The sequence below is a fragment of the Kitasatospora sp. NPDC101108 genome, assembly GCF_055584725.1.
The window spans coordinates 1-53151 of the sequence record NZ_JBVJLM010000034.1 but is presented as its reverse complement, the minus strand read 5'-3'; the positions used below and the strand labels follow the sequence as shown (position 1 = coordinate 53151).

General features: G+C 70.6%; 67 protein-coding genes (1 of these 67 only partly in view). 60 read left to right on the top strand and 7 right to left on the bottom strand.

Translation table 11 applies throughout. From position 1 onward, the window contains the following. The 42 genes from ACZ6Z8_RS37145 to glmM form a co-directional block, all read left to right on the top strand. Nucleotides 1–236, top strand: the final stretch of a protein-coding gene (locus tag ACZ6Z8_RS37145; RefSeq protein ID WP_465614388.1) for a hypothetical protein. The gene continues 1837 nt to the left of window position 1, outside the view; 236 of the gene's 2073 nt are visible here — the last part of the coding sequence; its start codon lies off the left edge, out of view; its stop codon occupies nucleotides 234–236. A 134-nt stretch (nucleotides 237–370) separates the two neighbouring features. Continuing rightward, nucleotides 371–1693, top strand: a complete 1323-nt coding sequence (locus ACZ6Z8_RS37140; RefSeq protein ID WP_465614387.1) for a hypothetical protein — start codon at nucleotides 371–373, stop codon at nucleotides 1691–1693. 85 nt (nucleotides 1694–1778) lie between these two features. Beyond that, nucleotides 1779–2468 carry a glycosyltransferase family 2 protein gene (locus tag ACZ6Z8_RS37135; RefSeq protein WP_380418005.1) on the top strand — a complete coding sequence of 230 codons (690 nt, stop codon included), beginning with the start codon at nucleotides 1779–1781 and terminating at the stop codon, nucleotides 2466–2468. Next, entirely contained in the window at nucleotides 2465–2842 is a 378-nt protein-coding gene (locus tag ACZ6Z8_RS37130) for a DUF2304 domain-containing protein (protein WP_375882070.1), read from the top strand. The genes ACZ6Z8_RS37135 and ACZ6Z8_RS37130 overlap by 4 nt, the downstream gene beginning before the upstream one ends. Nucleotides 2843–3263: 421 nt before the next feature. After that, nucleotides 3264–4157, top strand: a complete 894-nt coding sequence (locus ACZ6Z8_RS37125) for a glycosyltransferase family 2 protein (RefSeq protein WP_046385840.1) — start codon at nucleotides 3264–3266, stop codon at nucleotides 4155–4157. A gap of 125 nt (nucleotides 4158–4282) precedes the next feature. After that, the gene (locus ACZ6Z8_RS37120; protein WP_465614386.1) at nucleotides 4283–6103 is read left to right on the top strand and encodes a hypothetical protein; all 1821 of its coding nucleotides are present in this window, start codon (nucleotides 4283–4285) and stop codon (nucleotides 6101–6103) included. Between the two features lie 420 nt (nucleotides 6104–6523). Beyond that, nucleotides 6524–6832, top strand: coding sequence for a 30S ribosomal protein S10 (gene rpsJ / locus ACZ6Z8_RS37115; protein WP_012785157.1), 309 nt, complete (start codon nucleotides 6524–6526; stop codon nucleotides 6830–6832). Between the two features lie 14 nt (nucleotides 6833–6846). Continuing rightward, nucleotides 6847–7494 (top strand): 50S ribosomal protein L3, encoded by a 648-nt coding sequence (rplC, locus tag ACZ6Z8_RS37110; RefSeq protein WP_270146473.1) that lies wholly within the window; start codon nucleotides 6847–6849, stop codon nucleotides 7492–7494. 4 nt (nucleotides 7495–7498) lie between these two features. After that, nucleotides 7499–8176, top strand: coding sequence for a 50S ribosomal protein L4 (rplD, locus tag ACZ6Z8_RS37105; protein ID WP_270146474.1), 678 nt, complete (start codon nucleotides 7499–7501; stop codon nucleotides 8174–8176). Further along, complete coding sequence (gene rplW / locus ACZ6Z8_RS37100; protein ID WP_030280768.1) at nucleotides 8176–8493, top strand: 50S ribosomal protein L23; 318 nt, start codon at nucleotides 8176–8178, stop codon at nucleotides 8491–8493. Before rplD ends, rplW begins: the two co-directional genes overlap by 1 nt. A gap of 46 nt (nucleotides 8494–8539) precedes the next feature. Beyond that, nucleotides 8540–9376 (top strand): 50S ribosomal protein L2, encoded by an 837-nt coding sequence (rplB, locus tag ACZ6Z8_RS37095; RefSeq protein ID WP_030280770.1) that lies wholly within the window; start codon nucleotides 8540–8542, stop codon nucleotides 9374–9376. 11 nt (nucleotides 9377–9387) lie between these two features. Beyond that, a complete protein-coding gene (gene rpsS, locus ACZ6Z8_RS37090) occupies nucleotides 9388–9669 on the top strand; it encodes a 30S ribosomal protein S19 (protein WP_030280772.1) in 282 nt (93 codons plus the stop codon). A gap of 57 nt (nucleotides 9670–9726) precedes the next feature. Beyond that, nucleotides 9727–10074, top strand: a complete 348-nt coding sequence (gene rplV / locus ACZ6Z8_RS37085; RefSeq protein WP_030280773.1) for a 50S ribosomal protein L22 — start codon at nucleotides 9727–9729, stop codon at nucleotides 10072–10074. Further along, nucleotides 10074–10898, top strand: a complete 825-nt coding sequence (gene rpsC, locus ACZ6Z8_RS37080) for a 30S ribosomal protein S3 (protein ID WP_030280775.1) — start codon at nucleotides 10074–10076, stop codon at nucleotides 10896–10898. Before rplV ends, rpsC begins: the two co-directional genes overlap by 1 nt. A 5-nt stretch (nucleotides 10899–10903) precedes the next feature. After that, nucleotides 10904–11323, top strand: coding sequence for a 50S ribosomal protein L16 (gene rplP / locus ACZ6Z8_RS37075; protein ID WP_030232476.1), 420 nt, complete (start codon nucleotides 10904–10906; stop codon nucleotides 11321–11323). After that, nucleotides 11323–11547, top strand: coding sequence for a 50S ribosomal protein L29 (gene rpmC / locus ACZ6Z8_RS37070; RefSeq protein WP_030232478.1), 225 nt, complete (start codon nucleotides 11323–11325; stop codon nucleotides 11545–11547). The genes rplP and rpmC overlap by 1 nt, the downstream gene beginning before the upstream one ends. After that, entirely contained in the window at nucleotides 11547–11819 is a 273-nt protein-coding gene (rpsQ, locus tag ACZ6Z8_RS37065; protein ID WP_030280777.1) for a 30S ribosomal protein S17, read from the top strand. Before rpmC ends, rpsQ begins: the two co-directional genes overlap by 1 nt. Nucleotides 11820–11918: 99 nt before the next feature. Next, entirely contained in the window at nucleotides 11919–12290 is a 372-nt protein-coding gene (gene rplN, locus ACZ6Z8_RS37060) for a 50S ribosomal protein L14 (protein WP_030232481.1), read from the top strand. Nucleotides 12291–12305: 15 nt separating this feature from the next. Beyond that, nucleotides 12306–12617 (top strand): 50S ribosomal protein L24, encoded by a 312-nt coding sequence (rplX, locus tag ACZ6Z8_RS37055; RefSeq protein ID WP_270151185.1) that lies wholly within the window; start codon nucleotides 12306–12308, stop codon nucleotides 12615–12617. Continuing rightward, on the top strand, nucleotides 12617–13186 hold the full coding sequence (gene rplE / locus ACZ6Z8_RS37050; RefSeq protein ID WP_030280779.1) for a 50S ribosomal protein L5: 570 nt from the start codon (nucleotides 12617–12619) through the stop codon (nucleotides 13184–13186). The genes rplX and rplE overlap by 1 nt, the downstream gene beginning before the upstream one ends. A 4-nt stretch (nucleotides 13187–13190) precedes the next feature. Further along, a complete protein-coding gene (locus ACZ6Z8_RS37045) occupies nucleotides 13191–13376 on the top strand; it encodes a type Z 30S ribosomal protein S14 (RefSeq protein ID WP_030055830.1) in 186 nt (61 codons plus the stop codon). Between the two features lie 268 nt (nucleotides 13377–13644). Next, the gene (gene rpsH, locus ACZ6Z8_RS37040) at nucleotides 13645–14052 is read left to right on the top strand and encodes a 30S ribosomal protein S8 (RefSeq protein ID WP_207810340.1); all 408 of its coding nucleotides are present in this window, start codon (nucleotides 13645–13647) and stop codon (nucleotides 14050–14052) included. Between the two features lie 22 nt (nucleotides 14053–14074). Continuing rightward, nucleotides 14075–14614 (top strand): 50S ribosomal protein L6, encoded by a 540-nt coding sequence (rplF, locus tag ACZ6Z8_RS37035; RefSeq protein WP_380418013.1) that lies wholly within the window; start codon nucleotides 14075–14077, stop codon nucleotides 14612–14614. A 3-nt stretch (nucleotides 14615–14617) separates the two neighbouring features. After that, a complete protein-coding gene (gene rplR, locus ACZ6Z8_RS37030; protein ID WP_030280785.1) occupies nucleotides 14618–15001 on the top strand; it encodes a 50S ribosomal protein L18 in 384 nt (127 codons plus the stop codon). Nucleotides 15002–15049: 48 nt separating this feature from the next. After that, nucleotides 15050–15670, top strand: a complete 621-nt coding sequence (gene rpsE, locus ACZ6Z8_RS37025) for a 30S ribosomal protein S5 (RefSeq protein ID WP_207810342.1) — start codon at nucleotides 15050–15052, stop codon at nucleotides 15668–15670. Further along, a complete protein-coding gene (gene rpmD / locus ACZ6Z8_RS37020) occupies nucleotides 15670–15852 on the top strand; it encodes a 50S ribosomal protein L30 (protein ID WP_030055835.1) in 183 nt (60 codons plus the stop codon). Before rpsE ends, rpmD begins: the two co-directional genes overlap by 1 nt. 2 nt (nucleotides 15853–15854) lie before the next feature. Further along, nucleotides 15855–16307, top strand: coding sequence for a 50S ribosomal protein L15 (gene rplO, locus ACZ6Z8_RS37015; RefSeq protein ID WP_030280790.1), 453 nt, complete (start codon nucleotides 15855–15857; stop codon nucleotides 16305–16307). 339 nt (nucleotides 16308–16646) lie between these two features. After that, nucleotides 16647–17957 (top strand): preprotein translocase subunit SecY, encoded by a 1311-nt coding sequence (gene secY, locus ACZ6Z8_RS37010; protein WP_380418015.1) that lies wholly within the window; start codon nucleotides 16647–16649, stop codon nucleotides 17955–17957. Further along, nucleotides 17957–18610, top strand: coding sequence for an adenylate kinase (locus tag ACZ6Z8_RS37005; protein WP_465614385.1), 654 nt, complete (start codon nucleotides 17957–17959; stop codon nucleotides 18608–18610). The genes secY and ACZ6Z8_RS37005 overlap by 1 nt, the downstream gene beginning before the upstream one ends. 116 nt (nucleotides 18611–18726) lie before the next feature. Next, nucleotides 18727–19566: a type I methionyl aminopeptidase gene (gene map / locus ACZ6Z8_RS37000; RefSeq protein WP_465614384.1), complete on the top strand. Its 840-nt coding sequence runs from the start codon at nucleotides 18727–18729 to the stop codon at nucleotides 19564–19566. A 132-nt stretch (nucleotides 19567–19698) separates the two neighbouring features. Continuing rightward, nucleotides 19699–20124: a large conductance mechanosensitive channel protein MscL gene (gene mscL, locus ACZ6Z8_RS36995; RefSeq protein ID WP_465614383.1), complete on the top strand. Its 426-nt coding sequence runs from the start codon at nucleotides 19699–19701 to the stop codon at nucleotides 20122–20124. Between the two features lie 193 nt (nucleotides 20125–20317). Next, nucleotides 20318–20539, top strand: coding sequence for a translation initiation factor IF-1 (infA, locus tag ACZ6Z8_RS36990; protein WP_003956442.1), 222 nt, complete (start codon nucleotides 20318–20320; stop codon nucleotides 20537–20539). Between the two features lie 33 nt (nucleotides 20540–20572). Then, nucleotides 20573–20686 carry a 50S ribosomal protein L36 gene (gene rpmJ, locus ACZ6Z8_RS36985; RefSeq protein WP_003956441.1) on the top strand — a complete coding sequence of 38 codons (114 nt, stop codon included), beginning with the start codon at nucleotides 20573–20575 and terminating at the stop codon, nucleotides 20684–20686. A 176-nt stretch (nucleotides 20687–20862) separates the two neighbouring features. Beyond that, nucleotides 20863–21243, top strand: coding sequence for a 30S ribosomal protein S13 (gene rpsM, locus ACZ6Z8_RS36980; RefSeq protein ID WP_097237495.1), 381 nt, complete (start codon nucleotides 20863–20865; stop codon nucleotides 21241–21243). 72 nt (nucleotides 21244–21315) lie between these two features. Then, nucleotides 21316–21723, top strand: a complete 408-nt coding sequence (rpsK, locus tag ACZ6Z8_RS36975; RefSeq protein WP_014136257.1) for a 30S ribosomal protein S11 — start codon at nucleotides 21316–21318, stop codon at nucleotides 21721–21723. Nucleotides 21724–21869: 146 nt separating this feature from the next. Next, nucleotides 21870–22892 (top strand): DNA-directed RNA polymerase subunit alpha, encoded by a 1023-nt coding sequence (locus ACZ6Z8_RS36970; RefSeq protein WP_030055844.1) that lies wholly within the window; start codon nucleotides 21870–21872, stop codon nucleotides 22890–22892. 127 nt (nucleotides 22893–23019) lie between these two features. After that, the gene (rplQ, locus tag ACZ6Z8_RS36965; protein ID WP_033352691.1) at nucleotides 23020–23508 is read left to right on the top strand and encodes a 50S ribosomal protein L17; all 489 of its coding nucleotides are present in this window, start codon (nucleotides 23020–23022) and stop codon (nucleotides 23506–23508) included. A gap of 89 nt (nucleotides 23509–23597) precedes the next feature. Further along, on the top strand, nucleotides 23598–24509 hold the full coding sequence (truA, locus tag ACZ6Z8_RS36960) for a tRNA pseudouridine(38-40) synthase TruA (protein ID WP_396535676.1): 912 nt from the start codon (nucleotides 23598–23600) through the stop codon (nucleotides 24507–24509). A gap of 41 nt (nucleotides 24510–24550) precedes the next feature. Further along, the gene (locus ACZ6Z8_RS36955) at nucleotides 24551–26209 is read left to right on the top strand and encodes an ABC-F family ATP-binding cassette domain-containing protein (protein WP_465614382.1); all 1659 of its coding nucleotides are present in this window, start codon (nucleotides 24551–24553) and stop codon (nucleotides 26207–26209) included. A 232-nt stretch (nucleotides 26210–26441) separates the two neighbouring features. Then, complete coding sequence (gene rplM / locus ACZ6Z8_RS36950) at nucleotides 26442–26885, top strand: 50S ribosomal protein L13 (protein ID WP_030055846.1); 444 nt, start codon at nucleotides 26442–26444, stop codon at nucleotides 26883–26885. A 45-nt stretch (nucleotides 26886–26930) separates the two neighbouring features. After that, on the top strand, nucleotides 26931–27434 hold the full coding sequence (rpsI, locus tag ACZ6Z8_RS36945; RefSeq protein WP_465614381.1) for a 30S ribosomal protein S9: 504 nt from the start codon (nucleotides 26931–26933) through the stop codon (nucleotides 27432–27434). 162 nt (nucleotides 27435–27596) lie between these two features. Beyond that, entirely contained in the window at nucleotides 27597–28961 is a 1365-nt protein-coding gene (gene glmM, locus ACZ6Z8_RS36940) for a phosphoglucosamine mutase (protein WP_465614380.1), read from the top strand. A 66-nt stretch (nucleotides 28962–29027) separates the two neighbouring features. Here the strand turns inward: glmM and coaA are convergent, their stop codons facing one another. After that, nucleotides 29028–30023 carry a type I pantothenate kinase gene (coaA, locus tag ACZ6Z8_RS36935; RefSeq protein ID WP_030280818.1) on the bottom strand — a complete coding sequence of 332 codons (996 nt, stop codon included), beginning with the start codon at nucleotides 30021–30023 and terminating at the stop codon, nucleotides 29028–29030. A gap of 109 nt (nucleotides 30024–30132) precedes the next feature. On the opposite strand from coaA, the gene glmS reads away from it, so the two are divergent. Continuing rightward, complete coding sequence (gene glmS, locus ACZ6Z8_RS36930; RefSeq protein WP_465614379.1) at nucleotides 30133–31989, top strand: glutamine--fructose-6-phosphate transaminase (isomerizing); 1857 nt, start codon at nucleotides 30133–30135, stop codon at nucleotides 31987–31989. A gap of 33 nt (nucleotides 31990–32022) precedes the next feature. On the opposite strand, the gene ACZ6Z8_RS36925 is transcribed toward glmS, so the two are convergent. Then, nucleotides 32023–32580 (bottom strand): Uma2 family endonuclease, encoded by a 558-nt coding sequence (locus tag ACZ6Z8_RS36925; RefSeq protein WP_465614378.1) that lies wholly within the window; start codon nucleotides 32578–32580, stop codon nucleotides 32023–32025. Between the two features lie 171 nt (nucleotides 32581–32751). Here ACZ6Z8_RS36925 and ACZ6Z8_RS36920 point away from each other — a divergent pair, with 171 nt between their 5' ends. The 5 genes from ACZ6Z8_RS36920 to ACZ6Z8_RS36900 all read left to right on the top strand — a co-directional run bounded on the left by ACZ6Z8_RS36920 (nucleotide 32752) and on the right by ACZ6Z8_RS36900 (nucleotide 37797). Further along, nucleotides 32752–34227: an NAD(P)H-hydrate dehydratase gene (locus ACZ6Z8_RS36920; protein WP_465614377.1), complete on the top strand. Its 1476-nt coding sequence runs from the start codon at nucleotides 32752–32754 to the stop codon at nucleotides 34225–34227. Nucleotides 34228–34403: 176 nt separating this feature from the next. Next, nucleotides 34404–35603, top strand: a complete 1200-nt coding sequence (alr, locus tag ACZ6Z8_RS36915) for an alanine racemase (RefSeq protein WP_465614376.1) — start codon at nucleotides 34404–34406, stop codon at nucleotides 35601–35603. Next, a complete protein-coding gene (locus tag ACZ6Z8_RS36910) occupies nucleotides 35600–36877 on the top strand; it encodes an alpha/beta fold hydrolase (RefSeq protein WP_465614375.1) in 1278 nt (425 codons plus the stop codon). The genes alr and ACZ6Z8_RS36910 overlap by 4 nt, the downstream gene beginning before the upstream one ends. Before the next feature lie 101 nt (nucleotides 36878–36978). Next, nucleotides 36979–37473 (top strand): tRNA (adenosine(37)-N6)-threonylcarbamoyltransferase complex ATPase subunit type 1 TsaE, encoded by a 495-nt coding sequence (tsaE, locus tag ACZ6Z8_RS36905; RefSeq protein ID WP_465614374.1) that lies wholly within the window; start codon nucleotides 36979–36981, stop codon nucleotides 37471–37473. 129 nt (nucleotides 37474–37602) lie between these two features. Further along, entirely contained in the window at nucleotides 37603–37797 is a 195-nt protein-coding gene (locus ACZ6Z8_RS36900; RefSeq protein WP_465614373.1) for a hypothetical protein, read from the top strand. A gap of 77 nt (nucleotides 37798–37874) precedes the next feature. Here ACZ6Z8_RS36900 and ACZ6Z8_RS36895 read toward each other — a convergent pair whose 3' ends face one another. Then, on the bottom strand, nucleotides 37875–38441 hold the full coding sequence (locus ACZ6Z8_RS36895) for a hypothetical protein (RefSeq protein ID WP_465614397.1): 567 nt from the start codon (nucleotides 38439–38441) through the stop codon (nucleotides 37875–37877). Nucleotides 38442–38599: 158 nt separating this feature from the next. On the opposite strand from ACZ6Z8_RS36895, the gene tsaB reads away from it, so the two are divergent. The 5 genes from tsaB to ACZ6Z8_RS36870 all read left to right on the top strand — a co-directional run bounded on the left by tsaB (nucleotide 38600) and on the right by ACZ6Z8_RS36870 (nucleotide 42132). Continuing rightward, nucleotides 38600–39274: a tRNA (adenosine(37)-N6)-threonylcarbamoyltransferase complex dimerization subunit type 1 TsaB gene (gene tsaB, locus ACZ6Z8_RS36890; RefSeq protein WP_465614372.1), complete on the top strand. Its 675-nt coding sequence runs from the start codon at nucleotides 38600–38602 to the stop codon at nucleotides 39272–39274. Between the two features lie 23 nt (nucleotides 39275–39297). Further along, nucleotides 39298–39795, top strand: a complete 498-nt coding sequence (gene rimI, locus ACZ6Z8_RS36885) for a ribosomal protein S18-alanine N-acetyltransferase (RefSeq protein ID WP_465614396.1) — start codon at nucleotides 39298–39300, stop codon at nucleotides 39793–39795. Further along, on the top strand, nucleotides 39788–40879 hold the full coding sequence (gene tsaD, locus ACZ6Z8_RS36880; RefSeq protein ID WP_465614371.1) for a tRNA (adenosine(37)-N6)-threonylcarbamoyltransferase complex transferase subunit TsaD: 1092 nt from the start codon (nucleotides 39788–39790) through the stop codon (nucleotides 40877–40879). Before rimI ends, tsaD begins: the two co-directional genes overlap by 8 nt. Then, entirely contained in the window at nucleotides 40876–41136 is a 261-nt protein-coding gene (locus ACZ6Z8_RS36875) for a hypothetical protein (RefSeq protein ID WP_465614370.1), read from the top strand. The genes tsaD and ACZ6Z8_RS36875 overlap by 4 nt, the downstream gene beginning before the upstream one ends. A gap of 78 nt (nucleotides 41137–41214) precedes the next feature. Beyond that, on the top strand, nucleotides 41215–42132 hold the full coding sequence (locus ACZ6Z8_RS36870; RefSeq protein ID WP_465614369.1) for a polysaccharide deacetylase family protein: 918 nt from the start codon (nucleotides 41215–41217) through the stop codon (nucleotides 42130–42132). Here the strand turns inward: ACZ6Z8_RS36870 and ACZ6Z8_RS36865 are convergent. Genes ACZ6Z8_RS36865 through ACZ6Z8_RS36855 form a run of 3 tightly spaced genes read right to left on the bottom strand, consistent with a single transcriptional unit; the run spans nucleotide 42108 to nucleotide 43782 of the window. Continuing rightward, a complete protein-coding gene (locus ACZ6Z8_RS36865; RefSeq protein WP_465614368.1) occupies nucleotides 42108–43304 on the bottom strand; it encodes a THUMP-like domain-containing protein in 1197 nt (398 codons plus the stop codon). The genes ACZ6Z8_RS36870 and ACZ6Z8_RS36865 overlap by 25 nt on opposite strands. 17 nt (nucleotides 43305–43321) lie before the next feature. Next, complete coding sequence (locus ACZ6Z8_RS36860) at nucleotides 43322–43459, bottom strand: hypothetical protein (protein WP_465614367.1); 138 nt, start codon at nucleotides 43457–43459, stop codon at nucleotides 43322–43324. Continuing rightward, nucleotides 43450–43782: a hypothetical protein gene (locus ACZ6Z8_RS36855; RefSeq protein WP_465614366.1), complete on the bottom strand. Its 333-nt coding sequence runs from the start codon at nucleotides 43780–43782 to the stop codon at nucleotides 43450–43452. Before ACZ6Z8_RS36855 ends, ACZ6Z8_RS36860 begins: the two co-directional genes overlap by 10 nt. A gap of 248 nt (nucleotides 43783–44030) precedes the next feature. Between ACZ6Z8_RS36855 and groES the strand changes: the two genes are divergently transcribed. The 3 genes from groES (at nucleotide 44031) to ACZ6Z8_RS36840 (ending at nucleotide 47237) form a co-directional block, all read left to right on the top strand. Further along, the gene (gene groES, locus ACZ6Z8_RS36850) at nucleotides 44031–44336 is read left to right on the top strand and encodes a co-chaperone GroES (RefSeq protein ID WP_014136232.1); all 306 of its coding nucleotides are present in this window, start codon (nucleotides 44031–44033) and stop codon (nucleotides 44334–44336) included. Nucleotides 44337–44468: 132 nt separating this feature from the next. After that, nucleotides 44469–46097, top strand: a complete 1629-nt coding sequence (gene groL, locus ACZ6Z8_RS36845) for a chaperonin GroEL (RefSeq protein WP_402812683.1) — start codon at nucleotides 44469–44471, stop codon at nucleotides 46095–46097. A gap of 141 nt (nucleotides 46098–46238) precedes the next feature. Beyond that, nucleotides 46239–47237, top strand: a complete 999-nt coding sequence (locus tag ACZ6Z8_RS36840; RefSeq protein ID WP_465614365.1) for a LysR family transcriptional regulator — start codon at nucleotides 46239–46241, stop codon at nucleotides 47235–47237. A 97-nt stretch (nucleotides 47238–47334) separates the two neighbouring features. Here the strand turns inward: ACZ6Z8_RS36840 and ACZ6Z8_RS36835 are convergent, their stop codons facing one another. Beyond that, nucleotides 47335–47661, bottom strand: a complete 327-nt coding sequence (locus ACZ6Z8_RS36835; RefSeq protein ID WP_030232562.1) for a WhiB family transcriptional regulator — start codon at nucleotides 47659–47661, stop codon at nucleotides 47335–47337. 563 nt (nucleotides 47662–48224) lie between these two features. On the opposite strand from ACZ6Z8_RS36835, the gene ACZ6Z8_RS36830 reads away from it, so the two are divergent. The 4 genes from ACZ6Z8_RS36830 to ACZ6Z8_RS36815 all read left to right on the top strand — a co-directional run bounded on the left by ACZ6Z8_RS36830 (nucleotide 48225) and on the right by ACZ6Z8_RS36815 (nucleotide 52963). After that, a complete protein-coding gene (locus ACZ6Z8_RS36830) occupies nucleotides 48225–48836 on the top strand; it encodes a response regulator transcription factor (RefSeq protein WP_014136228.1) in 612 nt (203 codons plus the stop codon). Between the two features lie 335 nt (nucleotides 48837–49171). Beyond that, on the top strand, nucleotides 49172–49888 hold the full coding sequence (locus ACZ6Z8_RS36825) for a sigma-70 family RNA polymerase sigma factor (RefSeq protein ID WP_465614364.1): 717 nt from the start codon (nucleotides 49172–49174) through the stop codon (nucleotides 49886–49888). 279 nt (nucleotides 49889–50167) lie between these two features. Next, nucleotides 50168–51670 carry an IMP dehydrogenase gene (guaB, locus tag ACZ6Z8_RS36820; RefSeq protein WP_380418054.1) on the top strand — a complete coding sequence of 501 codons (1503 nt, stop codon included), beginning with the start codon at nucleotides 50168–50170 and terminating at the stop codon, nucleotides 51668–51670. 165 nt (nucleotides 51671–51835) lie between these two features. Continuing rightward, nucleotides 51836–52963: a GuaB3 family IMP dehydrogenase-related protein gene (locus ACZ6Z8_RS36815; RefSeq protein ID WP_465614363.1), complete on the top strand. Its 1128-nt coding sequence runs from the start codon at nucleotides 51836–51838 to the stop codon at nucleotides 52961–52963. Nucleotides 52964–53151 lie beyond the last annotated feature (188 nt).

The window sequence follows — 53151 nt, the reverse complement described above, 5'->3', positions numbered from 1 at the left end:
ACATCGGCGGTCCGCAGGTCAAGGAGGAGGACTACCAGCGCTCGTTCGGCCGGCTCAAGGGTGCGATCGACATGCTCCCGGCCTCGCAGCAGCCGGTGACCATCCTGACCGCGGACCGCGCGGTGGGCGACCGGATCAGGCGTGACCTGGCGAAGCAGGGGGTGAAGGCCACCGTGCTGAGCGACCCCGGGATGCTCTGGACGCAGCCTTGGGGACGCACCTTCCCCGGGGTCTGACGGGTGGCCGGGCGGGGTGCGCGCGTGCACGGGGCGTTTACGCCGACCCGCTACTATTCACAGCAATCGCACGGCCCGGTCGGCCTCGTGCGTGGACGTGTGGCATGGCCGGCCGGTGAATCGGTGGTCATGTGATGAAGAACCCGATCGCCAAGCTGCTTGGGGCACTGCCTCCGGGGGCGCGGCTCGTGGTCGGTGGCACGGTCGTGCTCGGAGCCTCGGCGTACGTCTACATGGCGCTCGTGGGCTACAGCCTGAGCACCGTCGGCGCGGCCAGGGTGACGATGCTCTGGACCATCGTGATGTCCGTCGGGTGGGGGCTCTTCCAGCCGGTCGAGCTGGAGCTGACCCGGCTGGTGGCCGCCCGCAAGGTCGCCGGGCACGGCGCACTGCCCGCGGTACGGCGGATGCTGCTGCTCGCCATGGCGATCCTGGTCGCGGTCTGCGCGCTGCTGGCGGTCGCCGCCCGCCCGGTCGCCGACCAGCTGTTCAGCGGCGACCGCAGCCTGGTGGTCGCGCTGGCCGGCGGCCTGGCCGGCCTCGCGGTGAGCTCGGTCGCCCGCGGGGCGCTGGCGGGCCTGGGCCTGTTCGGCCCGTACGGCACCCAGCTGGCGGTCGACGGCGGCCTGCGCATCGGGCTGGCCGGTGCGGCGGCGGTGGCGGGCCTGCACTCGGCGATGGTCTTCGGGCTGATCCTGTTCGTCTCCCCGCTGCTGGCCTCGCTGATCGGCCTGCGCGACACCCTGGCCGACCGCACCCCCGGGCCGGAGGTCTCCTGGAAGCAGCTGACCAGCGGCCTCGGTCTGCTGATCGCCTCGGTGATGCTCAGCCAGCTGGTGGTCAACGCGACCGTGGTCTGCGTGCGCCTGCTCTCGCCGAAGCACTCCGAGGCCTCCGACGCCCTGGTCTTCGCGGTCGGCCAGGCCGTGGTGATGGCCCGGGCGCCGCTCTTCGCCTACAGCGCCCTGCAGGCCTCGATGGTCTCCGCGCTGTCCGGCGCCGCCGCGGCGGGGGACCACGCCGAGTTCCGCAAGGTGCTGACCCGCACCACCGCCATCGTCGCCGCGATGTGCATCGGCGGCGGCCTGCCGGTGATCGTGCTCGGTTCCGCGCTCAACCCGCTGCTGTTCAACGCGAAGGACGTGCTCGGACCGCTGGACTTCACCTGGCTGGTGTTCGGGACGCTCTGCTACGTCCTCGCGACGGTCTTCGGCCAGGCGCTGATGTCGAGCGCCCAGCACCGTCGTCAACTGGTGGGCTGGACCGCAGGTTCCGTAGCATTGGTGGCTGTCGCGCTCGCACCGGGCAACGTGGGTCTCCGGGCGGAGCTCGCGTACCTGGCGGGCTCGTTGGTCAGTGCCGTCCTGATGTTGTGGTCGCTGTACCGTGCCTTCCCCTCCCGCCCCGCCGCCGTGTCGGCAGACCAATCCGCAGCACAGCCGCTGCGGACCTCCTGAGGGTGGGCCCCCGACGCCATGACCATCACCGATAGACAGACCCGAGGCACGGGCCGCCGTGCCGTTCGCCAAGCATGGAGCACCTGTGTCCGAGTATGACAACGTCTGGCTGGTGATCCCGGCCTACAACGAAGGCCAGGTGATCGCCGACGTCGTGGAGGGGGCACGCAAGACCTTCCCGAACATCGTGGTGATCGACGACGGCTGCACCGACGACACGGCCGAGCACGTCATGACGACCGGCGCCCACCTGGTGCGGCACCCGGTCAACCTGGGGCAGGGCGCCGCGCTCCAGACCGGCCTCAAGTACGCGCTCGCCCAGGAGGGTGCCGAGTACTTCGCGACCTTCGACGCGGACGGCCAGCACCAGACCGCCGACGTCGAGAAGATGGTGGCGCTGCTGCGCGAGGGCGAGGCCGACATCGTCCTCGGCTCCCGCTTCATCGAGCAGACCGGCCAGGTGCCGTGGATCAAGCGGGTGGTGCTCCGCACCGCCGCCGCCGTCAGCCCGACGGCCCGCAAGCTCAAGCTCACCGACGCGCACAACGGTCTGCGGGTGATGAACCGCGAGGCCGCCAGCCGGATCAAGATCACCATGAACGGCATGGCGCACGCCTCGGAGATCGTCTCCTTCCTCGCCGGCTCGGACCTCCGGGTCGCCGAGGTGCCGGTGGACATCCTGTACACCGACTACTCGCGCGCCAAGGGCCAGTCCCTGATCAACGGCGTGAACATCCTCTTCGACATCTCGCTGCGGGAGCGTAACGGCCGATGAACCACCTCTGGATCCAGCTCATCCTGGTCGTGGCCGCGGTGGCCATGGCGCTCGTCTTCGTCTGGCGCTGGGACAAGGCGAACACCCGGGCGTGGAAGCGCATCGCCTTCACGCTCTTCGTGATCGTCAACGTGGTCGCGATCCTCTGGCCGAGCGGCGTGACCAAGCTGGCCACCGCGCTGGGCGTCGGCCGCGGCACCGACCTGGTGCTCTACCTGATGGTCATCGCCATGGGCTTCCTGACCCTCAACACCTACCTGCGCTTCCGCTCGCTGGAGAAGAAGATCACCGACCTGGCCCGCACCGTGGCCATCACCGAGGGCGTCCGCCACAACAACGACCGGCTCAACGCCCCGGTCGGCTCCGAGCACTGACCGGCCGCCTTCCGCACGACGCGGGAACCCGGCCCGGGGAGGGGGCCGCACCCACTGGGTGCGGCCCCCTCCCCGTCGGGTTTCCGTGTGCGCCGCAGTGGGCCGTACCAGTAGTCTGATATCGCCAACGACGGCGTACGAAATACCCCCAACTGGTCGATACGGCGGATATTCGCCCCCCGGGATCGGTGATTCCGGCCGCGGCGCGGAAATGCACTTCTCCGAAGGTCGTCCTGAACCGGGAGATTCCTCGGGACCGTATTCCCGGGGTGTCGGCCCGTCGGCCACGGCGGCCGGTGCACTGGTTCGGAGCGGTACCGCTCGGAGATCAGCGGCCGGAAGCTGATTGACTTGGCTCGCCCGGCGGCCGCGGCCGGGCGGCACCGAAGCATGATCCAGGACCAGGAGGTGCGGCGCCGTTATGAGCGTCGATTTCGTCATCCCGTACTACGGCGACCCGGAATACCTGTTCGCCACCATCGACAGCATCCGGGCCCAGCACCAGCAGGACTGGCGGCTGACCGTGGTGGACGACCAGTACCCGGGCAACCGGGCGCTGGAGTACATCGAGGGCCTGAACGACGAGCGGATCCGCTACGTCCGCAACGAGGAGCGGCTCGGCCCCAACGGCAACACCTACAAGGCGTCCACCCTGGCCGAGCGCGAGTTCGTCTCGATGATGGGTGCCGACGACCTGCTGGAGCCGAACTACCTGGACGTCGTCCTGGAGCGGATGAAGGCCGACCCGAACGCGATCGCGGTCCAGCCGGGCGTCAAGGTGATGGACAGCGACGGCGTCCTGGTGCCGTCGCTCGGCATCGGTGACAAGGTCAAGCGCCGGATCGCCGCCCCGGCCCGCAAGGCCGGCCTGATCAGTGGCGAGGACGCGGTGAAGAGCCTGCTGTCCGGCAACTGGCTGTACACCCCGTCGCTGCTCTACCGGCAGTCCGCGCTGTCGAAGATCCCGTACCGCCCGGACATCGACGCCGTCCACGACCTGGCCTTCATGGTCGACATGCTGATGGAGGGCGGCAACCTGCTGGTCGACGAGCGCGAGGTGTTCCGCTACCGCCGCCACCAGGCCAGCGACTCCTCGACCCGGGTGAAGGACGGCAAGCGCTTCGACGAGGAGCTGCGCTACTACGGCCTGATCGCCAAGGAACTGCGCGCCAAGGGCTGGAACGCGGCGGCCCGCTCGGCCGACCTGCACCTCTCCTCCCGGCTGCACGCCCTGATGGTGGCCGCCGGCCGCCTCGGCGCGGGGGACTTCGCCCACGCCGGCGCCATGGTCGGCCGCGCCGTCCGCAGCAGCTGACCGGGCCGTGCCGGCCGCCGTCCGGAGCGGCGGCGCCGGACGGCGGAAACTACCATGTCGGCTGATCCCGATCGCCGACCCACCATGCCACTCACCGGACGTGGCCATGCACGGAAGTGACTGACATGACTGATCTGGCCACCAGCCCGGTCGGCGGCTCCGAGGCGGAGCACCGGAAACCGGAGGGCGCGAGCGCGACCCGCGCCGGGCGGATGGACGGCCTGCTGGCCCGCCCCTGGGCGGTCCGCTCGGCCGAGGCCCTGGTCTCGATCGTGGCGGCGTTCGCCTTCACCCTGCTCTGCAGCCGCATCGACGTGAACCCGCTCAACCGGGTCGGCCAGGTCAGCGGTCTGGCGATGCTGCAGAAGTACGCCGCAGTGGTGGGCCTGCCGGTCCTCGCCGTGCTGCTCTACGCCGCCTACCGGGGCACCCTGGCCCGCTACCAGCTGGTCCAGCGGCTGGTCTGTGCGGCCGTCGCGGGCCTGGCCACCGGTGCGGTGGCCGGCGGCATCGCGGTGGCGCTGCACGGGACCCAGTGGGGCCTCGGCGGCCAGGAGGGCGACCCGGGCAACCTCATCGGCATGGCCAACGACATGCTGCGCGGCCAGGGCCTGCCCGGCGTCTACCCGCCCGGCTTCCCGGCGCTGCTGGCGATCTGGTCGAAGCTGTTCTACGGCGGCATCGGTGGCGGCGGCTACGCCCTGAAGGACGTCCAGCTGCTCTGCAGCGCGCTGGTCGGCCCGATGGCGTACCTGTCCTGGCGGCTGATGCTGCGCCCGTTCTGGGCGCTGCTGGCGGCCGTCCCGGCCGCGATCCTCTTCCTGGACCCGATCCGGCCGTACAGCCACGTCACCATGCTGGTCATGGTGCCGATGCTGGCCGGGGCGCTGCGCGAACTCCGCCGGGCGCACCAGCTCAGCACCCGCTCCACCGTCTGGCGCGGCGTGGGCTTCGGCGTCTCGTTCGGCCTGATGTTCCTCTGGTACTCGGGCTGGTTCGTCTGGGCCGCGCCGGGCGTCCTCGTCCTGACGCTGTTCCTCGTCCCGTGGCGCAAGGGCGCCGCCCGGGTCAAGCCGGTGCTGCTGTTCCTGGGCGCGACCCTGGTCAGTGCCGCCGTGGTCGGCGCGCCGCTGCTGTACCAGCTGCTGCGGCTGGGGGCCCAGGCCAAGGACCGGTACGCCTACCTCTCGGTGTACATCGACCCGGCGTACGTCATGGGCTGGGCCTCGGACCGCGCGGGCGACCTGAACTACCACGACTTCCCGTGGCGCGGCGAGCTGGCCGGGCAGAGCGCCTACACCCTGATGCTGCTGGCCGGCGTGGCGCTGGCGCTCGGCCTCGGGCTGCGCAGCATCGTGGTCCGCACCACCGCGGTCACCCTGGTCAGCGCCTGGCTGCTGCGCTACTGGTTCGCCTCCCACCTGGCCCAGGCCAAGGCCGTCCAGCTGTACCCGCGGACCACGTGGATCATCCTCTACGCGCTGATGATCCTCGCGGTGCTCGGTCTGATGTTCACCGTCCAGCGGGGCGCCGGCTGGCTGCGCACCGTCCAGCGCGTCGGCACCGACGGCGGGCCGGCGCCGCTCACCCTGCGCCCGGAGGTCACCGGCCGCCTGGTCGCGGGCGCGGTCTGCGCGGTGGCGCTGTTCGCCACCATGGCGGCCTCCTGGTCGGTGGACCGCTACATGCCGACCACCGACCCGAAGTTCCTCCCGAGCAGCGGCACCCAGAACGTGGACATGGGCATCGACGCCTGGCGCGCCCACATCCTGGTGAACCGTGACGGCAAGTGCCCCAAGTTCGACCCGGCCGGACCGCACGACTGCGCGCCGGTGAACAAGGGCCTCAAGGAGTACAACAACGACCCGGACAAGGGCCAGCTGTGGTGCGCCAACGTGGGCGGCGACGCGTGGGCGCTGGTCTGCGGCACCAAGCGACCCTGGTGACGCCGCCGGGCGGCGGAGGCCGCCCGCGCTGACGGTCACCCCATCGGGGCCGGTGAGGTACGCCTCACCGGCCCCGATTGGCATCCCGGCTGCTCCATGTGGCAGTATGTCCAAGTTGCTCGGTTGAGTGCCGATGCTGCGCGCCTCCCGCCGGGAGGACTGGAAGCGAGTCCCATGTACTCGTCGTTCCCGTGATGGCCGTCAAGCGTGAGTTCTACGCCACGGCAGCTGCGGGGCGAAAGTACGGGAATCTTCCGGGAAGCGTGAGCGGGGCCTCGACCCGGCGGCCCCTCACCCCCGAAAGTTCGAAACCGACGAAGTACTTCGCCGGTTTTTTGCAAGCGCTAGTGCGACACGCCCGAGCGCGGGGGCCGGAGGGGAGTCGTGAAGTGACTAAGGACAAAGGACTACTGAGTAGCCATGGCGGGACAGAAGATCCGCATCCGGCTCAAGGCCTACGACCACGAGGTCATCGACTCCTCGGCGAAGAAGATCGTCGAGACGGTGATCCGTACTGGTGCGCAGGTCGCAGGCCCGGTGCCGCTGCCCACTGAGAAGAACGTGTACTGCGTCATCCGCTCGCCGCACAAGTACAAGGACTCGCGCGAGCACTTCGAGATGCGTACTCACAAGCGTCTGATCGACATCCTCGACCCCACGCCGAAGACGGTTGACTCGCTCATGCGTCTCGACCTGCCGGCCGGCGTCGACATCGAGATCAAGCTCTGAGAGGCGCACCGAAGATGGCTAAGCAGATTAAGGGCATCCTGGGCGAGAAGCTCGGCATGACCCAGGTCTGGGACGAGAACAACCGGGTGGTCCCGGTGACCGTCGTCAAGGCTGGGCCCAATGTCGTGACCCAGGTCCACACCGCCGACAGCCCGGCCGGCTACAGCGCCGTGCAGCTCGGCTTCGGCGAGATCGACCCCCGCAAGGTGAACAAGCCCCTCGCGGGCCACTTCGCCAAGGCCGGTGTCACCCCGCGCCGCCACCTGGTCGAGATCCGTACCTCGGACGCGTCCGAGTACACCCTGGGCCAGGAGATCACCGCCGAGCTGTTCGAGGCGGGTGTCAAGGTCGACGTGACCGGCACCTCCAAGGGCAAGGGCTTCGCCGGTGTCATGAAGCGCCACAACTTCCGTGGTCTCGGCGCCGGTCACGGCACCCAGCGCAAGCACCGTTCGCCCGGTTCCATCGGTGGCTGCGCCACCCCGGGCCGTGTGTTCAAGGGCCTGCGCATGGCTGGTCGGATGGGCCACGAGCGTGTGACCACCCAGAACCTGACCGTGCACGCGGTCGACGCGGAGAAGGGTCTGCTGCTCATCAAGGGCGCCGTCCCGGGCCCGAACGGCGGCCTCGTCCTCGTCCGCACCGCGGCGAAGGGGCTGTGAGGAAATGAGCACCATTGACATCCTGTCGCCGGCTGGCGACAAGACCGGCAGCATCGAGCTGCCGGCCGAGATCTTCGACGCGAAGGTCAGCGTTCCGCTGATGCACCAGGTCGTCGTGGCGCAGCTCGCTGCGGCCCGTCAGGGCACCCACAAGACCAAGACTCGCGGCGAGGTCCGCGGTGGCGGCAAGAAGCCGTACCGCCAGAAGGGCACCGGCCGCGCCCGTCAGGGCTCGACCCGTGCGCCGCAGTTCGCCGGCGGTGGCGTCGTGCACGGTCCCGTGCCGCGCGACTACTCGCAGCGGACCCCGAAGAAGATGATCGCCGCCGCCCTGCGCGGTGCGCTCACCGACCGGGCCCGCCACAACCGCATTCACGTCGTCACCGGCGTGACCGCGACCGAGGCGCCGTCGACCAAGGCCGCCAAGGGCCTGTTCGGCAAGATCACCGACCGCAAGAACGTCCTCCTGGTCGTCGAGCGCTCGGACGAGCTGGGCCTGAAGTCCGCTCGCAACCTGCCGAACGTGCACATCCTGGACGCGGGTCAGCTGAACACCTACGACGTGCTCGTCTCCGACGATGTGGTCTTCACCCAGGCCGCCTTCGAGCGTTTCGTGGCCGGTCCGGCCGCGTCCGCCAAGGCCGTTGCCGCTGAGGGCGAGCTCGAAGGGAGCGCCGCCTGATGAGCGACGTTACGAGCAAGACGTTCACGGACCCCCGTGACGTCCTGGTGAAGCCGGTCATCTCCGAGAAGAGCTACTCGCTCCTCGACGAGAACAAGTACACGTTCATCGTGTCGCCGGGCGCCAACAAGACCCAGATCAAGCAGGCCGTCGAGGCGGTCTTCTCGGTCAAGGTCGAGGCTGTCAACACGATCAACCGTCAGGGCAAGCGCAAGCGCTCCAAGACGGGCTTTGGCAAGCGCAAGGACACCAAGCGCGCCATCGTGACGCTGGCCGAGGGCAACCGCATCGACATCTTCGGTGGTCCGGTCTCCTGAATCAGGAGATCGTGATCGTCGATTAGGACGAGGACGAGAGAGCCAAATGGGCATCCGCAAGTACAAGCCGACTACGCCGGGCCGTCGTGGCTCCAGCGTGGCCGACTTCGTAGAAATCACGCGGTCCACCCCGGAGAAGTCGCTGGTTCGCCCGCTGCACAGCAAGGGCGGCCGCAACAACGCCGGTCGTGTCACCGCTCGCCACCAGGGTGGCGGTCACAAGCGCGCCTACCGCGTGATCGACTTCCGTCGTCACGACAAGGACGGCGTGCCGGCCAAGGTCGCGCACATCGAGTACGACCCGAACCGCACCGCGCGCATCGCGCTCCTGCACTACGCGGACGGCGAGAAGCGCTACATCATCGCGCCGCGCGGCATCGCGCAGGGTGACCGGATCGAGAACGGCGCTGGCGCCGACATCAAGCCGGGCAACAACCTGCCGCTGCGCAACATCCCGGTCGGTACCACCATCCACGCGGTGGAGCTGCGTCCCGGTGGCGGTGCCAAGCTGGCCCGCTCCGCCGGTTCCGGCATCCAGCTGCTCGCCCGTGAGGGTCGCATGGCGCACCTGCGCATGCCCTCCGGTGAGATCCGCCTGGTCGACGCGCGCTGCCGCGCCACCGTCGGCGAGGTCGGCAACGCCGAGCAGTCGAACATCAACTGGGGCAAGGCCGGCCGTATGCGCTGGAAGGGCGTCCGCCCGACCGTGCGTGGTGTCGCCATGAACCCGATCGACCACCCGCACGGTGGTGGTGAGGGTAAGACCTCCGGTGGTCGCCACCCGGTCTCGCCGTGGGGTAAGCCCGAGGGCCGTACCCGTCGCCCGAACAAGGCGTCGGACAAGCTCATCGTGCGCCGCCGCAAGACCAACAAGAAGCGCTAGGAGCAGGTCAGATGCCGCGCAGTCTCAAGAAGGGCCCCTTCATCGACGGCCACCTCATCAAGAAGGTGGACGCTCAGAACGAGGCGGGTACCCAGAACGTCATCAAGACCTGGTCCCGTCGTTCCGTGATCTCCCCGAGCATGCTCGGTCACACGATCGCGGTCCACGATGGCCGCAAGCACGTCCCGGTGTTCGTCACCGAGTCGATGGTCGGCCACAAGCTCGGCGAGTTCGCTCCGACCCGCACCTTCCGTGGCCACGTGAAGGAAGACCGGAAGTCGAAGCGTCGCTAAGCGCCTGAGCTTAAGCGCCAGAACGACTCAATGACTTACTCCATTAAGGGGACAACCATGGAAGCCAGGGCACAGGCGCGGTACATCCGCGTGACGCCCATGAAGGCCCGCCGCGTGGTGGACCTCATCCGTGGCATGAATGCCACGGAGGCCCAGGCCGTCCTGCGTTTCGCTCCGCAGGCCGCCACCGTGCCGGTCGGCAAGGTGCTCGACAGCGCCATTGCCAACGCCGCGCACAACTACAACCACTCCAACGTGGACGACCTCTACATCTCCGAGGCGTACGTTGACGAGGGCCCGACCCTGAAGCGGTTCCGTCCGCGTGCCCAGGGCCGCGCCTACCGGATCCGCAAGCGGACCAGCCACATCACCGTGGTCGTCAGCAGCAAGGAAGGGACCCGGTAATGGGCCAGAAGGTTAACCCGCACGGGTTCCGCCTCGGCATCAGCACGGACTTCAAGTCCCGCTGGTACGCCGACAAGCTGTACAAGGACTACGTCAAGGAAGACGTCGCCATTCGTCGCATGATGACGAAGGGCATGGAGCGCGCCGGCATCTCCAAGGTCGAGATCGAGCGCACCCGCGACCGCGTCCGCGTTGACATCCACACCGCTCGTCCGGGCATCGTCATCGGTCGCCGCGGCACCGAGGCCGACCGCATCCGCGGCGACCTGGAGAAGCTGACCGGCAAGCAGGTCCAGCTGAACATCCTTGAGGTCAAGAACCCCGAGCTGGACGCCCAGCTCGTGGCTCAGGGCGTCGCGGAGCAGCTGTCCTCCCGCGTCTCCTTCCGTCGTGCCATGCGCAAGTCGATGCAGGGCACCATGAAGTCCGGCGCCAAGGGCATCAAGGTCCAGTGCTCCGGTCGTCTCGGCGGCGCCGAGATGAGCCGTTCGGAGTTCTACCGCGAGGGTCGCGTGCCGCTGCACACCCTGCGTGCGAACGTCGACTACGGCTTCTTCGAGGCCAAGACCACCTTCGGCCGCATCGGCGTGAAGGTCTGGATCTACAAGGGCGACGTCAAGAACATCGCCGAGGTCCGCGCTGAGAACGCCGCTGCCCGCTCGGGCAACCGCCCGGCCCGTCCCGAGGGTGGTCGTCCCGCCCGCGGTGGCGAGCGCCGTGGTGGCGAGCGCGGTGGCCGTGGCCGTCGTCCCGCCGCTGCCGAGGCCCCCGCGGCCGCGGCCGTCGAGGCTCCGGCTGCTGAGAACACCGGAACGGAGGCCTGACCCCAATGCTGATCCCCCGTCGGGTCAAGCACCGCAAGCAGCACCACCCGAAGCGTCGTGGCGCTGCCAAGGGTGGCACCGAGCTGGCGTTCGGCCAGTTCGGCATCCAGGCCGTGACCCCGGCCTACGTGACGAACCGTCAGATCGAGTCCGCTCGTATCGCGATCACCCGTCACATCCGTCGTGGCGGCAAGGTCTGGATCAACATCTACCCGGACCGCCCGCTCACCAAGAAGCCGGCCGAGACCCGCATGGGTTCCGGTAAGGGTTCGCCGGAGTGGTGGATCGCGAACGTGCACCCGGGTCGGGTCATGTTCGAGCTGTCGTACCCGAACGAGAAGGTTGCTCGTGAGGCGCTCACCCGCGCCGCGCACAAGCTGCCGATGAAGTGCCGGATCGTCCGGCGCGAGGACGGTGAGAGCTGATGTCGGCCGCTACCAAGGCTGCTGAGCTTCGCTCGCTGGACAACGAGGGTCTCGTTGCCAAGCTGCGCGAGGCCAAGGAGGAGCTGTTCAACCTCCGCTTCCAGGCGGCGACCGGGCAGCTCGACAACCACGGACGGCTCAAGCTCGTCCGCAAGGACATCGCGCGGATCTACACCCTGATGCGCGAGCGCGAGCTGGGCATCGAGACGGTGGAGAACGCCTGATGACTGAGAACACCAACGAGACGCGCGGTTTCCGCAAGACCCGTGAGGGTCTCGTCGTCAGCGACAAGATGGACAAGACCGTCGTCGTCGCCGTCGAGGACCGCGTCAAGCACGCTCTGTACGGCAAGGTCATCCGCCGTACGAACAAGCTGAAGGCGCACGACGAGCAGAACGCGTGCGGCGTGGGCGACCGGGTCCTCCTCGCGGAGACCCGCCCGCTGTCCGCGACGAAGCGCTGGCGCGTCGTCGAGATCCTCGAGAAGGCCAAGTAACGAAGCCGATGAGGTACGGCCGTATGTGCACCGGGTCCCTGGACGCCGGTGTGAGCAGCGGCCGGCCCGTCGACTCTCGTTGACGATCAGGAGAAAGCTGTGATCCAGCAGGAGTCGCGACTGCGTGTTGCCGACAACACTGGTGCCAAGGAGATCCTTTGCATCCGTGTTCTCGGTGGCTCCGGTCGCCGCTACGCCGGAATCGGGGACGTCATCGTCGCGACCGTCAAGGACGCGATCCCCGGTGGTTCGGTGAAGAAGGGTGACGTCGTCAAGTGCGTCGTCGTCCGCACCGTCAAGGAGCGCCGCCGTCCGGATGGCTCGTACATCCGCTTCGACGAGAACGCCGCTGTCGTGCTGAAGAACACTGAGGGTGACCCCCGTGGCACCCGCATCTTCGGCCCGGTCGGCCGCGAGCTGCGCGACAAGAAGTTCATGAAGATCATCTCGCTGGCGCCGGAGGTGCTCTAACCCATGGCGAACAGCATGAAGATCAAGAAGGGTGACCTGGTCCAGGTCATCACGGGCAAGGACAAGGGCAAGCAGGGCAAGGTCATCCAGGCCCTGCCGGCCGAGAACAAGGTCCTGGTCGAGGGTGTCAACCGGGTCAAGAAGCACACCAAGCCGGGTCCGGGTACCCAGGGTGGCATCGTGACCGTCGAGGCCCCGGTGCACGTCTCCAACGTCCAGCTGGTCGTGGAGAAGGACGGCAAGAAGGTCGTCACCCGCGTCGGTTACCGCTTCGACGACCAGGGCAACAAGATCCGCGTTGCCAAGCGGACCGGTGAGGACATCTGATGTCTGAGACGACTGTTGAGAAGGTGGCCCCCCGCCTCAAGGAGCGTTACAACTCCGAGATCAAGGGCCAGCTGCAGGAGCAGTTCTCGTACGAGAACGTCATGCTGATCCCCGGCCTGGTCAAGGTCGTGGTCAACATGGGTGTCGGCGAGGCCGCCCGTGACAGCAAGCTGATCGAGGGCGCGATCCGCGACCTGACCGCGATCACCGGTCAGAAGCCGGCCGTGACCAAGGCTCGCAAGTCCATCGCGCAGTTCAAGCTGCGCGAGGGCCAGCCGATCGGCACCCACGTCACCCTCCGCGGTGACCGCATGTGGGAGTTCCTGGACCGTCTGGTTTCGCTGGCCCTGCCGCGAATCCGTGACTTCCGTGGTCTCTCCCCGAAGCAGTTCGACGGCCGTGGCAACTACACGTTCGGTCTGACCGAGCAGGTTATGTTCCACGAGATCGACCAGGACAAGGTCGACCGTCAGCGCGGTATGGACATCACCGTCGTGACCACCGCTCAGACCGACGACGAGGGCCGGGCGCTCCTGCGCGCTCTGGGCTTCCCGTTCAAGGAGGCGTGAGCCAATGGCGAAGAAGTCCCTCATCGCGAAGTCCGAGCGCAAGCCGAAGTTCGGCGTCCGGGCCTACACCCGGTGCCAGCGCTGCGGCCGTCCGCACTCGGTGTACCGCAAGTTCGGCCTCTGCCGTGTGTGCCTCCGTGAGATGGCGCACCGCGGCGAGCTGCCGGGCGTGACCAAGAGCTCCTGGTAGTCCAGCGCTCTAGGCACAGCTAGCGAAGCAGAGGTGCCCGATCCCACACGCCCCGTTTTTGGGCTGCCGTACGGATTCCCGTAAGGTAGTGGGGTCGGGCCCCCTGCCACGGCTTCCCCATGGACGTCCGTGGTCCTCTTCTGGGAGGGCTCGCACCCAGTCTTACTACGTCGCAGGTCCCCTGCGCTTGTGCCCCTGACGCACTCGGAAGAGTGCGGCAGGGGGACCTGGCGCGGAGAAACCACGGCGAGAGAGGCCTGAGGCCATCATGACCATGACCGACCCCATCGCAGACATGCTCACGCGTCTGCGTAACGCGAACTCGGCGTACCACGACTCTGTCGCGATGCCGTCGAGCAAGATCAAGGCGCACGTCGCCGAGATCCTGCAGCAGGAGGGGTACATCTCCTCCTACAAGGTTGAGGAGCCCGCTGAGGGCGAGGTCGGCAAGAAGCTGACCATCGAGCTCAAGTTCGGCCCCAACCGTGAGCGCTCCATCGCCGGCATCAAGCGCATCAGCAAGCCGGGTCTGCGCGTTTACGCAAAGTCCACCAACCTGCCGAAGGTGCTCGGCGGCCTGGGCGTGGCGATCATCTCCACGTCGTCCGGCCTCCTGACCGACAAGCAGGCCGCCAAGAAGGGCGTAGGCGGAGAAGTTCTCGCCTACGTCTGGTAATTCGGGAAACGGAGGTACAGCAATGTCGCGTATTGGACGGCTGCCCATCCAGGTCCCCGCTGGCGTGGACGTCACCATCGATGGCCAGACGGTCTCGGTGAAGGGCCCCAAGGGTTCCCTCACCCACGTCGTCGCTGAGCCGATCGAGATCGGCAAGGGCGAGGACGGCACCGTGCTCGTCACCCGCCCGAACGACGAGCGTCGCTCGAAGGCCCTGCACGGCCTGACCCGCACGCTGGTGGCGAACATGATCACCGGTGTGACCGCGGGCTACCGCAAGTCGCTGGAGATCAGCGGTGTCGGCTACCGCGTGAACGCGAAGGGCTCCGACATGGAGTTCTCGCTCGGTTACAGCCACCCGATCCTGGTCACCGCGCCGGAGGGCATCTCCTTCGTCGTCGAGTCGCCCACCAAGTTCCACGTGGACGGCATCGACAAGCAGAAGGTCGGCGAGATCGCCGCGAACATCCGCAAGCTGCGCAAGCCCGACCCGTACAAGGCCAAGGGCGTCAAGTACGCGGGCGAGGTCATCCGCCGCAAGGTCGGAAAGAGTGGTAAGTAAGCGATGAGCGTCTCTGTCAAGATCGGCAAGGGCAACGCCTACAAGAGCGCCGCTCGCAAGCGCCGCGCGATCCGCGTTCGCAAGCGTGTCGTCGGCACCGAGGTGCGTCCGCGTCTCGTCGTGACGCGCTCGAACCGTCACATGGTCGCCCAGGTCATCGACGACGCCAAGGGTCACACCCTGGCGTCGGCGTCCACCCTCGACGTGTCCATCAAGGGCGCCGAGGGCGACAAGACCGAGCTGGCCAAGAAGGTCGGGAGCCTGGTCGCCGAGCGCGCCAAGGCCGCCGGCATCGAGTCGGTCGTCTTCGACCGCGCGGGCAACCGGTACGCCGGCCGCATCGCCGCCCTGGCGGACGCGGCTCGCGAGGCCGGGCTCGACTTCTAAGCCGCTCGTCGACTCTGTCGACGGACGTAAACGAGAGAGGTAATTCCAATGGCTGGACCCCAGCGCCGCGAAGGCGGCGCCGGTCGCGGCACGGGTGGCGAGCGGCGCGACCGTAAGCGTGACGGTCAGGGCAACGCCCAGGCTGTCGAGAAGACCGCTTACGTCGAGCGCGTCGTCGCGATCAACCGTGTCGCCAAGGTTGTCAAGGGTGGCCGTCGCTTCAGCTTCACCGCGCTCGTCGTGGTGGGCGATGGCGAGGGCACCGTGGGTGTCGGTTACGGCAAGGCGAAGGAGGTTCCGGCCGCCATCGCCAAGGGTGTTGAGGAGGCCAAGAAGAACTTCTTCCGCGTCCCCCGTATCCAGGGCACCATCCCTCACCCGGTTCAGGGTGAGAAGGCCGCCGGCGTCGTGCTGCTGAAGCCCGCCGCCCCCGGTACCGGTGTTATCGCCGGTGGTCCGGTGCGTGCCGTCCTGGAGTGCGCCGGCATCCACGACATCCTGTCGAAGTCGCTCGGCTCGGACAACGCGATCAACATCGTGCACGCCACCGTGGCTGCTCTGAAGGGCCTCGTCCGCCCCGAGGAGATCGCCGCCCGTCGTGGCCTGCCGCTGGAGGACGTGGCCCCCGCCGCTCTGCTGCGGGCGCGTGCTGCTGGGGTGAGCGCCTGATGGCTCGCCTGAAGATCACGCAGACCAAGTCGTACATCGGCAGCAAGCAGAACCACCGTGACACCCTGCGTTCGCTCGGCCTGAAGCGCATGCACGACGTCGTGGTGAAGGAGGACCGTCCCGAGATCCGCGGGATGGCCCACACGGTCCGTCACCTGGTGACGGTTGAGGAGGTGGACTGATCATGGGCGACAACCCGATCAAGATCCACAACCTGCGTCCCGCCCCGGGTGCCAAGACCGACAAGATCCGCGTGGGTCGTGGTGAGGGCTCCAAGGGTAAGACCGCCGGTCGTGGTACCAAGGGCACCAAGGCCCGCTACCAGGTTCCGCAGCGCTTCGAGGGTGGCCAGATGCCGCTCCACATGCGCCTGCCGAAGCTGAAGGGCTTCAAGAACCCGTTCAAGATCACGTTCCAGGTCGTCAACCTCGACAAGCTGGCCGAGCTCTACCCGCAGGGTGGCGAGGTCACGGTCGAGGACCTGGTCGCCAAGGGCGCGGTTCGCAAGAACTCCCTCGTCAAGGTGCTCGGCACCGGCGAGGTCTCGGTTGCGCTGCAGGTGACGGTCGACGCCGTCTCCGGCTCGGCCGCCGAGAAGATCAAGGCCGCCGGCGGTACGGTCACCGAGCTCGTCTGAGCCCGCTGAACCCGCCGACGAAACGGCTTCGAGCCCCGCACCTCCTCCGGGAGGTGCGGGGCTCGTGCTTTTACCGGCCCTTTCACTCGGGGGCCGAAATCGCGCGGCACCGCCCCTCGTTCTTTTGTGTGGCAAAACCGGGCATCCCGTACCCCCGTGAGTGGGGGAGCGGCCGTACGCGCTTCTTTCGAGTGGCCGCGCACTGTTAGAGTCCGTGGAGTTCCCTTGTAGGCTGCGCGTAGGCTCGCCTGTGCCGTCTGTACGGGAGCCCGAACCGCAAACTCCCCATTCCAGGACCGACCCTCCCGCCGACGACGCGCGGGAGGCGCAGGAGGCACCGTGCTCAGTGCGTTCGCGCGGGCGTTCCAGACGCCCGACCTGCGCAAGAAGCTGCTGTTCACGCTGGGCATCATGGTGCTGTTCCGGCTGGGCTCGCACATTCCGATCCCGGGCGTGAGCTTCACGGCCGTGAACGAGTGCGTGAAGGAGACCAAGAACAACGGCCTCTTCGGACTCGTCAACCTGTTCAGCGGTGGCGCGCTCCTCCAGCTGACGATCTTCGCCCTCGGCATCATGCCGTACATCACGGCGAGCATCATCCTCCAGCTCCTCACCGTCGTGATCCCGCGACTGGAGGCGCTGAAGAAGGAGGGCCAGGCCGGTACGGCGAAGATCACCCAGTACACCCGCTACCTGACCATCGCGCTCGCCGTGCTCCAGGGCACCGGCATCGTCGCGACGGCCTCCAGCGGTGCGCTGTTCTCGGGCTGCCCGCTGGCCAACCAGATCGTGCCGGACACCTCGGTGTTCCGGATCGCCGTCATGGTCATCACGATGACGGCCGGTACCACGGTCATCATGTGGCTGGGTGAGCTGATCACCGACCGCGGCATCGGCAACGGCATGTCGCTGCTGATCTTCACCTCGATCGCCGCGCAGTTCCCGTCCTCGATGTGGGCCATCAAGCAGTCGGGCACCATCGGCGGCGGCTGGGTCGAGTTCCTGTCCGTGGTCGCGGTCGGCGTCATCGTTGTGATGCTGGTCATCTTCGTCGAGCAGGCCCAGCGCCGGATCCCGGTCCAGTACGCGAAGCGGATGATCGGCCGCCGGGCCTTCGGGGGCACCTCGACCTACATCCCGCTCAAGGTGAACCAGGCCGGTGTCATCCCGGTCATCTTCGCCTCGTCGCTGCTGTACATCCCCGCCCTCGTGGTCCAGCTGACCAACAGCCAGGCGGGCTGGGCGGTGTGGATCAAGCAGAACTTCGTCAAGGGCGACCACCCGATCTACATGGCGACGTACTTCCTGCTGATCGTCTTCTTCGCCTTCTTCTACGTGGCCATCTCCTTCAACCCCGAAGAAGTTGCCGACAACATGAAGAAGTATGGTGGCTTCATCCCGGGCATCCGGGCCGGTCGGCCGACGGCCGAGTACCTGAACTACGTGCTGACCCGAATCACGTGGCCGGGTTCGCTCTACCTGGGCCTGATCGCGTTGATCCCGATGATCGCCCTGGTCGCCTTCGGACAGCAGACCAACTTCCCGTTCGGCGGCACCAGCGTGCTCATCGTCGTCGGCGTCGGACTCGAAACTGTGAAGCAGATCGAGAGCCAGCTCCAGCAGCGCAATTACGAAGGGTTCCTCCGCTGATGCGTATCGTCCTCGTTGGTCCTCCCGGGGCCGGGAAGGGTACTCAGGCGCACCTGCTCGCCGCGACCCTGTCCATCCCCCACATCTCCACCGGCAACCTGTTCCGTACGAACATCAGCCAGGGCACCCCGCTGGGGCTTGAGGCGAAGTCGTACATCGACAGCGGCCGGCTGGTCCCGGACTCGGTGACCATCGGGATGGCCGAGGACCGGATGCTCCAGGAGGACGCCGCCAACGGCTTCCTGCTCGACGGCTTCCCGCGCAACCTGGGCCAGGCCGAGGCGCTGGACGAGTTCCTCACCGCGCAGGGCATCAAGCTGGACGGTGTGCTGGACCTGGAGGTTCCCGAGGACGAGGTCGTCAAGCGGATCGCGGGCCGTCGCCTGTGCCGCAAGAACGACACCCACGTCTTCCACGTCGCCTACAACCCGCCGAAGGTCGAGGGCGTCTGCGACGAGTGCGGTGGCGAGCTCTACCAGCGCTCGGACGACACCGAGGAGGCCGTGCGGGTGCGGCTGGAGGAGTACCACTCCAAGACCGAGCCGATCATCGGTTACTACAAGGAGCAGGGCCTCCTGGTGACCATCCCGGCCCTCGGCAAGGTGGACGAGGTCACCCAGCGCGCGATCGAGGCGCTGAAGCAGAACGGCTGAGGTTCCTCAGCGAGGTACGACGTACGGCCGGGGCGCCCGTGGAGCGGGCGGCCCGGCCGTTTCGACGTCGTACGGTGGTAGGCAGTGGTAATCCGGACTTGGAAGGCGTGACCCTGATGGTGGAGATCAAGACCCCCGAGCAGATCGCGAAGATGCGAGCGGCCGGGCTGGTCGTCGCCGAGGCGCTGAAGGCCTGCCGCGCGGCGGTCGCTCCCGGGGTGACCACCCAGGAGCTCAACGACATCGCCGACAAGGTGATCACCGACCACGGCGCCACCTCGAACTTCCGCGCCCACCACGGCGGCCTGTGGTTCCCCGGGGTGATCTGCGCCTCGGTGAACAACGAGGTCGTGCACGGCATCCCCGGTGAGCGGGTGCTGCAGGAGGGCGACCTCATCTCGATCGACTGCGGCGCCATCCTGGACGGCTGGCACGGCGACGCGGCGATCACCGTGGCGGTCGGCGAGGTCCGCCCGGAGGTCGAGATGCTGAGCCGGGTGACCGAGGGCTCGATGTGGGCCGGCATCGCCCAGATGAAGAAGAACAACCGCCTGGTGGACGTCTCCAAGGCGATCGAGGGCTACATCCGCCGCCAGCCGCTGCCGCCCAAGGGCAAGTGGGGCATCACCGAGGGCTACGGCGGCCACGGCATCGGCACCGCGATGCACATGGAGCCGCACGTGCTGAACTACGTCGAGCGCGGCCGCGGCAAGGGCCCGAAGCTCGTCCCCGGCACCGTGCTGGCGATCGAGCCGATGGTCTCGCTGGGCACCCCGCACACCACCGTGCTGGACGACGACTGGACGGTCGTCACCAACGACGGCACCTGGGCCTCGCACTGGGAGCACTCGGTGGCCGTCACCGAGCAGGGCCCCCTGGTGCTGACCGCCTTCGACGGCGGCAGGGCCGAACTCGCCAAGCTGGGCATCACCGCGGCTCCGGACCCGCTGGCCTAGTCGCCGCGGCCGTGAACTGCCGTTCCTGACAAGGGATCAGGGCCCTGGAGGTTTGGACCTCCAGGGCTTTTGTCCTATTTTTATCGGCTGGCAGGGCAGTCCATGGCTTACGAGCGAGCAGGAGAGAGCAACGTGCTCAAGGGATTCCGCGACTTCATGATGCGCGGCAACGTCGTCGACATGGCCGTGGGTGTGGTCATCGGCGCCGCGTTCACCGCGGTGGTGACCGGCTTCGTGTCCGCGTTCCTCACGCCGCTGGTGGGCGTGGTGGTCGGCGCGGCCGGCGACTTCAGCTCGTACACGGCCACCATCGGCGGGGTCAAATTCCCGTACGGCCAGTTCCTGAACGTGCTGATCGCGTTCTTCCTGACCGCCGCGGTGCTGTACTTCTGCGTCGTGCTGCCGATCACCAAGGCCACCGCGCGCTACCTGCCGAAGAAGCCCAAGGCCCCGATGCGCCCCTGCCCCGAGTGCCTGACCGAGATCCCCCAGGCCGCCCGCCGCTGCTCGGCCTGCACCGCCCACGTCGACCCCCTGGTCGTCACCACCGGGTTCTGAGCGGCCGGGTGTGACGGCGGACTCCATCGGGTGCCCCGTTTTGGAGCGTGGAGCGCGCTGGCGTAGGATGGACCGTCGGCTCACTCGTAGCGTGCTTCAGCACGCCCTCTTCCCCTCGGGGCTGGGGTGAACCCAGGTTCGCACGAGCGTTCCGCATACGGTAGCCGGTCCCGGAAGGTGGATCTCGCAGTTCATGGCTAAGAAGCAAGGCGCCATTGAGATCGAGGGCACCGTGATCGAGTCTCTTCCGAACGCGATGTTCAAGGTCGAGCTGCAGAACGGTCACAAGGTCCTCGCGCACATCAGTGGCAAGATGCGCATGCACTACATCCGCATCCTGCCGGACGACCGGGTCGTCGTGGAGCTCAGCCCCTACGACCTCACGCGCGGCCGGATCGTCTACCGCTACAAGTAAGAACGTCAGATCTAGACCCGGAGAACCTGAAACATGAAGGTCAAGCCGAGCGTCAAGAAGATCTGCGACAAGTGCAAGGTGATCCGCCGCCACGGCCGGGTCATGGTGATCTGCGACAACCTGCGCCACAAGCAGCGCCAGGGCTGATCTCTCCCCAGCATTTCTCGTAGTACTTCGCGCGACGCGAAAACGTCATAAGCGGGTCACCCGATCCGTCCCGTGAGGGACGGACTGCCGCCCCCGGTCAGAGGCCGGGGCTCCCTCACCGTGAGGTGACGGAGTAGGTGGCACGCCAGACCTCTGAAGAACCACAGGAGCCTTGAATGGCACGCCTCGCCGGCGTTGATCTCCCCCGTGAGAAGCGGATCGAGATCGCCCTCACCTACGTGTACGGCATCGGCCGTACCCGCGCCCAGCAGACCCTCGCCGAGACCGGCGTCAACCCGGATGTCCGCGTTCGCGACATCTCCGAGGAAGACCTGGTCAAGCTGAGCCAGTACATCGACGCCAACTACACGGTCGAGGGTGACCTCCGCCGTGAGGTGGCCGCCGACATCCGCCGCAAGGTCGAGATCGGCTGCTACGAGGGTCTGCGTCACCGCCGTGGCCTGCCGGTCCGCGGCCAGCGCACCCACACCAACGCGCGTACCCGCAAGGGCCCGCGTCGCGCGATCGCCGGTAAGAAGAAGCCGGGCAAGAAGTAGTCCGTCCCGTAACCGGACATCCCTCCGGCCCGCGGGTCAGCGGACCGACCACCTCAGTAGGAGAACAGACTTATGCCCCCCAAGGGTCGTCAGGCTGCCGGCGCGAAGAAGATCCGCCGCAAGGAAAAGAAGAACGTCGCTCACGGCCACGCGCACATCAAGAGCACGTTCAACAACACCATCGTTTCGATCACCGACCCGTCGGGCAACGTGATCTCCTGGGCCTCCGCCGGCCACGTCGGCTTCAAGGGCTCGCGCAAGTCCACCCCGTTCGCCGCGCAGATGGCCGCCGAGGCCGCTGCCCGTCGCGCGCAGGAGCACGGCATGCGCAAGGTTGACGTCTTCGTGAAGGGTCCGGGCTCCGGCCGCGAGACCGCGATCCGTTCGCTCCAGGCCACCGGCCTGGAGGTCGGCTCGATCCAGGACGTCACCCCCACCCCGCACAACGGCTGCCGTCCGCCGAAGCGCCGCCGCGTCTGACGCAGCGCCTTCGGGCACGCAGTCTCTGCTTCAAACCTCGTACGGGCTCCTACGCCGTTGATCTCAACACCGCGCGCAGGAGCCCGTACGCTTGGTCCTGTCGGCATCAAATAGTGGGTGCCGAAGACAACTGGAGGAACCTCCCCATGCTTATCGCTCAGCGTCCCTCGCTGACCGAAGAGGTCGTCGACGAGTTCCGCTCCCGGTTCGTGATCGAGCCGCTGGAGCCCGGCTTCGGCTACACCCTCGGCAACTCCCTGCGCCGCACGCTCCTGTCGTCGATCCCGGGTGCCGCTGTCACCAGCATCCGCATCGACGGCGTCCTGCACGAGTTCACCACCGTGCCGGGCGTCAAGGAGGACGTGACCGACCTCATCCTCAACATCAAGCAGCTGGTCGTCTCCTCGGAGCACGACGAGCCGGTCGTGATGTACCTGCGCAAGCAGGGCCCGGGTGTCGTCACCGCCGCCGACATCGCCCCGCCGGCGGGTGTCGAGGTGCACAACCCCGAGCTGGTCCTCGCCACCCTGAACGGCAAGGGCAAGCTGGAGATGGAGCTGACCGTCGAGCGCGGTCGCGGCTACGTCTCCGCCGTCCAGAACAAGGCCTCCGGCCAGGAGATCGGCCGCATCCCGGTCGACTCGATCTACAGCCCCGTGCTGAAGGTCACCTACAAGGTCGAGGCGACCCGTGTCGAGCAGCGGACCGACTTCGACAAGCTGATCGTCGACGTCGAGACCAAGCCCGCCATGCGTCCGCGCGACGCCATGGCCTCGGCCGGCAAGACCCTGGTGGAGCTGTTCGGCCTCGCCCGCGAGCTGAACATCGACGCCGAGGGCATCGACATGGGCCCGTCCCCGACGGACGCCGCCCTGGCCGCCGACCTGGCGCTGCCGATCGAGGAGCTGGAGCTCACGGTCCGCTCCTACAACTGCCTCAAGCGCGAGGGCATCCACACCGTGGGTGAGCTCGTCGCCCGCTCCGAGGCCGACCTGCTCGACATCCGCAACTTCGGTGCGAAGTCGATCGACGAGGTCAAGGCGAAGCTGGCCGGCATGGGCCTGGCCCTCAAGGACAGCCCGCCCGGGTTCGACCCGACCGCCGCCGCCGACGCCTTCGGCGCCGACGACCTGGACGACGCGGGTTACGCGGAGACCGAGCAGTACTGAGAGACTTGACCGCGGGGGCGGTTCCCCGGAACCGCCTCCGTCGTCATGAAAGCCGTACGGGCACAGTGCCCGTACGCCCGCTGCGGTACCTGGTACGGCCGCAGTCGGAGATTCAAGGAGTAATTCCATGCCGCGTCCCACCAAGGGTGCCCGTCTGGGCGGTGGCCCGCACCACGAGCCGCTGCTGCTCGCCGGTCTGGCCCGTGAGCTGTTCCAGTACGGCCGCATCACCACCACCGAGGCCAAGGCCCGCCGCCTGCGCCCGCTGGCGGAGAAGCTGATCACCAAGGCGAAGAAGGGCGACATCCACAACCGTCGCCTGGTGCGCAAGACCATCACCGACGTGTCGGTGCTGCACACCCTCTTCACCGAGATCGCGCCGCGCTACGAGAACCGCCCGGGTGGCTACACCCGCATCACCAAGATCGGTCCCCGTCGTGGCGACAACGCCCCGATGGCCGTGATCGAGCTGGTCGAGGCGCTGACCGTCGCGCAGACCGCCGTCGGCGAGGCCGAGGCCGCCACCAAGCGCGCCTCGAAGGAGGCTGCCGCCGAGAGCGCTGCCGCCGCCGTCGACACCAAGGCCGACGAGGCCGAGGCCGCCGAGCAGGCCTGACACCTCTGGGTGTGTTGCGGGCCCGCTCTCCCAGTGATGGGGGAGCGGGCCCGTTCCTTGTTTCCGAGGTCCCCGGGAGAAGAGAAGCAGTGGTCAACGATTGCGCCGAGCAGCCGCCGGTGAAGGACGGCCCGGCCGACGGGTACGTCCGGGTCCGGCTCGACCTCGCCTACCAGGGCGCCGAGTTCTCCGGCTGGGCCCGCCAGAAGGGCGGCCGCCGGACGGTCCAGGAGGAGATCGAGACCGCGCTGCAGATCGTCACCCGCAGCCCGGAGCTGTTCCCGCTGACCGTGGCCGGCCGCACCGACGCCGGGGTCCACGCCCGTGGCCAGGTCGCCCACGTCGACCTGCCGGCCGAGCTGTGGGAGGCGCACCGGGAGAAGCTGCTGCGCCGGCTGGCCGGGCGGCTGCCCGGGGACGTGCGGATCTACCGGGTCGGCGAGGCGCCGGCCGGGTTCGACGCCCGCTTCTCGGCGATCTGGCGCCGGTACGCGTACCGGGTCGCCGACCACCCCGGCGGGGTCGACCCGCTGCTGCGCGGGCACGTGCTCTGGCACGACCGGCCGCTGGACGTGGAGAAGATGAACGCGGCCGCGAAGCTGCTGCTGGGCGAGCACGACTTCGCCGCGTACTGCAAGAAGCGCGAGGGCGCCACCACCATCCGCACCCTGCTGGAGCTGCACTGGGACCGCGTTCCGGTGGACACCTACGCGAGCCAGGAGGGCACCCTCGCGGTGGCCACCGTCCGGGCCGACGCGTTCTGCCACAACATGGTCCGGGCGCTGGTCGGCGCGATGCTGCTGGTCGGCGACGGGCACCGGCCGGTGGAGTTCCCCGGCGAGGTGCTGGCCGGCGGGGTCCGCAACTCGGCCGTCAACGTGATCCGGCCGTACGGGCTCACCCTGGAGGAGGTCGGCTACCCGCCGGACGACCAGCTCGCCGAGCGCAACCGGCAGGCCCGGCGGATGCGCACCCTGCCCGGGCAGCCCGCCGCCTCGTAATCCGTTTTGGCCCGGGGCGTCGGCTTGGGACAATCCTTCCCATGGGACACGTCGAGATTTCGCACCTGGAGTACTACCTGCCGGACGGGCGGGTGCTGTTCGACGACGCGTCCTTCCGGGTCGGCGAGGGCGCCGCGGTCGCCCTGGTCGGCGCCAACGGGGCGGGCAAGACCACCCTGCTGCGCATGATCGCGGGGGACATCCAGCCGCACGGCGGGTCGGTGACGATCAGCGGCGGGCTCGGCGTGATGCGCCAGTTCGTCGGCACCACCGGCCGCGAGGACCGGTCCGCCGCCCCGGGTGCGCTGCCGGCCGACGCCTCGGTGCGCGACCTGCTGGTCTCGGTCGCCCCCGAGCGGATCGCCAGGGCGGCCCGCGCGGTGGACGCCGCCGAGCTGGCGATGATCGCCCAGGACGACGAGAAGACGCAGATGGCCTACGCCCAGGCGCTCTCCGACTGGGCGGACGTCGGCGGCTACGACTACGAGACCGACTGGGACGTCTGCACCACGGCCGCCCTGGGAGTGCCCTTCGACAAGGCCCAGTGGCGCGGTCTGAACACCCTCTCCGGGGGCGAGCAGAAGCGGCTGGTGCTGGAGGCGCTGCTGCGCGGCCCCGAGGAGGTGCTGCTGCTCGACGAGCCGGACAACTACCTGGACGTCCCGGCCAAGCGCTGGCTGGAGGAGGCCATCAAGGCCACCTCGAAGACCGTGCTGTTCATCTCGCACGACCGCGAGCTGCTGTCGAAGACCGCCGACAAGATCATCTCCGTCGAGTCCGGTGCGGCCGGCAGCAGCGTCTGGGTGCACGGCGGCGGCTTCGACTCCTTCCACGAGGCCCGCAAGGACCGCTTCGCGCGCTTCGAGGAACTGGGTCGGCGCTGGGACGAGGAGCACGCCAAGCTCAAGAAGCTGGTCGTCACCCTGCGCCAGGCCGCGGCCGTCAGCCACGCCCTGGCCACCCGCTACGCGGCCGCCCAGACCCGCCTGAAGAAGTTCGAGGAGGCCGGGCGCCCGGAGGAGCCGCCGCGCGAGCAGAACATCACCATGCGGCTCAAGGGCGGGCGCACCGGCGTGCGCGCCTTCACCATGGAGCGGCTGGAGCTCACCGGCCTGATGCAGCCCTTCGACCTGGAGGTCTTCTACGGCGAGCGGGTCGCGGTGCTGGGCGCCAACGGTGCCGGCAAGTCGCACCTGCTGCGGCTGCTGGCCGGTGACACCACGGTCGAGCACACCGGCGACTGGAAGCTCGGCGCCCGGGTCGTCCCCGGCCACTTCCGGCAGACCCACGCGCACCCGGAGCTGTTCGGCCGCACCGTCCGGTCGATCATCGAGGAGGAGCACGCGCTCAGCCGCAGCGCCGCGATGGGCGCGCTGCGCCGGTACGAGCTGGACCGCCAGGAGGAGCAGAAGTTCGAGTCGCTGTCCGGTGGGCAGCAGGCCCGGCTGATGATCCTCAAGCTCGAACTCGACGGCGTGACGGCCCTGTTGCTCGACGAGCCGACCGACAACCTGGACCTGGAGAGCGCCGAGGCGCTGCAGGCCGGGCTGGAGGCCTTCGAGGGCACGGTGCTGTGCGTCACCCACGACCGCTGGTTCGCCAGGAGCTTCGACCGCTTCCTGGTGTTCGGCGCGGACGGGCGGGTCTTCGAGTCGCCCGAGCCGGTCTGGGACGTCACCCGGGTCGAACGCGAACGCTGAGTGACGGGAGGGCGGGCGCCGGGCGATTTTTGACCGCTTCCCGCCCGCCCGGTAACCTGGACGCTTGATGTGCGTATTGGCTCGCTCTATCTCACGTGAGAGGTCGGTACGCCGGAGACATCAGGTCGACGACCAGCGGTCCCCCTTGAATTGCGTCCAAGGTTGGCCAGGCTGCTCTTCCGTCCGGGTGCTCCTGTCAGGACTCACTCACTGAAAAGCGAAGGCTACGACCGTGCGTACGTACAGCCCCAAGCCCGGCGACGTCCAGCGTCAGTGGCACGTCATCGACGCGACCGACGTCGTGCTCGGCCGCCTGGCTTCCCAGGCCGCCAACCTCCTCCGGGGCAAGCACAAGGCGATCTACGCGCCGCACGTTGACACTGGTGACTTCGTCATCATCATCAACGCCGACAAGGTGCACCTGTCCGGTAACAAGAAGACCCAGAAGCTGGCCTACCGCCACTCGGGCTTCCCGGGCGGTCTGCGCTCGGTGCGCTACGACGACCTGCTGGCGAACAACCCGGAGAAGGCCGTCGAGAAGGCCATCAAGGGCATGATCCCCAAGAACAGCCTGGGCCGTCAGATGCTCTCGAAGCTCAAGGTCTACTCGGGCGACCAGCACCCCCACGCTGCCCAGCAGCCGGTGCCGTTCGAGATCACCCAGGTCGCGCAGTAATTCGGCCACCAAGCCCCCCAACACTGAAAAGAGCTGAGGAACACCGTGGCCGAGACCACTGAAACCCTTGAGGTCGACTTCGACGAGAACGTCGTCGAGGGCGAGTACACCTCCGAGGAGAGCTACACCTCCGAGTCGCTGGCCGGCCGCTTCGGCGAGGCCACCCCGGGCGCCGGCCTCGGCCGTCGCAAGGAGGCGATCGCCCGCGTGCGCATCGTCCCCGGCACCGGCCAGTGGAAGATCAACGGTCGCACCCTTGAGGACTACTTCCCCAACAAGGTGCACCAGCAGACCGTGAACGAGCCCTTCAAGCTCCTTGAGCTGGACGGCCGTTACGACATCGTCGCCCGCATCAGCGGTGGCGGCGTCTCCGGCCAGGCCTACGCGCTGCGCCTCGGCGTCGCCCGTGCCCTGAACGAGGCCGACGTGGACAACAACCGCGGCGCCCTCAAGAAGGCCGGCTTCCTGACCCGTGACGCCCGCGCCGTCGAGCGCAAGAAGGCCGGTCTGAAGAAGGCCCGCAAGGCGCCGCAGTACAGCAAGCGCTAATCGCGTCCCCGGGGGTGCGGTCCGCCCTGGCGGCGCACCCCCTGGTTGCGCAAACCGTCGCCCCGGAGTACCTCGTGTACTCCGGGGCGACGTGTTCCCCGGTCAACGTGCGGCGGCCGGGATCATCGGTGGGTTCCGAGCATGGTGATGGAGGACGGGACAGTGGGACGACTCTTCGGTACGGACGGCGTACGCGGTGTGGCCAACGAGGGCCTGACGGCGGAGCTGGCGCTCGGCCTGTCGGTCGCGGCCTCCCACGTGCTCGGCGAGGCCGGCGCCTTCGACGGGCACCGGCCGGTCGCGGTGGTCGGCCGTGACCCCCGTGCCTCGGGCGAGTTCCTGGAAGCCGCGGTCATCGCCGGCCTGGCGAGCTCCGGCGTCGACGTCCTGCGGGTCGGCGTGCTGCCCACCCCCGCGGTCGCCTACCTCACCGGCGCGCTCGGCGCCGACTTCGGCGTGATGCTGTCCGCCAGCCACAACGCCATGCCGGACAACGGCATCAAGTTCCTCGCCCGCGGCGGCCACAAGCTGGACGACCGGATCGAGGACGCGATCGAGGCCCACTACCGCAAGCACACCGTCGGCGGCGAGGACTGGAACCGCCCGACCGGCGCGGCCGTCGGCCGGGTGCGCGAGTACACCGAGGGCTTCGACAAGTACGTCGCCCACCTGATCGGCGTGCTGCCCAACCGCCTGGACGGCATCAAGGTCGTCATCGACGGCGCCCACGGCGCCGCCGCCTACGTCGCCCCCGAGGCCTTCGCCCGGGCCGGCGCCGAGGTCGTACACACCCTGGGCGCCGAGCCCACCGGCCTCAACATCAACGACGGCGTCGGCTCCACCCACCTCGACCGGCTGCGCGCCGCGATGAAGGAGCACCAGGCCGACCTCGGCATCGCCCTGGACGGCGACGCCGACCGCTGCCTGGCCGCCGACGCCGAGGGCAACGAGGTGGACGGCGACCAGATCATCGCCATCCTCGCCGTCGCCATGAAGGAGGCCGGCACCCTGCGCCGCAACACCGCGGTGGCCACCGTGATGTCCAACCTCGGCTTCAAGCTGGCGATGGAGCGCGAAGGCATCGACCTGGTGGAGACCGCCGTCGGCGACCGCTACGTGCTGGAGGCCATGAAGGAGCACGGCTTCGCGCTGGGCGGCGAGCAGTCCGGCCACGTCATCCTGCTGGACCACGCCACCACCGGCGACGGCACCCTGACCGGCCTGATGCTGGGCGCCCGACTGGCCGCCACCAAGCAGCCGCTGGCCGACCTGGCCGCCGTGATGACCCGTCTGCCCCAGGTGCTGATCAACGTCAAGGGCGTCGACAAGAGCCGGGTGCGGACCAGCACCGAGCTGTCCGCCGCCGTCGCCGCGGCCGAGGCCGAGCTGGGCGCCACCGGCCGGGTGCTGCTGCGCCCCTCCGGCACCGAGCCGCTGGTCCGCGTGATGGTCGAGGCCGCCGACCCGGCGCAGGCCGAGACGGTTGCCCAGCGCCTGGCCGAGGCGGTGCGCACCCACCTGGGCTGAGCCCCGGACACGCCGAAGGGCCCCCGCCTCGGGTGGGGGCCCTTCGCGTCGTGTCCCGACGGCGCCTCAGAGCTTGCGCAGCAGCGCCCGGCGGACCTTGTGGTCCGCTCCCTTCTGCAGGATCAGCGTCGCCCGGCCGCGGGTGGGCAGCACGTTCTCCAGCAGGTTGGGCTTGTTGATGGTGCGCCAGACCTGGCGGCCGTACTCCATCGCCTCCTCCTCCGGCACCTCGGTGAAGCGGCGGAAGTAGGAGTTCGGGTCCTGGAAGGCGGTCTGCCGCAGCTTGCGGAAGCGGTCCAGGTACCAGTGCTCGATGTCGTCGGTGCGGGCGTCGACGTAGATCGAGAAGTCGAAGTAGTCGGCCACCGCGAGCCGGGTGCGGCCGTCGGTGCCCGGCAGGGCCGGCTGGAGGACGTTCAGGCCCTCGACGATCAGGATGTCCGGGCGCTCCACGGTCAGCCGCTCGTCGGGCACGATGTCGTACACCAGGTGCGAGTACACCGGCGCGGTGACCCGTTCCTTGCCCGCCTTCACGTCCGCGACGAAGCGCATCAGCGCCCGGCGGTCGTACGACTCCGGGAAGCCCTTGCGGGCCATCAGGCCGCGGCGGCGCAGCTCGGCGTTGGGCAGCAGGAAGCCGTCGGTGGTGACCAGTTCGACCCGCGGGTGCTCGGGCCAGCGGGCCAGCAGGGCCTGGAGCAGTCGGGCGGTGGTGGACTTGCCGACGGCGACCGAGCCCGCCACGCCGATGATGAACGGGGTGCGGGTGCGCTCGGTGTCCGGCGTGTCCAGGAACGTGCCCAACGCGCCGCGCAGGTCGTGCGTGGCGTGGATGTAGAGGTTGAGCAGCCGGGACAGCGGCAGGTAGACGTCGCGCACCTCGTCGAGGTCGAGGGCCGTGCCGAGGCCGCGCAGCTGCTCCACCTCCTGGGCGGTCAGCGGCAGCGGCGTACGCTCGCGCAGCGCGCTCCATTCGGCCCGGCTGAGGTCCACGTAGGGGGACGGGGACGGGCCGGGCGTGGCGGCGCCCCGCGTACAGAGTTCGGTCAGCACATGCTCCATTGTGAGCCGTAGCGGTGTTCACCGTGGTTGTGGTGTCGGTCACGCAGCGTTCGCGGGGGAGCGTGCGAGACGGGAATAGGGCTACAGAACGGCCCTTATGCTGGCACGCATGTGCGGAATTGTTGGATACGTGGGCGCGCAGTCCGCCCTCGACGTAGTAATCGCGGGCCTGCAGCGACTGGAATACCGGGGCTATGACTCGGCCGGTGTCGCGGTGCAGGCGCAGGACTCCCAGGGGCAGTGGAGTCTCGTCACGGACAAGCGGGCCGGAAAGCTCGGCAACCTGGAGAAGTCGCTCGCCGAGTCGCCCCTCCCCGGCGGCACCACCGGCATCGGCCACACCCGCTGGGCCACCCACGGCGGCCCGACGGACGCCAACGCCCACCCCCATCTGGACGACGACAACCGGGTGGCGGTGGTCCACAACGGCATCATCGAGAACTTCGCCCAGCTGCGCGCCGAGATCGCGGAGCGCGGCCACACCCTCCGGTCCGAGACCGACACCGAGGTCGTCGCCCACCTGCTGGGCGAGGCCTACCAGGGCGACCTCGCCGAGGCGATGCGGGCGGTCTGCCGCCGCCTGGACGGTGCCTTCACCCTCGTCGCCGTCCACGCGGACGCCCCCGGCGTGGTCGTCGGCGCCCGCCGCAACTCGCCGCTGGTGGTCGGTCGCGGCGAGGGCGAGAACTTCCTCGCCTCCGACGTCGCCGCCTTCATCGCGCACACCCGCGAGGCGATCGAGCTGGGCCAGGACCAGGTCGTCGAGCTGCGCCGGGACGGCGTGACCGTCACCAACTTCGACGGCACCCCGGCCGAGGTGCGCGAGTACCACGTCGACTGGGACGCCTCCGCCGCCGAGAAGGGCGGCTACGACTACTTCATGCTCAAGGAGATCGCCGAGCAGCCGAAGGCCGTCGCGGACACCCTCCTCGGCCGGATCGGCACCGACGGCCGGCTGACCCTCGACGAGCTGCGGATCTCCGACGCGGACCTGCGCTCGGTCGACAAGGTCGTCATCGTCGCCTGCGGCACCGCGTTCCACGCGGGCATGATCGCCAAGTACGCGATCGAGCACTGGACCCGCATCCCCTGCGAGGTCGAGGTCGCCTCGGAGTTCCGCTACCGCGACCCGATCATGGGCCCGGGCACGCTGGTCATCGCCATCTCTCAGTCCGGCGAGACCATGGACACCCTGATGGCCCTGCGGCACGCCCGGGAGCAGGGCGCCAAGGTGCTGGCGATCTGCAACACCAACGGCTCCACCATCCCGCGCGAGTCGGACGCGGTGCTGTACACCCACGCCGGTCCGGAGGTCGCGGTCGCGTCCACCAAGGCGTTCCTGACCCAGCTGGTCGCCTGCTACCTGGTCGCCCTCTACCTGGGCCAGGTGCGCGGCACCAAGTGGGGCGACGAGATCTTCACCATCATCCGCGAGCTCGGCGACGCGCCGAAGCAGGTCGAGCAGGTGCTGGAGACCATGGAGCCGGTGCGCGAGCTGGCCCGCTCGCTGGCCGACGCCCGCTCGGTGCTGTTCCTCGGCCGCCACGTCGGCTTCCCGGTGGCCCTGGAGGGTGCGCTCAAGCTCAAGGAGCTCGCCTACATGCACGCCGAGGGCTTCGCGGCGGGCGAGCTCAAGCACGGCCCGATCGCGCTGATCGAGGAGGGGCTGCCGGTCGTGGTGGTCGTGCCCTCGCCGCGCGGACGGTCGATCCTGCACGACAAGATCGTCTCCAACATCCAGGAGATCCGGGCCCGCGGCGCCCGCACGATCGTGATCGCCGAGGAGGGCGACGAGGCCGTCGTCCCGTACGCGGACCACCTGATCCGCATCCCGGTCACCCCGACCCTGCTCCAGCCGCTGGTCTCCACCGTCCCGCTCCAGGTCTTCGCCTGCGAGCTGGCCACGGCCAAGGGCCACGAGGTCGACCAGCCGCGCAACCTGGCGAAGTCGGTCACCGTCGAGTAGTGACTCCCACGGCGTCCCTGCGGTGGCTGTGCCCTACCGCAGGGGCGCCGTGTCGAGCGTGAACGAGAACGGGGCGGGCAGGTCGATCGGCTTGCCGAAGTCGGTCTTGGTGAGCGACCTGTAGTCACCGTTCTGGGGTTCGGAGAAGAGGGTGACCTTGCCTTCACTGCGATCGATCAGCAGGTAGCAGGGGATGCCCGCAGCGGCGTAGCCCTTGCGCTTCGGCTCGCGGTCCTTGTACGGGCTGTTCGAGGTGATCTCGAACACGAGTAGGACTCCTTCCGCCGGAGCCCAGGAGTCCAGGTGGTCGAAGTGGTCCTCCGGGACCACCGTGCCGTCGGGGATGAAACGGCCTCCGGGGGTGACGAGGCCCTTGTTGCCCGCGATGTCCAGTTCGATCGAGGCGTTCCGGAAGAACTGCTTGGCGACCTTCGAGAACGCGCCCTCGTGCGGCCCGTCCGGCGGTGGCGTCAAGACGATCTCCCCTTCGATGAGCTCGGCCTTGAATCCGGGCGGCGTGTCCAGCTCCAGAAATGCCTGGAGAAGACCGTCCTGGCCCAGCGGCTGCTCGACAGCTGGCATGGCGACCATGGCCCTTCTCCCTCCTGTGGGTCCGTGCCGAGCCACAAAGTAGGCGTACGGACCGACACCGGTGGGGGATCGAAGTGGTTGTCACTCGAAAGTGTGCCGCAGGCCCGGCTCCCGTGGGGCGGTGGCGCGGGCTAGCGTCGGCGGTAGCCGACCGCTGAAGGAGTTCTCCCCATGCGTCATGCACACCCTGTGGAAACCGTTCGGGCCGCCGAGGCCGCGCTGATGGCCCGGTTGCCGGAGGGCACCTTGATGCAGCGGGCGGCCGCCGGGCTGGCGGCGACCTGTGCCCGGCTGCTGACGCGGCGTCGGGGGCGGGTGTACGGCAGCCGGGTGACGGTGCTGGCGGGCAGTGGGGACAACGGGGGTGACGCCCTGTACGCCGGTGCGGCGCTGGCCCGGCGCGGGGCGCGGGTGACGGCGGTGCTGCTGGCGCCGGAGAAGGCGCACCCGGGCGGGCTGGCCGCGCTGCGGTCGGCGGGCGGACGGGTGACCGCGGAGCAGGAAGTCGGCCTGGCCGACTTCTCGCGCGCGGACCTGGTGCTGGACGGGATCGTCGGCATCGGTGGCCGGGGCGGCCTGCGCCCGGAGGCCGTGCCGTACGCCCGCGCCGGGCGGAGCGGGATCGTGGTGGCGGTGGACCTGCCCAGCGGGGTGGACGCCGACACCGGCGAGGTGCCCGGCGAGGCGCTGCGCGCGGACGTCACCGTCTGCTTCGGCACCTACAAGCCCGGGCTGCTGATCGACCCGGGGGCCGAGTACACGGGCGCCGTGCAGCTGGTGGACATCGGGCTGGCGCTGCCCGAGCCGGAGGTGACGGCCCTGCAGCACGCGGACGCGGCGGCGCTGCTGCCGCTGCCCGGCGCGGAGAGCGACAAGTACCGGCGCGGCGTGGTCGGGGTGGCGGCCGGTTCGGCGCGGTACCCGGGGGCGGCGCTGCTGGCGGTCTCCGGGGCGCTGCGGGGCGGCGCGGGCGCCGTCCGCTACGTCGGTACGGCGGCCGAGGAGGTGGTGCGGCGCTTCCCGGAGACGCTGGTCACCGAGGGCGGACCGGCCGGGGCCGGGCGGGTGCAGGCCTGGGTGGTCGGGCCGGGCGGCGGCGAGGGGGCGCGGGAGGCGCTGACCGAGGCGCTGGCGAGCGACGTCCCGGTGCTGGTGGACGCGGACGGGCTGACCGAGCTGGGCCGACTCGGTCCGGACGCGCTGGCCGGCCGGACGGCGCCCACCCTGCTCACCCCGCACACCGGCGAGGCCGCCCGGCTGCTGGCGGGCGTCGAGGGCGGCGCGCCGCCCGCCGCCGACGACCTGGCCGCCGCCCGGCTGGCCACCGCCCGGCGCCTGGCGGCCGCCTACCGGGCCACCGTGCTGCTGAAGGGCTCCACCACCGTGGTCGCCGACCCGGGCGGTGCCGTCCGGGTGAACCCCACCGGCACCTCCTGGCTCGCCACCGCGGGCAGCGGCGACGTGCTGGCCGGCCTGGCCGGCTCCCTGCTGGCCACCGGCCTGTCCCCGCTGGACGCCGCCTCGCTCGCCGCCTACCTCCACGGCCTGGCCGCCCGGGAGGCGGCCGGCGATCCGGGCGCGCCGGTGACGGCCCTCGCGGTCGCCGAGGCCCTGCCGACGGCCTGGCGCGCGGTGCGCCAGGCGTAGCCGGGAGCGCCGCCGGAAAGCCCCGAGGCGGAACCGGAACGCCGGTCCGCCGCGTCCGTACCTGGGCGGAGGGGCCGTTTGCCGCAGGTCGGCGGGGTGGCGGAGGACGCGGTGCCGATCGCCGCGCCGACGGGCCGTTCGGCGAGGACTCCGGGACGTCTGGGAGACTGACCCTGATGACAACTGCGAACACGACCGGCACGGCCACCCTCACCGACGGCGTACGGGCCGAGGCGACCATCGATCTCGCCGCCCTGCGCGGCAACCTCGCCACCCTGCGGGAGCGCGTCGGGAGCGCGGCGGTGATGCTCGCGGTCAAGGCGGACGCCTATGGCCACGGCGCGGTCGAGTGTGCCCGCGAGGCGGTCGCGAACGGGGTCGGCTGGCTCGGCTGCGCGACGCCCGACGAGGCCCTGGCCCTGCGGGCCGCGGGCATCCGCCCCGAGCAGGCCCGGATCCTGTGCTGGCTGTGGACGCCCGGCGGGCCGTGGCGCGAGGCGCTGCGCGCGGACCTGGACATCTCGGTCAGCGGGCAGTGGGCGCTGGAGGAGCTGCTGACGGCCGTTCGGGAGACCGGCATCCCGGCGCGCGTGCACCTGAAGGCCGACACCGGCCTCGGCCGCAACGGCTGCCAGCCGCACGACTGGCCGCAGCTGGTGGCCGAGGTGCGGCGGGCCGAGTCCGAGGGGCTGCTGAAGGCCGTCGGAGTCTGGTCGCACTTCGCCGCCGCCGACGAGCCCGGCCACCCGTCGATCCGGGCCCAGCTGGACTCCTTCCGCGCCGCGCTGGCGCACGCCGAGGCCGCCGGGCTGCGCCCCGAGGTCCGGCACCTCGCGAACTCCCCGGCCACCCTGCTGCTGCCCGAGTCGCACTTCGACCTGGTCCGCACCGGGCTGGCCGCGTACGGGCTGTCGCCGGTGCCGGAGGTGGGCTCGCCGGCCGACTTCGGGCTGCGCCCGGTGATGGCGCTGACGGCCCGGCTGGCGCTGGTCAAGCACGTGCCCGGCGGCCACGGGGTCAGCTACGGCCACCACTACGTGACGCCCGGCCCGACCACGCTCGGCCTGGTCCCGGTCGGCTACGGCGACGGCGTGCCGCGGCACGCCAGCGGCACCGGCCCGGTGCAGATCGGCGGCAAGTGGCGCACGGTGGCCGGCCGGGTGGCGATGGACCAGTTCGTGGTGGACCTGGGCGGCGACACCCCCGAGGTCGGCGACGAGGTGCTGCTGTTCGGCAACGGCGAACGCGGTGAGCCGACCGCCGAGGACTGGGCCCGCGCCAGCGGCTCCATCTCGTACGAGATCATCACCCGGATCGGCGCCCGGGTGCCCCGCCGCTACCTGGGCGGCAGCCACGACGGGAGCCGCACGGCATGACCGGGGCACCGGACGGGACCAGCCCGGTGGCGGCGGTGGCCAAGGCGGCCGGCGCGGCCGGCACCGGGGTGAGCCGGGCCGGTCTGATCGGGATCTCGGTCGGTGTGCTGGCGGCCGGCGCGGCCGCGGGCGTGGCGATGGAGCGGCTGACGGTCGGCCGGGCGATGCGCCGCCGGGCCCGGGCCGAACTGGAGGCGGCGGCCCCGTACGGCTCGCTGCGCGGGCTCCCGCGGACGGTGGCCGCGCCGGACGGCACCGAGCTGTACGTCGAGCTGGACGGTACGGGCTGGGACGAGCCGGACGGCGGGGGCGAGCGGGCGGGTGGCCGCGCCGAGCCGCTGACCGTGGTGTTCAGCCACGGCTACTGCCTCAACCAGGACAGCTGGCACTTCCAGCGGGCGGCGCTGCGCGAGGGCCTGCGGCTGGTCTTCTGGGACCAGCGCAGCCACGGCCGCTCCGAGCGCTCCCGCTCGTACCTGGCGGGCGAGCCGGCCGGGATCGACCAGCTGGGCGGCGACCTCAAGGCGGTGATCGACGCCGTCGCGCCGACCGGGCCGCTGGTGCTGGTGGGCCACTCGATGGGCGGCATGACGGTGATGGCGCTGGCCGACCAGCACCCGGAGCTGTTCCGGGAGCGCGTCGCCGGGGTCGCGCTGGTGGGCACCCTGGCGGGGGACTGGAACGAGGTGAGCCTCGGTCTGCCGACGGTCGGGGCCAAGCTGTTCAAGCGGGTCGCGCCCGGCGTGGTGAAGCTGCTGGGCCGTCAGGTCGAGCTGGTGGAGGCGAGCCGGCGGATCGGTTCGGACGTCGCCGCCGTGTTCTACCGGAAGTTCTCCTTCGGGGGGCGGGACGTCGATCCCGGCGTGGTGCGCTTCGCCGAACAGCTGCTGGACGCCACCCCGATCGACGTGGTCGCCGAGTTCTACCCGGTGTTCGGCGCCCACGAGAAGTACGAGGCGCTGGCGGCCCTGCGCGGCCTGCCGGCCCTGGTGCTGGCCGGGACGAAGGACCTGCTGACCCCGTCGGCGCACAGCGAGGCGATGGCCGAGCGGCTGCCGGGCGCCGAGCTCGTGCTGGTCGAGGGGGCCGGGCACCTGGTGCTGCTGGAGCGCCCGGAGCCGGTCGACCGCGAGCTGGCGCTGCTGCTGCGCCGCGCCGCCGATTTCGCCGGTGCCGCGCCGCTGTCCCCGGCCGTCCTCGCGCTCGCCGAGGAGCCGCCCGTGGACGGTGTCGGGGGCGCGGCGGCGCAGGATCCGGCCGTCGACCCCGTCTGAGCCCCCCGCCCGCCGCGGCGGGGTGAGCCGGTGTGGCACGGTAGCGGTGGCGGCCGGTGTTCGGCTCGCCGTTACGGACGACCGAAGGGCAAGACACGCGCATGGGCTCGCACGCCACTCTCACCGTCCCCACCCCGGAGCGGATGGGCCGGCTCGGCCGGGAGCTGGCCGCGCTGCTGCGGCCGGGGGACCTGGTGCTGCTCTCCGGCGAGCTGGGAGCGGGGAAGACCACGCTGACCCGGGGCCTGGGGGAGGGGCTGCAGGTCCGCGGGGCGGTGACCTCGCCGACCTTCGTGATCGCCCGGGTGCATCCCTCGCTGGTCGGCGGCCCGGCTCTGGTGCACGTGGACGCGTACCGGCTGGGCGGGGACCTGGACGAGATGGAGGACCTCGACCTGGACGTCTCGCTGCCGGAGTCGGTGATCGTGGTCGAGTGGGGCGAGGGCAAGGTCGAGCGGCTGTCCGAGGACCGGCTGGAGGTGCGGATCGAGAGGGCGATCGGCGACACCGCCGGGGAGGACCACGATCCGCGCCGGGTGGTGCTGACCGGCCTCGGGGAGCGCTGGGCGGGCGTGGAGCTGGCGGAGCTGGCCTGAGGCCTGTCCGGCGCCGGTCGATCGGGTTCCACCGTTTTGCCGACAGGCTGTCGGCAAGGTGTTGCGGGCGGGGTGCCGGGCGTGGTGGGATGGGTGCTGCGGTTAGGTCTGCCTAACTAGGGAGGCGCCATGTCGAGCACCACCCCCGCCCCGGAGCGCGCCGCGCGCACCACCGGGGCCGGAGAGTCCGCCCACCGCGCCGCGGGTGAGCCGATGCGGGCGCTGCTGGCCGCCTGCGCGGCCGCCGAGGCGGTGTCCACCCCGCCCGAACCGCGGCCCCGGCAGGCCGAGGAGCCCGAGGCGGAGAGGCCCCGGGCCGCGTAGCACCCGCCCCGCACGGCACCCGCTTCGCACGGCACCCGCCCCGCCTGCCGCCCGTCGTACGGGCGGCGGGGCCGGGCTCAGGCGACCACGACCACCTTGGTGCCGTTCGAGGCGAAGTCCCAGAGCAGCTGGCCGTCGGCGCGGCTGCTGCGGATGCCACCGGTCTTGGCCTTCGGGTCGGCGGTCGGGGGCGCGTCGTCCAGGGCCGCGCCGAAGCCGAACACCACGCCGTTCTGCTGGGCGAAGCGCACCACGTGCTCGATCTTCCGGCCGTCCGTACCCGTGCCGGCCGCGGTGCGGCTGTACACCGAGTAGCTGCCCGGGGTGGGCTCCAGCGACCCCGGGGTGACCGGGAAGGCGGCCGCGACCTGCGGGTTCTTCTTCGGGTCGACCAGCCAGACGAAGTGGCTGCCGGCCGAGTAGACCACCCGGGTGCCGCTGCCCGAGGAGGCCGGCAGCGGCGGGACGGTCGGGGTCGCGGAAGCGCTCGGCGTCGCGGAGGCGGCCGGGCCGGTGGTCGTCGAGGCGACGGTCGGACGGGCTCCGCCCGCGCGGTCCTGGGCGCCGTTGGCCTGGAAGGCCAGCAGGCTCACCACCGCCAGGGCCCCCAGGGTCAGCCCCGTGACCACCACTCCAGGACCCATCTTCGCCACGTGCCCGCTCCCGCCGCCGTCCGCTGTTCGTACCGCCCTAATCGTGCCAGGTCCCCCCGGCCGGTCGGCAGCGCCCTGGCACGTGTGTTCCGGAGGGGGACACCAGCTCGATCGGCCGGTCGGCCCAACGTCGGTCTAACCTTGACCCCGTGCTGCTGCTCGCGTTCGACACCGCTACCCCCGCCGTCACCGCCGCCGTCCACGACGGCACCGCGGTCCTCGCCGAGACCCACCAGGTCGACGCCAGGCGCCACGGCGAACTGCTGCTGCCCGCGATCGACCAGGTCCTGCGGGCCGCCGGTGCGGACAAGCACCGGCTCACCGGGATCGCGGTCGGCGTCGGCCCCGGCCCGTACACCGGCCTGCGGGTCGGCCTGGTGACCGCCGCCGCGCTCGGCCACGCGCTCGGCGTGCCGGTGCACGGCGTCTGCACCCTGGACGCGATCGCCTTCCAGGCCCGCGCCGAGGGCCTGGCCGGGCAGCCGTTCACCGTCGCCACCGACGCGCGCCGCAAGGAGGTCTACTGGGCCTCCTACGACGCCGACGGCGGCCGCACCGAGGGCCCCGGCGTGGACCGCCCGGCCGAGCTGACGCCCGCGGCCCGCTCGGTCGGCGCCGGCGCGCTGCTCTACCCCGAGGCCTTCCCGGGCGCGCAGGGCCCCGAGCACGTCTCGGCCGGCGCCCTGGCCGGCTTCGCCGCCGCCGAGCTGGCCGCCGGGCGCGAGCTGCTGCCGAACGTGCCGCTGTACCTGCGCCGCCCGGACGCCCAGGTCCCGGCCGGCTACAAGACGGTTCTGGGGGGCAAGGCGGTGCTCCCGGCGTGAACCACGGCACCACCCTGCGCCCGATGCGCTGGTGGGACATCGAGCCGGTGATGGACCTGGAGCGCAGGCTGTTCCCCGAGGACGCCTGGTCCCACGGGATGTTCTGGTCCGAGCTCGCCGAGGCCCACCCGGGCGGCACCCGCCACTACTCGGTCGCCACCGCCGCGGACGGCACGATCGTCGGCTACGCCGGTCTGATGACGGTCGCCGACGAGGGAGACGTCCAGACCATCGCCGTCGACGAGCGCCACCAGGGCGCCGGCCTCGGCACGGCGCTGCTCACCGACCTGATCCACGAGGCCGCCCGCCGGGGCTGCGCCGACCTCCTGCTGGAGGTGCGGGTGGACAACCAGCGCGCCCAGCGGCTGTACGAGCGCCACGGATTCGAACCGGTGGGCATCCGGCGCGGCTACTACCAGCCCGCCGGCATCGACGCGCTGGTGATGCGCCTCGAACACCCCAGCACCGACAGCACCGACAGCACCGACCCGAAGGACATTGAGGACACCCCCCATGGCTGACGAACCGCTCGTCCTCGGCATCGAGACCTCCTGCGACGAGACCGGCGTCGGCATCGTGCGCGGCACCACGCTGCTGGCCGACGCGGTCGCCTCCAGCGTCAACGACCACGCCCGCTTCGGCGGCGTCGTCCCGGAGATCGCCAGCCGCGCCCACCTGGAGGCGATGGTCCCGACCATCCAGCGCGCCCTGGACACCGCCGGGGTCAAGGCCGGCGACCTGGACGGCATCGCCGTCACCGCCGGCCCCGGCCTGGCGGGTGCGCTGCTGGTCGGCGTCAGCGCGGCGAAGGCGTACGCCTGGGCGCTGGACAAGCCGCTGTACGGGGTCAACCACCTCGCCTCGCACATCTGCGTCGACCAGCTGGAGCACGGCCGGCTGCCCTCGCCCACGATGGCCCTGCTGGTCTCCGGCGGGCACTCCTCGCTGCTGCTCAGCGAGGACATCACCACGGACGTCCGTCCGCTCGGCGCGACCATCGACGACGCGGCCGGCGAGGCCTTCGACAAGGTCGCCCGGGTGCTCGGTCTGGGCTTCCCGGGCGGCCCGATCGTCGACCGGACGGCCCGCGAGGGCGACCCGAAGGCGATCAACTTCCCGCGCGGACTGACCGGGAAGAACGACCCCGAGTACGACTTCTCCTTCTCCGGCCTGAAGACCGCCGTGGCCCGCTGGGTGGAGGCCAGGCGCCGGGCCGGCGAGGAGGTGCCGATCGCGGACGTCGCCGCCTCCTTCCAGGAGGCGGTCACCGACGTGCTCACCCGCAAGGCCGTCAAGGCGTGCAAGGACAACGGCGTCGACCACCTGATGATCGGCGGCGGCGTCGCGGCCAACTCCCGGCTGCGCGAGATGGCCCAGCAGCGCTGCGACCGGGCCGGGATCCGGCTGCGGGTGCCCCGGCCGGGCCTGTGCACCGACAACGGCGCGATGGTGGCGGCGCTGGGCTCCGAGATGGTGTGGCGGGACCGCACCCCCTCCGCCTTCGACCTGTCGGCGGACTCCTCGCTGCCCGTCACCGACGTCCACGTGCCGCACACCCATTTCCACGGTCAGGCCTACGACGCCCTCGGCGGCGGCGCCGCGTGACGGTCGCCGCGATGTGGGAGGCCCGGGCGGCGGACGGCCGGGCGGCCGAACTCGCCGCCTGGGTGCGGGAGTCCGCGCTGCCCGCGCTGCGCGGCGCGGCCGGGCTGACCCGGACCGAGCTGTTCTCCGCGCCCGGCGAGCGGGTCCTGCTGATCACCTGGTGGCAGGGCGAACCCGTGCCGGTCGCCGACCCGCCGGCCGAGCTGTTGGGCCGCCCGGTGCACCGCTGGTCCTTCACCAGCGAGCACGTCGAGTAGGTCGTGGCCGGGAACCGCGCGACGGCCGCTACCGTGCATAGCTGAGAGAAAGCTGGACGGGACCGGGAGCGCGGTGCGGTGAACAGGGACGGGCGGAGCAGGACCAGGACCAGGGCGTACGCGGCGGGGGCGCTGGCGCTGCTGGCCTTCACCACCGCCTGCGGCGACAACGGCGGCGGCACCGCCGCACCGGCCGGGACCGGGGCCGCGTCGGCGGCGTCCCAGCCGCCCGGCGGTGGCGGCACGCCGGGCGCCGCGGCCACCACGCCCGGCGCGGCCCCGGCCGAGGGCGACGCCGCGGCCTGGGCGAAGTGGAACCTCAAGCCGCTGGCCCCGGCCCCCGCGCCGCCCGCCGACAAGCCCGTCAAGCTCGAACGCACCGGCGCCGTACCGGTGTTCAGCGACGTGAAGACCACCGACAAGGTCGTCTTCATCACCATCGACGACGGCGCCGAGAAGGACCCGAAGTTCGTCGAGATGCTGACCGACCTCAAGGTGCCGATCACGATGTTCCTGACCAAGGACATCGTCAAGAACGACTACGGCTACTTCAAGCCGCTCCAGGCCCTCGGCAACCACATCCAGAACCACACCGTCACCCACCCGGTGATGAGCAAGCTCCCGCCGGACAAGCAGAAGTCCGAGATCTGCGAGGACCAGGCCGCGCTCACCCAGCAGTACGGCACCGCCCCGCTGCTGTTCCGCCCGCCGTTCGGCGACGGCGCCAACACCCCGACGCTCAACACCTCGGTGCAGCAGTGCGGTCCGCGCGCGATCGTGCTCTGGCGCGAGTCGATGCAGATCCACGACATGCAGTACCAGGCGGGCGACAAGAAGCTGAAGCCCGGCGACATCATCCTGGCGCACTTCCGCGGCCCCAAGGAGCTCAAGGGCGCCACGATGACCCAGATGTTCGCGGACCTGCTGGCCCGGATCCAGGAGCAGGGCTTCTCGGTGGCCCGGCTGGACGACTACATCCAGCCGCCGGCCTCCTGAGGCGTCCGCACCGGCTGTCCCAGCATCATCAGCGGCCCGTTGTCGGTGCGGCTGAGGATCACCGTGACGGTGGTCGGTCCGGAGGGCTTCAGCTGACGGCGCAGCTCCTCCGGGGTGATCGCCATCCCGCGCTTCTTGATCACCACCGTGCCGACCCCGCGCTCGCGCAGCAGCGCCTTCAGCTTCTTGATGTGGAAGGGCAGCACGTCGGTGAGCTCGAAGGCGTGCGCGTACGGGGTGGCGACCAGCCGGTCCGAGGTCAGGTAGGCGATCTTCGGGTCGATCAGCCGGCCGCCGACCTGCTCGGCCACCTCCGCCACCAGGTGGGCCCGGATCACCGCGCCGTCCGGCTCGTACAGGTACCGCCCGACCGGGCCGGCCGGCGGGTCGGGCAGGTCGCCGCCGGTCAGGCTGGCGGCCTGCGGCAGCAGGGTGGCGCGGTGCGGGCGGTCCGCCCCGGTGCCGAACCAGAGCACCGCCTCCTTGACGTCCCCGTGGTCGGACACCCACTCGGCCTCGGCGTCCGCCGGAACGGCCTCGTGCGGGATGCCCGGGGCGACCTTCAGGGCGCCGATCGGGGTCCGCCGTCCGGCCTCGATCGCCCAGGAGAGCGGCGGGGCGTACGCCTCCGGGTCGAACACCCGGCCGCGCGAGGTGCGCCGGGCCGGGTCGGTGAACACCGCGTCGTAGCCGGTCACGTCCACCTCGGCGACGTCCGCGCAGACCACCTCGACCAGGTCGGCCAGGCCCAGCGCGGCGGCGTTGGCGGCGGTGGCGGCGCAGGCCGCCGGGTCCCTGTCGACGGCCAGCACCTCGATCCCGGCCCGGGCCAGCGCCAGCACGTCCCCGCCGATGCCGCAGCACAGGTCCGCCAGCCGCCGTACGCCCAACCCGGCGAAGCGGCGCGCCCGCCACTCGGCCACGCTGCGCCGGGTGGACTGCTCGACGCCGTTGGGCGTGAAGTACATCAGGTCGGCGTCCGCCCCGAACTTCGCCCGCGCCCGCTGCCGCAGCCGCGCCTGGCCGAACGCCGCCGACACCAGCTCCGCCGGGTGCTCCCGCCGCAGCCGGGTGGCCAGGGCCAGCTCCTCCTCGGGGGCGAACTCGCGCAGCTCGGCGAGCAGGGCCTGGCCCTCGGGGGTCAGCAGGGGCTGGAGGTTCTCGGTGTCCACGAGTTCATTCTCGCCGGTCAGTCGATCAGCCAGAGCAGCAACGCCAGGACGGCCGCCACCACCAGCGACACCATCGCCACCGCGCCCACCAGCAGGTCCACCGCCCAGTGCAACCGCGGACGCGCAGGAGCGTCCTCGGCCCGGCTCAGCGCCACAGGACACCCGAGGCGGTGACCGCGGGCGTGAACGCCGAGATCACGGCGGCGACCGTCAGGAACCGGTAGCCGGACCGCCAGCTGCGCACGGCCACGACGACGCTCGCCGCGAGGGCGGCCACCGGGCCGGCGATCATCCCGATGCCCAGGAAGGCCCAGATGCGCCCGTCCCCGTCGTCCCCGGAGCCGGCACCGCTGCCGAGGCAGAGGGTGAGGTAGAAGACGGCGAACGGGAGCACGACGCCGAGCAGGGGCACTGCCAGCAGGGCGAGGGACACGTCCTTGAGCCGGGACGGGCCGACGCGCAGCGGAATCGATGTCATGTCAGGAGTCTTGCCGCGGGCCCGCGGCCCGCACATGAGTACGGCTACTCATCCGCTACCCGAGTCCGCCGGGCGCGCCGTTGGCACTCTGGTTGACGGAGTGCTAACGGCAGCCTATGGTCGTCCTTGGCACTCCCCAGTAGGGGAGTGCTAACGCGAAGACGTGTGTCTGACCCCCGCGACGGCAGGCCCGCAGGTTCGCCCCTACCCGTTAGAAAACCCCGTAATCTCCGAAGGGGAGCTCGGACGTGACCACCAGCAGCAAGGTTGCCATCAAGCCGCTCGAGGACCGCATCGTGGTCCAGCCGCTCGACGCCGAGACCACCACGGCCTCCGGCCTGGTTATCCCGGACACCGCCAAGGAGAAGCCCCAGGAGGGCGTCGTCCTGGCCGTCGGCCCGGGCCGCTTCGAGGACGGCCAGCGTCTGCCGCTCGACGTCGCCGTCGGTGACATCGTCCTGTACTCGAAGTACGGCGGCACCGAGGTGAAGTACCAGGGCGAGGAGTACCTCGTCCTCTCGGCTCGTGACGTTCTCGCCATCATCGAGAAGTAACAGCACCGAGAAGTAAGACGTTCCGACCCGCCCCGGATCCGTGTCCCAAGTGACAGGGGCCCGGGGCGTGGTTGTTGGTTCACGTAGTTCGGCGGCCGGTCGGCCGGCCGCAGCCCCGAGGGAATAGGGAACATGGCGAAGATCCTGCAGTTCGACGAGGACGCCCGCCGCTCGCTGGAGCGCGGTGTCAACAAGCTGGCCGACACCGTCAAGGTGACCATCGGTCCCAAGGGCCGCAACGTCGTCATCGACAAGAAGTTCGGCGCCCCGACCATCACCAACGACGGTGTCACCATCGCCCGTGAGGTCGAGCTGGACGACCCGTACGAGAACCTTGGCGCGCAGCTCGTCAAGGAGGTCGCCACCAAGACCAACGACGTCGCGGGTGACGGCACCACCACCGCCACCGTGCTGGCCCAGGCCCTGGTCAACGAGGGTCTGCGCAACGTCGCCGCCGGTGCCGGCCCGGCCGCCCTGAAGAAGGGCATCGACAAGGCCGTCGCCGCCGTCTCCGAGCACCTGCTGTCCGTCGCCCGCGAGATCGAGGGCAAGGACGACGTCGCCGCCGTCGCGTCCCTCTCCGCGCAGGACGCCCAGGTCGGCGAGCTGATCGCCGAGGCGATCGACAAGGTCGGCAAGGACGGTGTCATCACCGTCGAGGAGTCGAACACCTTCGGCGTGGAGCTGGACTTCACCGAGGGCATGCAGTTCGACAAGGGCTACCTGTCGCCGTACTTCGTCACCGACGCGGAGCGTCAGGAAGCGGTCCTGGAGGACCCCTACATCCTGATCAACCAGGGCAAGATCTCCTCCATCCAGGAGCTGCTGCCGCTGCTGGAGAAGATCCTGCAGAGCGGTGCCTCGAAGCCGCTGCTGATCATCGCCGAGGACGTCGACGGCGAGGCGCTGTCGACCCTGGTCGTGAACAAGATCCGCGGCACCTTCAACGCCGTCGCCGTCAAGGCCCCGGGCTTCGGCGACCGCCGCAAGGCGATCCTCGGCGACCTGGCCGTCCTGACCGGCGGCACGGTCATCTCCGAGGAGGTCGGCCTCAAGCTCGACCAGGCCGGTCTGGACGTGCTGGGCACCGCCCGCCGCGTGACCATCACCAAGGACGACACCACCATCGTCGACGGTGCCGGTGACTCCGAGGCCGTGGCCGGCCGCGTCGCCCAGATCAAGGGCGAGATCGCCGCGACCGACTCCGACTGGGACCGCGAGAAGCTGCAGGAGCGCCTGGCCAAGCTGGCCGGCGGCGTCTGCGTCATCAAGGTCGGCGCCGCCACCGAGGTGGAGCTGAAGGAGCGCAAGCACCGCCTGGAGGACGCCATCTCGGCGACCCGCGCCGCGGTCGAGGAGGGCATCGTCGCCGGTGGTGGCGCCTCCCTGGTCCACGCCGCCAAGGTGCTGAACGACGGCCTGGGCCTGTCGGGTGACGAGGCCACCGGTGTCGCCGTGGTCCGCAAGGCGCTGCACGAGCCGCTGCGCTGGATCGCCCAGAACGCCGGCCTGGAGGGCTACGTCATCACCTCCAAGGTCTCCGAGCTGGAGATCGGCCAGGGCTACAACGCCGCCACCGGCGAGTACGGCGACCTGGTGAAGGCCGGCGTCATCGACCCGGTCAAGGTCACCCGCTCCGCCCTGGAGAACGCCGCCTCGATCGCCTCCCTGCTCCTCACCACCGAGACCCTCGTGGTGGAGAAGAAGGAGGAGGAGGCCGAGGCCGGTCACTCGCACGGCGGCCACGGCCACTCGCACTGACGCCGAACGCCTGACCGGAGGCCCGGTCCGCCACCCCGCGAGGGGCAGCGGGCCGGGCCTCCGGCCGTGCAGGGCGGGTCCTCCAGGCTTCAACTATCAGTAGAATTTTGCAGAATGCAAAGATTGCCTTATAACTGAGGCATGATCGAGGCCCGCCATCTGCGCGTCCTGCGTGCCGTCGCCCGCACCGGCTCCTTCTCCGCCGCCGCCCGCGAGCTGGGGTGTACGCAGCCTGCCATCAGCCAGCAGATGAAGGCCCTGGAGAAGTCGGTGGACACCCCGCTGGTGGTCCGCTCGGGCCGCGGGATGCAGCTCAGCGAGGCCGGGCGCGTCCTGCTCAAGCATGCCACCGGAATCCTGGCCGGGCTCTCGGCCGCCGAGGAGGAGGTCGCCGCGATCGCCGGGCTGCGGGCCGGCCGGGTGCGGCTGGTCTCCTTCCCGACCGCGAGTTCCACCCTGGTGCCGCCCGCGGTCGCCCGCCTGCGGGACAGCCATCCGGGGGTGCGCGTGTCGCTGGTCGAGGCCGAGCCGCCGGAGTCGCTGGCGATGCTGCGCGGCGGCGAGTGCGAGATCGCCCTGGCCTTCCGCTACCCGCAGTCCGACGGCGCGGCCGCGGCGCCCGGGCCCGTGCACGGCTCGCCGCGGGAGGCGCGGGCCGAGGCGAACCTGGAGGCGCAGCAGCTGTCGGCCGGGACCGACTGGTCCGACCTGGTGGTGACCCCCCTGCTGGACGACCCGCTGGTGGGCCTGCTGCCCGCCGGCCACCCGCTGGCCGGGCGGGGCGGTCCGGTGGGGCTGGCCGAACTGGCGGGGGAGCAGTGGATCGCCGGCTGCCCGCAGTGCCGGGGGCACCTGGTGGAGCTGTGCGCGGGGGCCGGCTTCGAGCCCCGGATCGACTTCGCGACCGACGACTACCCGGCGGTGGTCGGCCTGGTGGCGGCCGGACTCGGGGTGGCGGTGCTGCCCCGGCTGGCCCTGCAGTCGGTGCGTCCTGACGGCGTGTCGACGGTGCCGGTGCGGACGGCCTCCGGGGTGCCGGCGGTGCGCCAGGTGGTGGCGCTGACCCTGCCGGACCTGGCCGAGGTCCCGGCCGTCGCGCTGATGCAGGAGCGGCTGGCGGGCGCGGCGGCCGACCGCTGACGGTCGGCGACGGCGGCCCCGGTGCCCCCGGCCGACGCAGCAGCGGCCTGAGGCGCCGCGAAGAAACGTTTCTCCACGGCGCGCCGCGGATGCGGGTCTAGCGGTGCGCGACCGCCGGCGGGGTCAGCGGGACCTCCACCAGGCGGTGCCGCGAGCGGCCCAGCATCTCCTCGCGCTCGTCCTCCGTCATCCCGCCCCAGACGCCGTACGGCTCACGGACCGCCAGGGCGTGCGCGGCGCACTCCGCGATCACCGGGCAGCGCATGCACACCTCCTTGGCGCTGGCCTCGCGCGAACTGCGCGCCGCCCCGCGCTCGCCCTCGGGGTGGAAGAAGAGCGAGCTGTCCACGCCGCGGCAGGCTGCCGAGAGCTGCCAGTCCCAGAGGTCCGCGTTGGGACCGGGGAGACGGGAGAAATCTGCCATGGCTCATTCCCTTCAGAGGCGGTCGGCGGCAGCCGGGCTCTTCGGCGGGCTGCTGCCGAGCGGTGCCCGGCGGGGCGTCCCGCACTGGTGTGGACACCTGGAAATATGACTTAAGGCAACTCCATGGACAAGTCACCCACACACTGGCACAACAGTCAATGACCATACGAAAGCTATAAAAACGGGCAAAGTGGGCAAGGGTTTTCGTTGGGCCCGGGCGTGGCAATCGGGTGGCCCGGGGGGCGCGCGACACGCCGCACCGGTGTGCGGGTCGTACGCCGACCGCGCGCGAGCTGCGCAAAAGTGCGGCGTGTGCACCGCGATGCGGCTGATCGGTAATGGGTTGGCCACGTACAGTGGTGGAGATGCCCTGAAGGCCGTAACTCATTCGAGTGACGGTCGTTGGAAGTGCGGAGGCGGTTAGCGGGCGCCGGACGTCGGGAACGATCGCGGGCAAGTCGGGGCGATCAGTACGAAGTCTGTCGCCGATCGGCCGTGTCGGAGAGGTTCGTACCAGCCAGGAGGCTCAACGTGACGCGGATCAGCTGCGGAGGACGACGGTCATGACTTCCGTTCTCGTTTGCGACGATTCCCCGCTCGCCCGCGAGGCGCTTCGCCGCGCCGTCGCGACCGTACCCGGTGTGGACCGGGTCACCACCGCGACGAACGGGGAGGAGGTCCTCCGCCGCTGGGTGGCCGACCGCTCCGATCTCGTCCTGATGGACGTCCGGATGCCCGGCCTCGGCGGGGTCGAGACCGTCCGGCGGCTGCTGTCCGCCGACCCGGGCGCCCGGATCATCATGCTCACCGTCGCCGAGGACCTCGACGGCGTCGCGCTCGCGGTGGCCGCGGGCGCCCGCGGGTACCTGCACAAGGACGCCTCGCGCGCCGAACTGCGGGCCACCGTCACCCAGGCGCTCGCCGACCCGACGTGGCGGCTCGCCCCGCGCCGGCTGCGCAGCCCCGACATGGGCGCGGCGCCGACCCTGACGGCACGTGAGATCCAGGTGCTGGAGGGTATGAGCCACGGACGCAGCAACGCCGAGATCGGGCGCGAGCTGTTCCTGTCCGAGGACACCGTGAAGACCCACGCCCGACGGCTGTTCAAGAAGCTCGGGGCCTCCGACCGCGCCCACGCGGTGGCGCTGGGTTTCCGCTGGGGCCTGGTCCGCTGACCACCGCCGCCGCCGCCGGCCGCGGCGCGCCGCCGTCGAATTCCGGAACGGGGGCCGCACAGGCGTGTGACGTTACGGTCCCGAGGTTGCACCATGGAGGAGTGGAGCACCTCGGGGACCAGCGGACAGGCACTGCGGCGAACCACGCAGCCGCAGGACACTCGGCGGACGGCGCGACGGACGGGACCACCCACGGCGGCGGGGCGGGAGGCGGCACGGTGCAGGAGGGGCCGGTGGTGCGCGGCACGCCGCACGGCGCCGCAGCGCATAACGTTCCGGTGCACAACTCCGGACGCGGTGCCGCGTTTTCCCGGTCGACCAGGCACCATGGACCGATGCGCGACGATGTCGCCGGTGTGGCCGGCCAGGCGGACCCGGGGGAGGCCGAGCCCTCCGACCCGGGCCACGATCCGTCGTACGCGGAATCCCCCGGCCCCGGCGCCGAGGTCGGTCCGGGGCGCCCGCCGGTGCTCGGCACGGGAGGCTCGCCCCTGGTCGGCGAACTGGTCGCGGCCGCCGTGCGCGGCGAGGGCCCGGCCATCGACGCGCTGCTCGCCTACGTCCACCCGCTCGCGCTGCGGTACTGCCGCGCCAAGCTGGTCCGGCTGCCCGGCGGGGCCCGGCACCACGTGGACGACGTGGCCCAGGAGGTCTGCGTCGCCGTGCTGTGCGCGCTGCCCCGGTACAAGGACCAGGGGCGGCCGTTCGAGGCCTTCGTCTACGGCATCGCCGCGCACAAGATCGCCGACCTGCAGCGGGCCGCGATGCGCGGACCCGGCTCGACCGTGGTGCCGCAGGACGACCTGCCGGAGGTGCCGGACGAGGCGCTCGGCCCGGAGGAGCAGGCGCTGCTCAGCAGCGACGCGGCCTGGGCCAAGGAACTGCTCTCCAACCTGCCGGCCCGTCAGCGCGAACTGGTGCTGCTGCGGGTGGCCGCCGGACTGTCGGCGGAGGAGACCGGCGAGGTGCTCGGGATGTCGCCGGGGGCCGTCCGGGTGGCCCAGCACCGGGCGCTCAGCCGGCTGCGGGCGCTCGCGGAGGAGTCCTCCTGAGCCTTCCGGGCGGAAGGCGCAGGCCGGCGCGGTCCCGGCGGGCGGAATGGGGGTGCGGGGGTCCTTGTTGTCAAGGGCGCACGAGGGCACATTCGCGATGCCAGTACCATGGGGTATCGGCGCCTGGGCAGGTTGCCAAAGTTTCGCGGGTGCGGAGGCGGTTCCTTTGGAGGTTCCTCCAAGCCACCCGGCTTTCGGCGGTCTGCGCGAGTGAGCGATCAACGCGCCCCTCCCTCTGGGCGCGAGCGGATTAGGCCGGCCACGGAAGGTACTCCCCAAATGTCTTACAACGCCGCAGGCGTACCCGAGAAGTTCGCCATGCTCGGGCTCACGTTCGATGACGTCCTGCTGCTGCCCGGGGCCTCCGAGGTGCTGCCGAACCAGGTCGACACCTCCTCCCGGGTCTCCCGGAACGTCCGCGTCAACATCCCGCTGCTGTCCGCGGCGATGGACAAGGTCACCGAGGCCCGGATGGCCATCGCGATGGCCCGTCAGGGCGGCGTCGGCGTGCTGCACCGCAATCTCTCGGTCGAGGACCAGGCCAACCAGGTCGACCTGGTGAAGCGCTCCGAGTCCGGCATGGTCACCGACCCGATCACGGTCGGCCCGGACACCACGCTGGCCGAGGCCGACGCGCTGTGCGCCAAGTTCCGCATCTCCGGCGTGCCGATCGCCGACGAGGCCGGCAAGCTGCTCGGCATCGTCACCAACCGTGACATGGCCTTCGAGTCGGACCGCAGCCGCCAGGTTCGCGAGATCATGACCCCGATGCCGCTGATCACCGGCAAGGTCGGCATCTCGGGCGAGGACGCGATGGCGCTGCTGCGCCGTCACAAGATCGAGAAGCTTCCGCTGGTCGACGACGAGGGCCGGATCAAGGGCCTCATCACCGTCAAGGACTTCGTCAAGGCCGAGCAGTACCCGAACGCCGCCAAGGACGCCGAGGGCCGTCTGCTGGTCGGCGCCGCCGTCGGCGCCAGCGCCGAGGCCTTCGACCGGGCCCAGGCCCTGGTCGAGGCGGGCGTGGACTTCCTGGTCGTCGACACCTCGCACGGCCACAGCCACAACGCGCTGGCCTGGATCGAGAAGATCAAGTCGGCCGTCCGGGTCGACGTGGTCGGCGGCAACGTCGCCACCCGGGACGGCGCCCAGGCGCTGATCGACGCCGGTGTGGACGGCGTCAAGGTCGGCGTCGGCCCCGGCTCCATCTGCACCACCCGCGTCGTCGCCGGCATCGGCGTCCCGCAGATCACCGCCATCTACGAGGCCGCCCAGGCCTGCCGGGCGGCCGGCGTGCCGGTCATCGGCGACGGCGGCCTGCAGTACTCCGGCGACATCGGCAAGGCGCTGGCCGCCGGTGCCGACACCGTGATGCTGGGCTCGCTGCTGGCCGGCTGCGAGGAGTCCCCGGGCGAGCTGCTGTTCATCAACGGCAAGCAGTTCAAGTCCTACCGCGGCATGGGCTCGCTGGGCGCCATGCAGTCCCGCGGCCAGGGCCGCTCCTACTCCAAGGACCGCTACTTCCAGGCCGAGGTCGCCTCGGACGACAAGCTCGTCCCCGAGGGCATCGAGGGCCAGGTCCAGTACCGCGGCCCGCTGTCCGCCGTGCTGCACCAGCTGGTCGGCGGCCTGCGCCAGACCATGGGCTACGTCGGCGCCGGCACCATCGCCGAGATGGAGAGCAAGGGCCGCTTCGTCCGGATCACCTCGGCCGGCCTCAAGGAGAGCCACCCGCACGACATCCAGATGACCGTCGAGGCGCCGAACTACTCGGCCCGCTGAGCCACCGATCGGCCGGACATCCGAGGGGCCCGTCGCTGCACCGCAGCGGCGGGCCCCCGTCCGTCCGGGGCGTGGGCCGTCGGGGCGTTGCCGGCGGTAGTACGGGATACTGGGGTCGGCCGGGGTGACCCGGCGGGCATGAGCAACAAACCAGAAGGGCTCGAAGTGACTGAGATCGAGATCGGGCGAGGCAAGCGCGGCCGCCGGGCGTACGCCTTCGACGACATCGCCGTCGTCCCCAGCCGCCGTACGCGTGACCCGAAGGAGGTCTCGATCGCCTGGCAGATCGACGCCTACCGCTTCGAGCTGCCGTTCCTGGCCGCCCCCATGGACAGCGTGGTCTCGCCGCAGCAGGCCATCGCCATCGGCCGCCTCGGCGGCCTGGGCGTGCTGAACCTCGAAGGCCTCTGGACCCGCTACGAGGACCCGCAGCCGCTGCTGGACGAGATCGCCTCGATCACCGACCAGGCCGGCGCGACCCGCCGGCTGCAGGAGATCTACGCCGCGCCGATCCGCGCCGAGCTGATCAAGCAGCGGATCCAGGAGGTCCGCGACTCCGGCGTGGTCACCGCCGCCGCGCTCTCGCCGCAGCGCACCGCCGAGTTCTCCAAGGCCGTCGTGGACGCCGGGGTCGACGTCTTCGTCATCCGCGGCACCACCGTCTCGGCCGAGCACGTCTCCAGCGCCGCCGAGCCGCTCAACCTCAAGCAGTTCATCTACGAGCTGGACGTCCCGGTGATCGTCGGCGGTTGCGCCACGTACACCGCCGCGCTGCACCTGATGCGGACCGGCGCGGCCGGCGTGCTGGTCGGGTTCGGTGGCGGGGCGGCCCACACCACCCGCAACGTGCTGGGCATCCAGGTGCCGATGGCGACCGCGGTCGCGGACGTGGCGGCGGCGCGGCGCGACTACATGGACGAGTCCGGTGGGCGCTACGTGCACGTGATCGCGGACGGTGGGGTCGGGTACAGCGGCGACATCCCGAAGGCGGTGGCCTGCGGCGCGGACGCGGTGATGATCGGCGCTGCGCTGGCCCGGGCCACGGATGCTCCGGGCAAGGGGTTCCACTGGGGGATGGAGGCCGTCCACGAGGAGCTGCCGCGCGGGAAGCGGGTGGACCTCGGGACGGTCGGCACCACGGAGGAGATCCTGACGGGGCCGTCGCACACGCCGGACGGGACGATGAACCTGTTCGGGGCGCTGCGGCGGGCCATGGCTACCACGGGGTACACGGAGCTGAAGGAGTTCCAGCGGGTTGAGGTGACGGTCAATCCGGCGCTGGATCACCGCTGAGGGGATTGCTGGAGCAGGGACGGAGGCCTTTGCCGGATTGACCGGTGGGGGCCTTCGGGCTTTTCGGGGGGCTCTCGGGAGGGTGGGTGACGCCGGGGGCGGTTCCGGGGGTGGGCGCTCCGGGGGCTGGGTGATTTTGGGACTGCCCACTCTGTGGGTGGGGGGGGGGTGGCCGGTGGCAGTCTGTC

Bases quoted from the DNA above. Each gene is read 5' to 3' on its own strand.
- infA (WP_003956442.1), top strand. From the start codon at position 20,318: ATGGCTAAGAAGCAAGGCGCCATTGAGATCGAGGGCACCGTGATCGAG.
- ACZ6Z8_RS37130 (WP_375882070.1), top strand. From the start codon at position 2,465: ATGAACCACCTCTGGATCCAGCTCATCCTGGTCGTGGCCGCGGTGGCC.
- rpsJ (WP_012785157.1), top strand. From the start codon at position 6,524: ATGGCGGGACAGAAGATCCGCATCCGGCTCAAGGCCTACGACCACGAG.
- rplC (WP_270146473.1), top strand. From the start codon at position 6,847: ATGGCTAAGCAGATTAAGGGCATCCTGGGCGAGAAGCTCGGCATGACC.
- ACZ6Z8_RS36970 (WP_030055844.1), top strand. From the start codon at position 21,870: ATGCTTATCGCTCAGCGTCCCTCGCTGACCGAAGAGGTCGTCGACGAG.
- rpsC (WP_030280775.1), top strand. From the start codon at position 10,074: ATGGGCCAGAAGGTTAACCCGCACGGGTTCCGCCTCGGCATCAGCACG.
- ACZ6Z8_RS37140 (WP_465614387.1), top strand. From the start codon at position 371: ATGAAGAACCCGATCGCCAAGCTGCTTGGGGCACTGCCTCCGGGGGCG.
- rpmD (WP_030055835.1), top strand. From the start codon at position 15,670: ATGGCTCGCCTGAAGATCACGCAGACCAAGTCGTACATCGGCAGCAAG.
- rplO (WP_030280790.1), top strand. From the start codon at position 15,855: ATGGGCGACAACCCGATCAAGATCCACAACCTGCGTCCCGCCCCGGGT.
- ACZ6Z8_RS36910 (WP_465614375.1), top strand. From the start codon at position 35,600: ATGACCGGGGCACCGGACGGGACCAGCCCGGTGGCGGCGGTGGCCAAG.
- rpsE (WP_207810342.1), top strand. From the start codon at position 15,050: ATGGCTGGACCCCAGCGCCGCGAAGGCGGCGCCGGTCGCGGCACGGGT.
- rpsM (WP_097237495.1), top strand. From the start codon at position 20,863: ATGGCACGCCTCGCCGGCGTTGATCTCCCCCGTGAGAAGCGGATCGAG.
- ACZ6Z8_RS36835 (WP_030232562.1), bottom strand. From the start codon at position 47,661: ATGGCAGATTTCTCCCGTCTCCCCGGTCCCAACGCGGACCTCTGGGAC.
- alr (WP_465614376.1), top strand. From the start codon at position 34,404: ATGACAACTGCGAACACGACCGGCACGGCCACCCTCACCGACGGCGTA.
- rplB (WP_030280770.1), top strand. From the start codon at position 8,540: ATGGGCATCCGCAAGTACAAGCCGACTACGCCGGGCCGTCGTGGCTCC.
- coaA (WP_030280818.1), bottom strand. From the start codon at position 30,023: ATGGAGCATGTGCTGACCGAACTCTGTACGCGGGGCGCCGCCACGCCC.
- rplV (WP_030280773.1), top strand. From the start codon at position 9,727: ATGGAAGCCAGGGCACAGGCGCGGTACATCCGCGTGACGCCCATGAAG.
- map (WP_465614384.1), top strand. From the start codon at position 18,727: ATGGTGGAGATCAAGACCCCCGAGCAGATCGCGAAGATGCGAGCGGCC.
- ACZ6Z8_RS36900 (WP_465614373.1), top strand. From the start codon at position 37,603: ATGTCGAGCACCACCCCCGCCCCGGAGCGCGCCGCGCGCACCACCGGG.
- rplE (WP_030280779.1), top strand. From the start codon at position 12,617: ATGTCTGAGACGACTGTTGAGAAGGTGGCCCCCCGCCTCAAGGAGCGT.
- tsaD (WP_465614371.1), top strand. From the start codon at position 39,788: ATGGCTGACGAACCGCTCGTCCTCGGCATCGAGACCTCCTGCGACGAG.
- ACZ6Z8_RS36955 (WP_465614382.1), top strand. From the start codon at position 24,551: ATGGGACACGTCGAGATTTCGCACCTGGAGTACTACCTGCCGGACGGG.
- ACZ6Z8_RS37120 (WP_465614386.1), top strand. From the start codon at position 4,283: ATGACTGATCTGGCCACCAGCCCGGTCGGCGGCTCCGAGGCGGAGCAC.
- ACZ6Z8_RS36895 (WP_465614397.1), bottom strand. From the start codon at position 38,441: ATGGGTCCTGGAGTGGTGGTCACGGGGCTGACCCTGGGGGCCCTGGCG.
- rplW (WP_030280768.1), top strand. From the start codon at position 8,176: ATGAGCGACGTTACGAGCAAGACGTTCACGGACCCCCGTGACGTCCTG.
- ACZ6Z8_RS36920 (WP_465614377.1), top strand. From the start codon at position 32,752: ATGCGTCATGCACACCCTGTGGAAACCGTTCGGGCCGCCGAGGCCGCG.
- ACZ6Z8_RS36840 (WP_465614365.1), top strand. From the start codon at position 46,239: ATGATCGAGGCCCGCCATCTGCGCGTCCTGCGTGCCGTCGCCCGCACC.
- rplP (WP_030232476.1), top strand. From the start codon at position 10,904: ATGCTGATCCCCCGTCGGGTCAAGCACCGCAAGCAGCACCACCCGAAG.
- rpsH (WP_207810340.1), top strand. From the start codon at position 13,645: ATGACCATGACCGACCCCATCGCAGACATGCTCACGCGTCTGCGTAAC.
- ACZ6Z8_RS36925 (WP_465614378.1), bottom strand. From the start codon at position 32,580: ATGGTCGCCATGCCAGCTGTCGAGCAGCCGCTGGGCCAGGACGGTCTT.
- ACZ6Z8_RS36825 (WP_465614364.1), top strand. From the start codon at position 49,172: ATGCGCGACGATGTCGCCGGTGTGGCCGGCCAGGCGGACCCGGGGGAG.
- rimI (WP_465614396.1), top strand. From the start codon at position 39,298: ATGCGCTGGTGGGACATCGAGCCGGTGATGGACCTGGAGCGCAGGCTG.
- glmS (WP_465614379.1), top strand. From the start codon at position 30,133: ATGTGCGGAATTGTTGGATACGTGGGCGCGCAGTCCGCCCTCGACGTA.
- rplQ (WP_033352691.1), top strand. From the start codon at position 23,020: ATGCCGCGTCCCACCAAGGGTGCCCGTCTGGGCGGTGGCCCGCACCAC.
- guaB (WP_380418054.1), top strand. From the start codon at position 50,168: ATGTCTTACAACGCCGCAGGCGTACCCGAGAAGTTCGCCATGCTCGGG.
- tsaE (WP_465614374.1), top strand. From the start codon at position 36,979: ATGGGCTCGCACGCCACTCTCACCGTCCCCACCCCGGAGCGGATGGGC.
- rplR (WP_030280785.1), top strand. From the start codon at position 14,618: ATGAGCGTCTCTGTCAAGATCGGCAAGGGCAACGCCTACAAGAGCGCC.
- ACZ6Z8_RS37125 (WP_046385840.1), top strand. From the start codon at position 3,264: ATGAGCGTCGATTTCGTCATCCCGTACTACGGCGACCCGGAATACCTG.
- groL (WP_402812683.1), top strand. From the start codon at position 44,469: ATGGCGAAGATCCTGCAGTTCGACGAGGACGCCCGCCGCTCGCTGGAG.
- ACZ6Z8_RS37005 (WP_465614385.1), top strand. From the start codon at position 17,957: ATGCGTATCGTCCTCGTTGGTCCTCCCGGGGCCGGGAAGGGTACTCAG.
- ACZ6Z8_RS36855 (WP_465614366.1), bottom strand. From the start codon at position 43,782: ATGACATCGATTCCGCTGCGCGTCGGCCCGTCCCGGCTCAAGGACGTG.
- ACZ6Z8_RS37045 (WP_030055830.1), top strand. From the start codon at position 13,191: ATGGCGAAGAAGTCCCTCATCGCGAAGTCCGAGCGCAAGCCGAAGTTC.
- ACZ6Z8_RS36830 (WP_014136228.1), top strand. From the start codon at position 48,225: ATGACTTCCGTTCTCGTTTGCGACGATTCCCCGCTCGCCCGCGAGGCG.
- rpsQ (WP_030280777.1), top strand. From the start codon at position 11,547: ATGACTGAGAACACCAACGAGACGCGCGGTTTCCGCAAGACCCGTGAG.
- rplD (WP_270146474.1), top strand. From the start codon at position 7,499: ATGAGCACCATTGACATCCTGTCGCCGGCTGGCGACAAGACCGGCAGC.
- rpsK (WP_014136257.1), top strand. From the start codon at position 21,316: ATGCCCCCCAAGGGTCGTCAGGCTGCCGGCGCGAAGAAGATCCGCCGC.
- rpsS (WP_030280772.1), top strand. From the start codon at position 9,388: ATGCCGCGCAGTCTCAAGAAGGGCCCCTTCATCGACGGCCACCTCATC.
- rplF (WP_380418013.1), top strand. From the start codon at position 14,075: ATGTCGCGTATTGGACGGCTGCCCATCCAGGTCCCCGCTGGCGTGGAC.
- rpmC (WP_030232478.1), top strand. From the start codon at position 11,323: ATGTCGGCCGCTACCAAGGCTGCTGAGCTTCGCTCGCTGGACAACGAG.
- rplX (WP_270151185.1), top strand. From the start codon at position 12,306: ATGAAGATCAAGAAGGGTGACCTGGTCCAGGTCATCACGGGCAAGGAC.
- rpmJ (WP_003956441.1), top strand. From the start codon at position 20,573: ATGAAGGTCAAGCCGAGCGTCAAGAAGATCTGCGACAAGTGCAAGGTG.